Origin of the sequence: Streptomyces sp. T12 (genome assembly GCF_028736035.1) — a bacterium.
Classification (GTDB): Bacteria; Actinomycetota; Actinomycetes; order Streptomycetales; family Streptomycetaceae; genus Streptomyces.
In genome coordinates this window covers 7,416,645-7,474,315 of the sequence record NZ_CP117866.1, presented here as the reverse complement: position 1 = coordinate 7,474,315, position 57,671 = coordinate 7,416,645, and the positions used below count along the sequence as shown (strand labels likewise).

Below are 57,671 nucleotides of genomic sequence, written 5' to 3'. Positions count from 1 at the left end.
CGGCACTTCAGGGAGCTCCCCCATGCTGCGCGGCATCGACGTAAGCGCGTACCAGTCCTCGACGTACGACACCGACGGCCTCTCCTTCGTCTTCATCAAGGCCACGGAGGGCCGCTCCTACATCAATCCCAAACTCGCCGCGCAGACCAAGCGCGCCCGCGACGCCGGCCTGGTGGTCGGCTTCTACCACTTCCTGTGGCCCGGCAACCTCTCGGCCCAGGCGGAGTACTTCGTCAGCAAGGCCCCCGAGAGAGCGGGCGACATCCTCGCCGTCGACTGGGAGACCACGAGCGCGGGGACGCACGCGAGCAACGCGGAGAAGGACCTCTTCATCCGGAAGGTGAAGGAGAAGCGGCCCAACAATCCGGTGATCCTGTACGCGAACCGGCACTACTGGCTCAACGTCGACACGACGTCGTACGCCGGTGACGGGCTCTGGATCGCCGACTACGTGACCGCGGGCAAGCCCCGCATCCAGGCGAAGTGGCGCTTCCACCAGTACACGGACGACCCGCTGGACAAGAACGTCGCCCGCTTCGAAAGCAAGGCCGCGCTGCGGGAGTGGGCCGAGAACGCCTGACCGCATAGGCTCCGACCTGCGGCGAAGCAGTCGTCGCTGCGGAAGAGGGGAGCTTCTCGGCATGAGTGGGACTGTCGCGGCGGTCAGCAGTAACGGGACGTACTCGTTCACCAAGCCGAACCGGGAGAGCATCACGCTGATCGCGGGCATCGGAGTGGAGGGCGACGTGCACGCGGGCGCCACCGTGAAGCACCGGTTCCGGATGCGGAAGGATCCCTCGCAGCCGAACCTGCGGCAAGTACACCTCATCCATGCGGAGTTGTTCGACGAGGTGCGCGAGGCGGGGTTCGAGGTGGCGGCCGGGGAGCTCGGGGAGAACGTCACCACGCAGGGCATCGATCTGCTCGGGCTTCCGACGGGGACGCTCCTGCGACTCGGGGGCGAGGCCGTCGTGGAGGTGACCGGGCTGCGCAATCCCTGTGCTCAGATCGACGGGTTTCAGCAGGGGTTGATGAAGCAGGTCGTCGGGCGGGACGCCGAGGGCGGTGTGCGGTTCAAGTCCGGGATCATGAGCGTCGTCCTCAGCGGAGGTGTGGTCAGGGCCGGGGACCCGATCCGCGTCCAGCTCCCGGACGGGCCGCACCGGCCCCTGGAGATCGTGTGACGTAGGCGCGTCGGCACGCCTCAGATCCGTACGACGATCTTGCCCGTGTGCGTGCAGCGACGCCATCGCCGCCATGCGCGCCTGGTGGCTGCGCGAGCGGCACGGCTCCGGGCACCCCACGGGCTGGGCGGGTTCGACCTGCGCGAGCTTCGCCTGGAGGAGGACGGTGTCGATCCGGCGCCGGACATGACGAAGGGGCGCCCGTTCGCCGCACAGGCGGACCGGGCGCCCCTCCCGTGCGTCACTTGTTCAGGAAGGACCAGAACTCGTCGAACGACAGGAGCTTGTCGCCGTTCAGGTCACGGCTCTTGATGATCGCCTCTGCGACCGCCTCGGTCACGTTCCAGTCGCCTCCCTGGGCCAGGGCGGACTTGAACTCGGCGGCGGTGATGGTGCCGTCACCGTCCGCATCGATGCGCTCGAACTGCTTGCGTGCTTCCTCGATGTCGATGTGCGCCACCGGTCCGCCCCTTTACTCGCGTTTGCTCGCGTCTGTCGTGTTGTGCTGGCTTGCTGCCGCAGGTCAGATTAACCGCCCGCCCGCGCCTCCAGTGCGGCGACCACCCAGGCGAACTCCGCGCGGTGCGCCGAGGCGGGCCCACGGCCCTTCACGACGGACAGCAACTCTCGATAGCGGGCGACCTCGTCGCTCACGCCGGATTTCAGGCGTTCGAGCACGATGGCCGGGTCGGCGTCGCCGAGCAGGCCCCGCAGGATCCGCTCGGCCTCGGGCGACTCCGGTGCGATGCCCTGCCCCCGCGCCTCGGCGGCCAGGTGCACCAGCTTCCGGGAGAACCACATCGACGCCCCGGCCGGCGTCCCGGGCCCCCGGTCGGCCGCGTTGAACTCGGCGACCTTGCGCATCCGCGCCCGGAACCGAGGGTCCTGGAGCAGCTCGGCCAGCTCCACCCAGGCATCGACCTGCTCGGACGTCGGCTCCTCCGGCAGGTCCACGGCCATCTCCCGCATCCGGTCGCGGATCACGGGATCCGCCGTGTCCAGTCCGTGGAACATCTCGTCCACGAACTCCTCCAGGATCCGCCGCCGCTCGGCCGCCGACAGCCTCGCCAGCCTGTTCATCAACGTCATCTCCTCCGCGGTCGAGCCGCGTCGCGCCACGGTCGACAGCACCGCACGGGTCACCTTCAGCGACCTGATCTGTGCGTCCAGTGCGGCGACATGCGTGGCCGCGACCGACGCCACGTCCTTCTCGCCGCTGACCACCTTCCGTACGTCATCCAGGCCCAGACCCAGTTCGCGCAGGGTGCGGATCAGCTCCAGGCGGGCGACGGACTCGGCGTCGTAGAGGCGGTAGCCGCCCGAGGAGCGGGTCACCGGGGGCAGGGCGCCCTCGTCGGACCAGTAGCGGATGGTCCGCACGGTCAGTCCGGTGGCCCGGGCCAGCTCGCCGATGGTGAGAAGTCCGGTGCCGTCTTCGATCATGTCTGCGAGTGTGGGCCTTCCAGTGGGTGGAGACTCAAGGAGCAGGACAGGGGCGGTCGTGGCGGAGACCTTGCGGGACATTCTCGACGCGGCGGCGCGGGGAGTCTTCCCTCCTGCGGACGGCCGTACGACTGTCGTCCCGCAGCCGTCGCACCAGGACTCGGGCGTCCTCGCCTTCACCGCGCACTCCGTCGTCTTCACCGACGAGGATCCCGCGTGGGTGTACGCGGCACTGCGCGACGTCGACTGCGACGGGCTGGCCGCGCCGATGCATCCGCGCTTCCTGGCGGCTCTCATGGAGCGGACGGGACGTACGGCCGAGACCATAGACGCGGTGCTGGTCGGCTCCCCGCTGCCGGGTGAGCCGTCGCTCGCGCTGACGGAGATCGAGGATGCCGACCACCCCCGGATCGTCTACGCCCGACGGCGGCGCGACGACGTGCGCGCGTGGGCGGCGGACGGCGGCGTGCTGGTGATGGGGCGCGGCGTCGCCGGGCGGCTGGAGGTCTCGGTCGAGGTGGACGACGCGGTACAGCATCGGGGGCTGGGGCGGCGGCTGGTGACCGCCGCCCGGCATCTGGTCACGGAGCCGCTGTGGGCGCAGGTCGCGCCGGGGAACGCCCGCAGCATGCGGGCGTTCCTGGCGGGCGGCTACCGACCGGTGGGCGCGGAGGCACTGCTGCACGCCCGGTAGGGCGTCAGTGCCAGGCCTCGTAGTGCGGGTTGCTCTGGCAGCCGCTCATGATCTCGACCTTGGTCGTCTTGTTCACCGGGCAGACGCCGATGATGTACTTCCGGGCGATCCCGCCGGGGAAGGCGACCTCGACCTGATCGGCCCATTTGTGGGTGTCGCCGATGGTCTTGTTGACGTCGATGCCGCCGGGGGCGTCGATGTAGTAGTTCCAGCCCGACTTCCACCAGTTCTTGTACAGGTCGTGGTCGTAGGTCGTGGACACGTACGGGGAGGGCTGGTTGACCAGGACGTACTGCTCCAGGTCGTACTGGCCGTTCACGACGTCCTTGGGCTTGAAGCCCTCCTCGAAGACGATGTTCGGGCCCCGGCCGTCGGCCCGGTAGAGCGTGCCGCAGGTGGTGCGCCACGCCGGGTCGGGGGTGATGCGGTCGACATCGACGCGACGGTCGACGGCGGCCTTGATCCTGTCGTCGTACTGGACGGGACAGGCCGCAGGGGCGGGGGCGGCCGCCTTGACGAGGGTCGTGCGAGCCGAGGCGGGGACGGTCTCGGGAGCCGTGGCGGCCGTCGTCGCGAGAACGGCCGAGAGGGACAGGACGGCGGCAGCGGCTCGCCGCCGCAGACGAGTTGTGATCATAAGGAGCACGATCCCGGGCCCGTGGTGGCAGGTCGTGGAACGTCACCCGTACGGCGGCGTGTCCACTGACCACAGGTCAACTACGCCTCGGCTAACGGAAGATGCCGGTGTGCCCCAGGGAGTAGCGGCCCGGCTGCGGGTAGACGGCGAGGCCGTGCGGGCCGCTGCCGACGGGGACGCGCGCGAGCTCTTCGCCGGTGCGGGTGTCGATGGCGTACACCTCGGAGTCGTAACGGCCCGACAGCCACAGCACCTTGCCGTCGGCGGAAACGCCGCCCATGTCGGGGCTGCCGCCGTCGGGGAGGTGCCACTTCTTGGTGAGCATGTTCTGGGTGAAGTCGAAGACGGAGACGGTGCCTTCGCCGCGGTTGGAGACGTACATCTCGCGCGAGTCGCGGCTGACGTAGAGGCCGTGGCAGCCCTTGCCCGTGGGCAGCAGCGTGGGCTCGGTGAACTTGTCGCCGTCCAGGACCCACATGCCGTCGGCCATCATGTCGGCGATGTAGAACCGCTTGCCGTCCGGGGAGACCTTCACGTCCTGCGGCATGGCTCCGTCGAAGGGCAGTTTCTGCTGCCCGACGACCTTCATCCGCTCCGTGTCGACCTTCAGCAGTTCGCCGCTGAACTCGCAGGAGACGATGAAGTAGCGGCCGTCGAGGGAGAAGTCGGCGTGGTTGACGCCGTAGCAGGTGACCGGCTCGGTCTTGATCCGCTTCATGGTGTGGGGGTCGCGGAAGACGAGTTCGCGGTCGAGGGAGGCCATGACGACGGCGTACTTGCCGTTGGGGGTGAAGTAGAGGTTGTAGGGGTCGTGGACCTCCACCTCCTTGCCCGCCTTGCCGGTCTTCGGGTCGATGGGGGTGAGGGTGTGGCCGCGGTTGTTGTTGACCCAGAGGGTCTTCAGGTCCCAGGACGGGACGACGTGCTGGGGCTGGCGGCCGACGGGGATGGTCTCGATGATCTCGTACGTCTTCGGGTCGATGACGGAGACGGTGTCCGACTCGGTGTTCGGGACGTAGACACGGGACGGGAAGTCCTTGACGACCGGGGAGAGCTTGTTCGGACGGTCGGCGGCATAGACGTCCTTCGGGTCCAGGACGGGTGGCATGCCGGGCAGACCCTGGACGGTCTTCTTCTCCGGGGCGGGGATGGCGGCCTGGGTTCCGCCGCGGGACTCGGGGGCGGCCCGGGTCTTGTCCTTGGCGGACTGGGTGCCGCAGGCGGCGAGCGCGAGGATGCCTACGCCGGCGAGGAGGGTGCGGTGGAGGAGGTTCATCGGCAGTTCTTCCAGTGCGGCGGGGAGGACGGCGACCGGGTTCGCGCGGCCGGGGTGCGGTCGGTAGTGATCTCTTGACCATTTAATGAGGATTGCGTCGAAAAACGCACGATTCACCCGATAAGCGGTTCGTACGGGTCGCCGTGGCCGGCGCCAAGCGGTCTTGCCCGCAGGTTTGTCACCGTTCTTGCAGCGGAGCGCTCAGCGGTCCGCCACCCGCATCTCGAACCATGTCGTCTTGCCGCGCGGCAGCAGGTCCACGCCCCAGCGGTCGGAGAGTTTGTCCACCAGGAACAGGCCCCGGCCGCTGATGTCCATCTCCTGGACCGGCATCAGGCAGGGCAGGCCGCGGGAAGGGTCGCGGACCTCGATACGGATCCAGCCTCGGCGGCGGCGCATGCGCAGGCCGAAGACGCGGGCGCCGGTATGACGGACGGCGTTGCCGACCAGTTCCGAGACGAGCAGGACCGCGTCCTCCGTCATCTTCGGAGTCAAGCCCCACTGACGCAGGATCACCACCTGGGCCAGCCGCCGCGCCGTCGCCGCGGACTCGGGGCGGGACGGGAGCGGAACCTCCGCCTCCGTGGGATTGCCGAACAGCTCCAGTACCTTGGAAGCAGCTTCGTCCTCGGCCGCCGGCGACCAGCGCGCCGCGGCCGCACGGCTGTGTCCCCGCGGCTGTTCGATACCCTCCAGCCCCGCCATGCCCCCATCATGGCCGCCGACAGGGCTCTCCGGGGCCGTTCCCGTGGAATACACCCCCCGGAAGCGCCCATTCCGCACGACTCGGTTGGCATATGACAGGGGCAGTTCGGTGTCGCTGACAGCCTGTCTGACCTGCGACGAAGGGTCCACTGGAGGCAATCGACAGGCTCCCTCGACAAGACACGCTTAAGGTTGCCTTAAGGCTGCCATAAACCGCCCCATCGAGGGACCCGGATCAGACGTCCTGTCAATTGCAAGTGGTTCGGCGGAGTTTCAGACCGGACTTTGCCAGGCCCTCAGAGGAACTTCGCCTTGCCCGGCCCCTCCTCCACGAAGCTCCGCATCCCCCGCTCCCGGTCCTCCGTCGCGAACAGCCCCGCGAACCAGCCCCGTTCCACCGCGAGGCCCGTCTCGATGTCCGTCTCCAGGCCCGTGTCGATCGACTCCTTCGCCGCACGCAGTGCGATCGCCGGGCCCTGCGCCAGCTTCGCCGCCCAGGCGTGCGCTTCGGCGTAGACCTGGTCCGGCGCCACCACGCGGTCCACCAGGCCCAGCTCCCGCGCCTCGTCGGCCTTCACCATGCGGCCCGTGAAGATCAGGTCCTTCGCCTTCGACGGGCCGATCAGACGGGCCAGCCGCTGGGTGCCGCCCGCGCCCGGGATCAGGCCGAGCAGGATCTCCGGCTGGCCCAGCTTGGCGTTGTCCGCCGCGATGCGGTAGTCCGCGCACAGCGCCAACTCGCAGCCGCCGCCGAGCGCGTAGCCCGTCACGGCCGCCACCACCGGCTTCGGGATCCGGGCCACCGCCGTGAACGACTCCTGCAGGGCCCGCGCGCGCAGGACCATCGCCGCGTGGTCCATGGCCTGCATCTCCTTGATGTCCGCGCCTGCCGCGAACACCTTCTCCCCGCCGTAGATCACCACGGCCCGTACGTCGTCACGACGGCCCGCCTCCTCGGCGATCTCCTTGAGCCTGTCCTGGGTGGCGACGTCCAGCGCGTTCATGGGCGGGCGGTCGAGGCGCAGGACGCCGACGCCTTCGGCGACTTCGAGATTCACGGTCATGCCAGCAGGTTAACGGGGGCTAACGGTCACCGCTCCGGTGCGGTCGATCACACTCGGCCGGGGGTCTGGGGGTTGCCCCCCAGGCAGGCACAGCACGGGGGCTAACGGTCACCGCTCCGGTGCGGTCGATCACACTCGGCCGGGGGTCTGGGGGTTGCCCCCCAGGCAGGCACAGCACGGGGGCTAACGGTCACCGCTCCGGTGCGGTCGATCACACTCGGCCGGGGGTCTGGGGGTTGCCCCCCAGGCAGGCACAGCACGGGGGCTAACGGTCACCGCTCCGGTGCGGTCGATCACACTCGGCCGGGGGTCTGGGGGTTGCCCCCCAGGCAGGCACAGCACGGGGGCTAACGGTCACCGCTCCGGTGCGGTCGATCACACTCGGCCGGGGGTCTGGGGGTTGCCCCCCAGGCAGGCACAGCACGGGGGCTAACGGTCACCGCTCCGGTGCGGTCGATCACACTCGGCCGGGGGTCTGGGGGTTGCCCCCCAGGCAGGCACAGCACGGGGGCTAACGGTCACCGCTCCGGTGCGGTCGATCACACTCGGCCGGGGGTCTGGGGGTTGCCGCCCAGGCAGGCACAGCACGGGGACCAACGGGTGCGGCCCCGGTGCCGTACCTCACATCGAGGCACAGCTCCGGGGCCGCGGAAACGCAGTAGGCCTACGCCTTCCACTTCTCCCACGACATGTTCCAGCCGTTCAGGCCGTTGTCGGGAGCGACCGTCGCGTCGTTGGAGTTCTTCACGACCACCACGTCGCCGATCATCGAGTGGTTGAAGAACCACGCGGCCGGCGTGCCGCCGTCCCAGGCGCCCTTGACGTCGCGCAGGCCGATGCAGCCGTGGCTGGCGTTGTAGTTGCCGAAGGCGCCGCCGCCCCAGTAGTTGCCGTGGATGAAGGTGCCGGAGTCGGTCAGACGGGTGGCGTGCGGGACGTCGTCGATGTCGTACTCACCGTCGTAGCCGACGGTGTCGCCGTTCATCCGGGTCTCGACGAACTTCTCGGTCATGACCATCTGGCCGTTCCAGGTGTCGTACCCGGGCTTGCCGGTGGTGACGGGGATGGTCTTGATGACCTTGCCGTCCTGGGTGACCTTCATCTTCTTGGTCTTCACGTCGACGACCGAGACCTGGTTGCGGCCGATGGTGAAGGAGACCTTCTTGTCCTGCTCGCCGTAGACGCCGGGGCGGCCCTCGACGCCGTCGAGGTTGAGGTCGACCGTGACCTTCGTGCCGGGCTTCCAGTATTTCTCGGGACGGAAGTCGAGGCGGTCGTTGCCGAACCAGTGGCCCTCGACCTCGACGGCCGGCTCGGTCTTGATGGTGATGGCCTTCTCGACGTCCTCAGGGCTGGTGATGCCCCGGGTGAAGCGGATCGAGAACGGCATTCCGACGCCGACCTTGGAGCCGTCCTCCGGCGTGAAGGTGCCGAGGAAGGTGTTCTTCGGCGTCAGGGTGGTGAAGTCGGCCTCCTTGGCCGCCTCCAGACCCTCGGCGTCCTTGGCGACCGCGTGCACCGTGTACGTCGTGGCGGCGGCGAGGTGCGTGGACGGCGTCCAGCTGGCGCCGTCCCCGGATATCTTGCCGTCGACCGCGTTGCCCTTGGCGTCCTTGACCTCGACGTCCGTCAGCTTGCCCTGGGCCGCGGTCACCTTCAGCGCGCCGCTGGTGTCGACGGACTTGGCGCCGTCACCCGGCGCTATGGTCACGACCGCCTGCGACTTCTGGGTCTGCGCCGTGCCGGAGTCCTTGCCCTTGCCGTCGCCGGACCCCGAGTCCGAGCCACCGCCCCCGCCGCACGCGGCGACCGCGAGCAGCAGCACCCCGGCCAATGCCGCCTGCCCCTTGCGCCCACGCCCGCCACTCGTTCGGCTCGTTCGCCTCCCGCGCGCGTCAACCGACGCCCCCGATATCGGCCGCACGTTCAAGTCCTTCTCCCCTCCCCGGGCCTGGCCAGGCCCGCGCCCCCGCGCATCTGCCGCGCGCATCGGCGCATATTAACCACAAGGTCATGGGCGTCGGCGCCGCGCGTTTGTCACCGTTCCGTTCCAACATCGACAGATAGCCGGTTGGTCGAGCAACTCACCCCCCTGTCCTGTTACTTCACCGCACTCCCCGTCTTCCACTCCTTCCAGCCCATATTCCATCCTCCGAGCCCATTGTCGGGAGCGACCTTTTTGTCATTGCTGCGGACCACCTCGACGACGTCCCCGATCAGGCTGCGGTCGAAGAACCAGCCCGCGGGCGTCTCGGAGCCGCCGCCCTTGACGTCCCTGAGCCCCACGCACCCGTGGCTGACATTGCTCCGTCCGAAGAGCGAGGCATCCGCCCAGTAGTTGCCGTGCAGGAAGGTGCCGGAGTCGGTGAGGCGCATGGCGTGCGGGACGTCCGGGATGTCGTACTCGCTCTTGCCGTTGGCCTTCTTGAAGCCGACCGTCGCGCCGTTCATCCGGGTCAGCTCGAGCATCTCGGTGACCACCATCTTGCCGTTGTACGTCGTGTTCTTGGGTGCGCCGGCCGTGATCGGCACGGTGGTGAGCAGCTCGCCGTCGCGCCGTACCTCCATGGTGTGCTTGGCGGCGTCGACGAGGGAGACCTGGTGGCGGCCGACGGTGAAGGAGAACGTCTTGTACTGCAGCCCGTACACCCCGGGCGCGCCTTCGACGTCGCGCAGGCGCAGCGCGACGGTGACCTGGGTGCCGGGCTTCCAGTAGTGCTCGGGGCGGAAGTCGAGGCGGGACCTGCCGAACCAGTGCGGGCGGATCTCAACGGCCGGCTCGGCGGTGACCTGGACGGCGCGTTCGACGGCGGCCCGGTTCTCGATCTCCCGGTTGAACTCCAGGGAGACGATCATTCCGGTGCCGACGGTGGAGCGGTTCTCCGGGGTGACGTATCCGATGAACCGCTCTTCGGGGACGTACGTGGTGAAGGTCGTGTGCCGTGCGCTGCGGCGTCCCTGGCCGTCGACGGCCACCGCGTCGATCGTGTACTCGGCGGCCAGCGCGAGCCCGGGGTCCTCGGGCTCCCAGCGCAGGCCGTCCTTGGAGATGTGCCCGGGTACCGGGAACTCCTGCGCGTCCTGGGACTTGACGACCTTCACCGACTCCAGGTGCCCGTCGGGCACCCGGACGAGCAGCCGGTCGTCGGGGCGTACGCCCTTGCTGCGGTCGTCGGGCATGACCCGGATGACGTCCTCGGGCGCCGGCGGTTTGCCCAGCATCTGGTCGACGCCGCCGCCGTCCGAGGTACAGCCGGTCACCCCGGCCAGCAGGCCGGCCCATGTCAGTACGGCGGCCAGCACGGCCCCCGCGCGCCGCGCGCGCCCTTGTACATGCCTCACGAAGACCCCAACGACCGGGGCGGCCCTGGGGAAACGTGAGTGCGAGCCATGCGGTGGGCAGAACAGTGGGGAGGACGACGCGATGGGGAGCCGCGGACCGGGACACCGTGGGCTCTCCTCCCCCTTCGTGTGGTCCCTGAGCCGTGGGAGGCCGACAGGTGTCGAGCGCAGCCGAGCAGGAGGCGGTGGCCGAGGCGGTCGCCGCTGAGGAGGGGCGCCCGGCCGCCGTCGTGAACGGCGCGCAGCGCAAAGCCCCTGCCGTGCCCGTATGGCCGGGCACGCCCGTGCCGCTCGGCGCCCGCTTCCGGGTCGGTCCGGACGGGGTGGCGGGCACCAACTTCGCGCTGTGGGCGGGGGGAGCGGAGGCGGTCGAGCTGTGTCTGTTCGACGAGGAGGGCAAGGAGACTCGGGCCAAGCTGACCGAACTGACGCACGAGATCTGGCACGGCTTCGTGCCGGGCGTCATGCCGGGGCAGCGCTACGGCTACCGGGTGCACGGCCGCTGGGACCCGTGGACCGGCGGCCGCTGGAACCCGGCGAAGCTGCTCCTCGACCCGTACGCGCGCGCGGTGGACGGCGACTTCAGCCTGCCGCCGGAGGTGTACGGGCATGTCCGCGACTGGCCCCAGCAGCATGTCGCCGACACGGTGCGCGACGACCGGGACTCGGCGCCGTACGTCCCGAAGGGTGTCGTCGTCCACGATGACGACGACTGGGCGGACGACCGCCGGCCGAAGACGCCGTGGGCCGACTCGGTGATCTACGAGGTGCACGTCCGGGGCTTCACCGAGCTGCATCCGGGGATTCCCGAGGAGCTGCGGGGGACCTACGCCGGACTGGCGCACCCGGCCGCCGTCGAGCACCTCGTCAAGCTGGGCGTGACGGCGGTGGAGCTGCTGCCGGTGCATCAGTTCGCGCACGAGGACCATCTGCTGCGCAAGGGCCTGCGCAACTACTGGGGCTACAACTCCATCGGCTACTTCGCCCCGCACGCCGCGTACGCCGCCTCCGGTACGACCGGTCAACAGGTCGGCGAGTTCAAGCGGATGGTCCGTGCCCTGCACGAGGCCGGGATCGAGGTCATCCTCGACGTCGTCTACAACCACACGGCGGAGGCGGGCGAGCTGGGCCCGACGCTGTCGCTGAAGGGCATCGACAACCGGGGGTACTACCGGTTGCAGTCGGACGCGCGCCGGTACGCGGACTACACGGGCTGCGGGAACACGCTGCACGTCGTCCAGCCGCACGTCCTGCGGCTCATCACCGACTCCCTGCGGTACTGGGTGACGGAGATGGGGGTGGACGGCTTCCGCTTCGACCTGGCGGCCGCGCTGGCCCGCTCCATGCACGACGTCGACATGCTGTCCCCGTTCCTGGCGGTCATCGCGCAGGATCCGGTGCTGCGGCGGGTAAAGCTGATCGCCGAACCGTGGGACGTGGGGTCGGGCGGATACCAGGTGGGCGCCTTTCCGCCGCTGTGGACGGAGTGGAACGACCGCTACCGCAACGCCATACGGGACTACTGGCGGGGCGCGCTGCCGGACGTGCGGGATCTGGGGTACCGCCTCTCGGGGTCGAGCGACCTGTACGCGTGGGGAGGGCGGCGGCCGTACGCCTCCGTGAACTTCGTGACGGCGCACGACGGTTTCACGCTGCGGGACCTGGTGTCCTACGAGCGCAAGCACAACGAGGCGAACGGGGAGGGCAACCGGGACGGGTCGAACGACAACCGGTCCTGGAACTGCGGGGCCGAGGGCGAGACGGACGACGAGCGCGTCCGGGCGCTGCGGCGACGGCAGTTGCGGAACCTGCTGACCACCCTGTTGCTGTCGACGGGCGTGCCGATGCTGGTCGCGGGTGACGAGCTGGGGCGCACCCAGCGGGGCAACAACAACGCGTACTGCCAGGACAACGAGATCAGCTGGCTGGACTGGGGGCTGCTGGAGGACCCGGGCTGGAAGGCCCTGTTCGACCTGACCTCCCGGCTGATCGAGCTGCGGCACCGACACCCCGTGCTGCGCCGGCGGGCCTTCTTCTCCGGGCGGGCACACTCGGCCGACGGCCTGCGGGACCTCGCCTGGTTCACTCTGCGCGGCACGGAGATGACGGAACGGGACTGGTACGCGCCCGCCGCCACGCTGGGCATGTATCTGTCCGGGCGGGACATCCCGGGCCGCGACGAGCGGGGGGCGCCGATCCTCGACGACAGCTTCCTGGCCGTCCTGCACGCCGGGGACCGGCCGGTGAGCTTCGTGCTGCCGGGGCCGCCGTGGGCGGAGCGGTACGAGGTGGTCGTCGACACCTCGCGGGAGGAGCAGGGGGAGGCGCCGGGGGTGGAGCACCGGGCGGGGGCGGCGATCACGGTGCCGGCGCGGGCGGTGTTGCTGCTGAAGGTGGTCGGCTGAAGCGGCCGTCGCGCGGGGCGGGCGCCCCACGGGGATCGAGGACGTGCAGAGGGACCGGGTTGCGTGAACGCCGTATGAAACCCGCGCCGGTTGCGCCGCCCGTCCCTTGACCCTCGGGTCGCACCACTGGCAGCGTGCCGATCATGAGGCTTCCCGCGGCGCACCGATCTGCGGGCGTCGCGCTCGTGGAGCGACGCCACGTCGATCTGTGCCGGCAGTCCAGCGCCGTCTGTCGCTGAGCCGTAGCCCTCCCCCTCCTCTCCCCTTCCTTCGCGTGCCCTGCTCCGGGGCACGCCGTTTCGAGGACCCCGCATGCCCGAAATATCCCGCCGCGCCTTCGGTGGTCTCGTCGGTGGCAGTGCCGTGACCGCCGTCGCCGGTACGGCCACCGCAGGCGAAGCCGCCGCAGCCGTCGAAGCCACCCCCGCCGAGCGCCCGTTCAAGGCCCGGCCCGCATCCGCGTCCGGAGAGCGCCCCAACTTCCTGGTCATCCTGGGCGACGACCTCGGCTGGGCCGACCTGTCCTCGTACGGCGCCCCGCACATCAAGACCCCGAACCTGGACCGGCTGGCCCGGCAGGGGGTGCGGTTCACCGACGCGTACTCCGGCTCCGCTACCTGCTCGCCGACCCGGTTCAGCCTGTACACCGGGCGCTATCCGGGCCGTACGAAGGGCGGGCTCGCCGAGCCGATCGCCAACAGGACGCAGGGGCTGGACCCGAACCACCCCACACTGGCCTCCCTCCTGAAGAAGGCGGGCTACTCCACCGCGCTCATCGGCAAGTGGCACTGCGGCTGGCTGCCGGACTACAGCCCCACCAAGTCGGGCTGGGACGAGTTCTTCGGCAACTTCGGAGGCGTGCTGGAGTACTTCTCCAAGCTCGGCCAGCTGGGCACGTACGACCTCTACGAGGGCGACGCGCAGTACAAGGACCTGCGGTACTACACGACTGTGCTGACCGAGCGGGCCGTGGAGTACGTGAGCCGGGACCACGACAAGCCGTGGCTGCTGAACCTCAACTTCACCACCCCGCACTGGCCCTGGCTCGCGGAGGGCGACGAGGAGACCGGCGCCGGGATCGCCGCGAAGATCCGCGCCGCCAAGTCCCAGGCGGAGGTGAGCAAGGCGCTCAACCACTACGACGGCGGCTCGGTCGAGAAGTACACGGAGATGGTGCAGAGCCTCGACGCCACCCTCGGGGAGGTGCTCGGGGCGCTGCGCCGGTCCGGGCAGGAGGACGACACCGTCGTGGTGTTCGCCAGCGACAACGGCGGCGAGCGCTGGTCGTACCTGTGGCCGCTGAGCGGCGAGAAGTTCGTGCTCCAGGAGGGCGGCATCCGGGTGCCGACCATCGTGCGCTGGCCCTCCCGCATCGACGGCCACCAGGTCAGCCACGAGCCGCTGTTCACCCCCGACTGGACGGCGACCCTGCTGGAGCTGGGCGGCGCCCGGCCCGACCCGGCGTATCCGCTGGACGGCACCAGCCTCGCCGGGTACCTGCTGCGGGGCGAGGCGCTGCCGGAGCGGGACCTGTTCTGGCGGGTGCGGGCGGGCCGGGCTCTCAGGCGCGGCGACTGGAAGTACTACCGGGACGCCGACGGCACCGACCACCTCTACGACCTCGCCGCCGACCAGCGCGAGCAGGCCGATCTCGCGCCCGACGAGCCCGAGTTGCTCGCCGAGCTGAAGACAGCCTGGGAGAAGGTCGCCGGCACCCTGCTGCCGTACCCGGACTAGCCGAGGATCCCCCGGTCGTACGCCGTCGCCACCGCGGCCGCGCGGTCCTTGACGCCCAACTTGGCGTACAGGTGGGTGAGATGGGTCTTCACGGTCGCCTCGCTGATGAACAGTTCGCGGGCGATCTCGCGGTTGGAGGTGCCCCTGGCGACCAGGGCCAGCACTTCGCGCTCGCGTGCGGAGAGCGGCTCGTTGCCGGGGGCCTTGGGCGCACGGACCGCGGAGACCAGACGGGAGGCGACCGCCGGGGACAGGACGGTTCGGCCCTCGGCGGCGGCCCGGACCGCCGTGAAGAGCTCGTCGCGCGGGGCGTCCTTGAGCAGATAGCCCGTCGCGCCCGCCTCGATCGCGGGGAGGGTGTCGGAGTCCGTGTCGTACGTGGTCAGCACGAGGACCTTGGCGCGGGCTCCGGTGCGGGCGAGGTGGGCGATCGCCTCGACCCCGCCGCCGCCCGGCATGCGCAGGTCCATCAGGACGACGTCCGGGTCGAGGGCGGTGGCCTTCTCGACCGCCTCGACGCCGTTCGACGCCTCGCCGAGCACGGTGAATCCGGGCGCGGAGTCGAACATGCCGCGCAGACCGTCCCGTACGACGGGATGGTCGTCGACGATCAGCACGGAGATCGGCGTTTCTCGAGGCACGTCAGCTGTCATGGCGCACCAACGGTACGCGAGCCGACAGGGCCGTTCCGTGCCCTGGCTCGGACTCGACCGTGAGGGAACCGGCGATGCGTTCGGCGCGGGCGCGCATGCCGTCGAGGCCGAAGCCGCCGGTGCGGGTGCGGTCGGGGACGGCGAGCGGGTCGAAGCCCTGACCGTCGTCGCGGATGTCGAGGATGACCTCGTCGCCCAGGAACGACAGGGTGACGCCGACGCGGGTGGCCCGTGCGTGCCGGGCGGCATTCGACAGGGCCTCCTGGACGATCCTCAGCAGCGTCGCCGAGACCTCGTCGTGGAGGTGTTCCGGGGTGCCGGTGACGGTGAACTCGGCGCGGACGCCGGTGCGTTCGCCCCATTCGGCGACCGTCTTGTTGAGGGCCTCGGGCAGTCCGTCGTTCGCCAGCGCCACGGGCGCGAGGTTGTGCACCGAGCGGCGGGCCTCGCCGAGGCTGTGGCGGGCGAGGGCCGAGGCGCGGTCGAGATGGGTGCGGGCCGTGGGCAGGTCGGGGGCGTTCGCGACGACCTGGAGCTGGGCGATGATGCCGGTCAGGCCCTGGGCGATGGTGTCGTGGATCTCGGCGGCGAGGCGGCGGCGTTCGTCGGCGACGCCGGCCTCCCTCGCCTGGAGGAGGAGTTGGGCGTGCAGGGCGGCGTTCTCGTCGTGGGCCTGCTGCAACGCCGTGTTGGTGCGCTCCAGTTCGGTGATGGTCTCGGCCTGGACGCGGGCGCGCTCCTGCTCCTGCAGGGCGAACCGGGTGAACACGCTGACCAGGCCCATGTTGAGGCCCAGGACGAGGAAGAAGCCGGTCCACAGGAGCAGCCCGTGCGGCGGCATGCCGCCCACCTCGCTGCCGGCCATGGTGATCGCGGTCAGGAGCAGACCGGGCATCACCAGTCGGCTGGGCAGTTCCCGGGCGGCGGTGTAGTAGCCGGTCACCGCGTAGAAGGCGAAGAACGGGTTGAGCCAGGTCAGCACGAATCCGAGGGCCCAGCGCAGGAAGTAGAAGCACACGCCGGTCCGGCTCGGGCCCGGCTGCCTCCGCTTCACCCTCCCCCACCACACCTGCAGCAGGGCACCCGCGGCAACGAGTACGGCCGAGGCGGCCATCGCGGAGCGGCCCATGCCGACCGGGAGAGCGGAGACCGCCGCCGCGACGACACCGGCGACCAGCAGCGCATAGGGCCCCCAGCTGTCGAAGGAGGCCCGGGGCTCCTGCGGCACGGTGTTCGTCATAGCCCCAGTGTCCGGCACGGCCCGCTCACTCCCAGCGGAACCAGCGCGACGCGGCGGCCGTGAGCAGCACCGTCCAGGCGGCGACGACACCAAGGTGCGTCCAGCCCGGCCAGTCCCCCGCCGCGGCCCTGTTCAGCGCCTCGGCGGCCGCACCGAACGGCGTGCAGCCGACGATCCGGGCGAGGACGTCCGGCATCGTCTGCACCGGCGCCCACACGCCCGCGCAGAACATCGACGGGAAGAACACGGCGGACCCGATGGCGCCGGCGATCTTCGTCGTCCGGGACAGGGCGGAGATCACCGCGCCGAGCGCGAGGGCGACCAGGGCGGCCAGGACCAGGGCGAGGAGGTATCCGAAGGGCTGCTCGGGCAGTCGTACGTCGAAGGCGAGCCGTCCGACCGCGAGGGCCAGCAGTGCCGAGGCCAGGGCGGCACCGCCGAACACCAGCATCTGCGCGGACAGCAGGGCGGTCGGCCGCACGGGGGTCGTGGACATCCGGCGCAGGATGCCGCGCTCGCGGTGGCCGGTGAGGGTCTGCGGCATGGCCTGGAGTCCGCCCACGATCAGGCCGAGCAGCACGGCCACGGGGACGTAGACGTCGACGGTCCGCAGTCCGCCGAGGTCGGCCTGGGGATCGCGGAAGGACGGGATGGAACCGAGGATCACCAGCAGCAGGGTCGGGAACAGCAGGATCCAGAAGAGCGCGCCGGGTTCGCGGCGGAAGAGGCGAAGCTCCGCCTTCAGTACGGCTTTGTTCAGGACGGCCGTGCTCATGCCGCCGCCTCCTTCGTGTCGGACCTGGTGAGGTCGAGGAACGCGTCGTCCAACGTGGCGTCGATGACGCGGAGTTGATGGGCGGTGACGTGCCGGCGGGCAAGCAGCGTGATCACCGCGTTCACGGTCTCGTCGGTGCCCGACAGGGTGAGGCGGCCGTCCTTGTGCGCGACCGACGCGAGCGCGGGCAGCGCGTTCAGGTCACCCTCGTCCAGCGGGGCGGACGGCGTGAAGCTGATGACGGTGGCCCCTGCCGAGCGGCGGATCAGGCCGGACGGGGTGTCCAGGGCGGCCACCCGCCCCTTGTCGATCACCGCGATCCGGTCGCACAGCCGCTGCGCCTCCTCCATGAAGTGGGTGACGAGCAGGACGGTGACGCCGTTCGCGCGGACGTCCTCGATCAGCTCCCAGGTGTCCCGGCGGGCGCGTGGGTCGAGCCCGGTGGTCAGCTCGTCCAGGACGACGATCCGGGGGTTGCCGATCAGGGCGAGCGCGATGAACAGGCGCTGCTTCTGGCCGCCGGAGAGCTTGCCGAACCGGGTGGTGAGCTTGGCGGTGAGGCCGAGGCGTTCGGCGAGCGGCCGCCAGTCCAGCGGGTGCGGGTAGAAGGCGGCGTACAGCTCCAGCGCCTCGCGGACGGTGAGCTTGGCCTGCAGCTCGCTCTGCTGCAGCTGGGCGCCAAGGACGCGGGCCACGCGCGCGTGGTCAGCGACGGGGTCGAGGCCGGTCACCCGGACGCGGCCCGCGTCGGGGACGCGCAGGCCCTCGACGCATTCGACGGTGGTGGTCTTGCCGGCGCCGTTCGGGCCGAGGATCCCGAAGATCTCGCCCTCCTCGACGGCGAAGGAGACGCCGTCGACCACGGCCCGGCCGCCGTAGGACTTGCGTAGATCACTGACTTCGACGACAGGTGTGGATGCCATGCCACGAGGGTCCCGGCGGGGCGGGGTCCGGCGCATCGGCCGTCGCGCTCGAAGGGGCATCAGCCGATCGGTTGATGGTCGCCTACGACTGGACGGACAAGGTTGTACGACCCCTCGAACACGCAGGTCGTAGGGCCAAAGCCCGATCCCGGTCCGGCCAAAACTCGGTGGGCAGTGTCAGTGGCGATCCGTAGGCTCGCTGCTGATGGTGACGACACGTGCAACCGCCGAGGACCGACCTGACCGAGCCGACCGTTCCGCCGTACGTACGCTGCTGCGCCTGTGGCCGTATGTGCGGCCCGTGCGGGTGCGGTTGTTCACCGCCGCGTTCGTTGCGGTCCTCGCCTCGTGCGTGGCGCTGGTCATTCCGCTCGTCCTGAAGTGGATGGTGGACGGGCCCATCGCCGACCGGGATCCGGCGGGGGTGTGGCTCGGGGCGCTGTATCTGCTGCTGCTCGGCTTCGCGGAGGCGTTGCTGTTCGGGCTGCGGCGGTGGCTGGTGGCGCGGCCGTTGGCGGGGGTCGAGGCGGGGATGCGGGCGGATCTGTACCGGCATCTGCAGCGGCTTCCGGTGGCGTTCCACGACCGGTGGGCGTCGGGGCAGTTGCTGTCGCGGGGCACGACCGATCTGATGCTGCTGCGTATGTTCCTCGCCTTCCCGTTGACGTTCCTGCTGGTCAACGGCGTGACGATCCTCGTCGGCGTGATCATCATGCTGCTCCAGGACTGGACGCTGGGGCTGGTGATCCTGATCCCGGCCGTGCCCGTGATGGTCACCTGCGTGGTCTTCGAGAAGCGGTACGCCGCGGTGGCGCGCCGCGCGCAGGACCAGGTCGGCGATCTGACGACGGTCGTCGAGGAGAGCGTGCTCGGCATCCGGATCATCAAGGGGTTCGGGCGGCACCGCAGTCAGGCGCTGGCGTTCCGGGAGCTGTCCCGCACACTGCGCGGCACGGAGCTGCGCAAGGCCCGGCTGCTGGCGACGATCTGGGGCGTCATCGTGACGCTGCCCGAGGTGGCCATCGGGGCGGCGCTGGTGCTGGGCACCGTGCAGGTGGCGGACGGGGAGCTGTCGGCGGGCACGCTGGTGGCGTTCTTGTCGACCGCGCTCGCGCTGCGCTGGCCCGTGGACTCGATCGGCTTCCTGCTGGCCATGAGCCAGGAGGCGGCGACGGCTACGGAGCGGTACTTCGAGGCGATGGACGCGGAGCCGGAGGGGCGCGAGGTCTCGACGGCGAAGGGGGACGGCGAAGACCTCGGACTGCGGTTCCACGACGTGCGGTTCCGGTATCCCGACGCCCCCGACGACTCCCCGCCCGTCCTCGACCGCATCGACCTCCACATCCGTCCCGGCGAGTCCATGGCCCTGGTCGGCGCGACCGGAAGCGGCAAGACGACCCTCACCGCCCTGGTCCCCCGTCTCCACGAGGTGACGTCCGGCCGGATCACCCTCGACGGCCACGACATCACCGCCATGACCCGCGAGGAACTGCGCTCTCTCGTCGCTGTCGCCTTCGAGGAGCCCACCCTCTTCTCGGCCAGCGTCGCGGACAACGTTCTCATGGGGGCCGCGGACGGCGCGGGCGAACCCGAGTTGGAGCGGGCGCTCGGCGTCGCGCAGGCCGGGTTCGCGCACGCCCTGCCGCACGGGGCCGGCACCCAGGTCGGCGAGCAGGGGCTCAGCCTCTCCGGCGGGCAGCGGCAGCGGCTGGCGCTCGCGCGGGCGGTCGTCGGCCGGCCCAGGTTCCTCGTGCTCGACGACCCCCTGTCCGCCCTCGACGTGCACACCGAGGCCGCCGTCGAGGCCGCCCTGCGGGACGTGCTCGCGGAGACGACCGCCCTCATCGTCGCCCACCGCCCGTCCACCGTGCTCCTCGCGGACCGCGTCGCCCTGCTCTGCGACGGCCGTATCGCCGCCGTCGGCACCCATCACGAACTGCTGCGCAGCAGCGCCGAGTACGCGCACCTCATGGCCGGGACCGAGGAGGCCGACCGATGACGGCGACGACCGCCACCGCACCGGGCAAGGACCAGCCGGCCGAGGAACCCCTGGGGCCGGACGACCCCTTCGACCGCGACGTCCTGCCCACTCCCCCGGGCGCCACCGCCGCCCTCCTGCGCTCGCTGCTCGCCCCGATGAAGGCCCGCGTCGCCGTCACCACGCTCCTGCTGCTGCTCCAGCAGGCGGCGGTGCAGGCGGGCCCGTTGCTGGTGGCGTACGCCATCGACTCGGCCGTACCGGCGTTCCGGCGCGACGACCTGGGGCCGCTGATCGCCGTCGGGGTCGGCTATCTGCTGTGCGCTCTCGTCTCCGGGGTGCTGCAGTACGCGTTCATCCTGCTCTCCGCCCGCGTCAACCAGGACGTGCTGCTCGACCTGCGCGGCCGTATCTTCCGCCATGCCCAGGCCCTGAGCGTCGACTTCCACGAGCGCTACACCTCGGGCCGGCTCATCTCCCGCTCCACCACGGACGTGGAGTCCCTGCGCGAGCTGCTGAACGAGGGCCTCCAGGAACTCGTCACCGTCGTCCTGTCCTTCGTCTACATCTCGGCGATGCTGCTCTGGCTCGACCTCGGCCTCGGCGCGGTCGCCGTGGCCTCGTTCGTGCCGCTGTATCTCCTCGTACGGCTGTATCAGCGGCGCGCCGGGCGGGTGTACACCCTGCGCTCCACCGCGATCGCCGCCGTGATCGTCAAGTTCGTCGAGACCATGAACGGCATCCGCCCGGTGCGCGCCTTCCGCCGCGAGGCCGCCAACGACGCCGACTTCCGCGTCCTCAACACCCGGCACGAGAGGATCAACGGCGACGCGCTGCTGGAGATGGCCCGCTATGTCGTCGGCTCCCGGCTCGTCGCCAACACGGCCGTCGCGTCGATCGTGCTGTGGGGTGCCTACCGGGTGGCGGGCGGCTCGCTGGCCCTCGGTGTGCTGGCGGCGGCCGTGCTGTATCTGCGGCGGCTGTACGACCCGATCGACCGGCTCGGCATGTTCCTCAACTCGTACCAGTCGGCGGCGGCCTCCCTGGAGAAGATCGCCGGACTGCTGGCCCAGACGCCGTCCGTCCCCGAGCCGTCCGCACCCCAGCAGCTCCCGGCACTCGAGTCCCGGCACCCCGGCCGCGAGGTCGTCTTCGACGGCGTCCGGTTCGGCTACCGCACCGGCGGCGAGGTGCTGCCCCGCTTCGACCTCACGATCCCGGCCGGCCAGACGGTCGCGGTGGTCGGCTCCACCGGCGCGGGCAAGTCGACGCTGGCCAAGCTGCTCGCGCGCTTCTACGACCCCTCCGACGGGCGGGTCCTCCTCGACGGCGTCGACCTGCGCGAGCTCGCCGTGCCCGAACTGCGGCGCGGGGTGGTGATGGTGACGCAGGAGGCGTTCCTGTTCTCCGGCACGGTCGCCGAGAACATCGCCATCGGTCGGCCGGACGCCACCCGCGAGGAGATCGAGCAGGCGGCGAAGGCCATCGGCGCGCACGACTTCATCAGCGCACTGCCCGACGGCTACGACACCGACGTACGCAAGCGGGGCGGCCGTATCTCCGCCGGTCAGCGCCAACTCGTCGCGTTCGCGCGAGCACTGCTCGCCGACCCGGCCGTGCTGATCCTCGACGAGGCGACCAGCTCCCTCGACATCCCCGGCGAACGGGCCGTGCAGCGCGCGATGTCGACGGTCCTGCAGGGACGCACGGCCGTTGTCATCGCCCACCGGCTGTCCACGGTCGAGATCGCGCACCGTGTGCTGGTGATGGAGCACGGGCAGATCGTCGAGGACGGCACACCGGCCGAACTCATCGCGGGGACGGGCAGGTTCGCGGATCTGCACCGGGCGTGGCGGGACAGTCTGGCGTAGGCGTAGGCGTAGGCGCAGGCGGACGGCGAGGACAAGGACGGGGCACGGGGGAACGATGATCGACGCGTACGAGGATCCGGGCGAGCCCGACTGTCGTGGCGGCGCCCGGTACTTGTGGTGGCTGGTCACCCAGCAGGCGGGACGGTCCGCGCTCGGGTCACTGATCTCCGCCGTCTGGATGGTGCTGCTGGCAGCGACGCCGTATCTGCTCTCGCGCGCGGTGGACGAGGGCCTGGCGCCCGGTGACTACGCGGCGCTGGCCGCCTGGACCGCTGCGCTGGCCGGGGTGCACGTGTTCAACGCCTGGCTGAGCATCATGCGGCACCGCACGATGACCCGGGTGCGGATGGACGCCCTGTTCCGCACCACCAAGGTCCTGGTCGGGCAGTCGGTCCGGCTGGGCGCCGCGCTGCCGCGCCGGATCGGGGCCGGGGAGGTCGTCACGATCGGCGTGGGCGACGTCCACACGATCAGCAGCTCCCTGACCGTCATCGGCCCCGGTTTCGGCGCGATCGTCGCCTATCTCGCCGTCGCCGTGCTGCTGGTGTCGGTATCGGTGCCGATCGCGGTCGTGGTACTGCTCGGGATGCCGGCGATCGCCGTGCTCGTCGGACCGCTGCTCGGCCGGCTGCAAGGCACCGAGACCGAGTACCGGGAGCGGCAGGGCGTCCTGACCGCACGGATCGCCGACCTCGCGGGCGGCCTGCGCGTCCTCAACGGCCTCGGCGGCAAGGACCTGGTCGCCGACGCCTTCCACCGCGACTCGCAACGGCTGCGCGCGCAGGGGTACCGGGTCGGGGCGGTGACCAGTTGGGTGCAGGCGCTCGGGATGGGGCTGCCGACGCTGTTCCTGGCCGTGGTGACCTGGCTGGCGGCCCGGCTGGCCGCCCAAGGTGCCATCACGGTCGGCGAGTTGGTGTCGGTCTACGGCTACGTCGCGGTCCTGGTCCGCCCGATGGCGTTCGTCGTCGAGATGGTCTACCAGGTGGCCCGCGGCTTGGTGGCGGCGCGGCGAGTCGTACGGTTCCTGCGCCTGGAGCCGATGCCCGACACCGGCACGCGGGACGCTCCCGCGGAGCCGACGACGCTGCACGACCCCGAGTCCGGGGTGCGCGTGCTGCCGGGCCGCCTGACCGCACTGGCCGCCGCGCTGCCCGCCGACGCCACGGCCGTCGTGGACCGCCTGGGCCGCTACGTCCCGTCGGCGGCGGCCTGGGGCGACGTACCCCTGAGCGAGATCGCGTTGCCGCAGCTGCGGGAACGCATCCTGGTCGCCGACCACGAGGCCGACCTGTTCGCGGGCACGCTGCGGGAGCTGATCGCCGGCCACGCGGGCCCGGACGGCCGGGACGAGGCGGCGATCACACGGGCGGTCCACACAGCAGTCGCCGAGGACATCGTCCGAGCCCTCCCCGACGGCCTCGACACCCCCATCGACGCCCAGGGCCGCAACCTCTCCGGCGGCCAGCGCCAACGCGTGCGCCTGGTCCGCGCGCTGCTGGCCGACCCCGAGGTGCTGCTGGCGATCGAGCCGACGTCCGCTCTGGACGCCCACACCGAGGCGAGGGTCGCGGAACGCCTGCACACGGAGAGGCGGGGCCGTACGACGGTGGTGACGTCCACGTCCCCCCTGCTCCTGGACCGCGCGGACACCGTGCACTACTTGGTCGACGGCAAGGTGGCGGCCACGGGCACGCACCACGAACTCATGGACAGCGAGCCGGGATACCGAGCGTTGGTAGCTCGGGACGAGGACGCCGAGGAGCTCTTGAAGTGACGGAAGCTCAACGCCCTCCAGGGGCGCGGGACCGTATCAATAAGCGGCTCCGCCGCGGGGCGCGACAAACCACATCGAACCCGCACCCGGCAAACCACCCGAAGTCCCGAGCTCTCAGCCGTAAAACCCTCCCCATCGCCGAACCCAAGGATGTCGGACGCGCCGCCCTCCGCCTGATCCGCGCCGACGCAAAGGCCTTCACAGCCCTACTCGCCCTGAACTCACTCGCCGCCATCGTCGGCCTGGCCGGCCCCTGGCTGGTAGGCCGCATCATCGACGAGGTCCGCGCCGGCCACGGCGTAACGGCCGTGGACAAACTGGCCCTGGCGATCCTGATCGCCGCAGCAGCCCAGCTGCTGCTGGCCCGCTGGGCCCGTTACGTGGGCCACCGCTTCGGCGAACGCACCCTCGCAAGGGTCCGCGAGGAATTCGTGGACCGCGCCCTCGCCCTCCCCGCGTCCGCCGTGGAACGAGCCGGCGCCGGCGACCTGACCGCGCGCGGCACCTCGGACGTCGCCCTCGTCGGCACGACCCTGCGCGACGTCGGCCCCGATCTGCTGATCAACTCCGTACAGGCGCTGTTCCTGCTGACCGCGGTGATCACGCTGGACCCCCTGCTCGGCCTCTGCGGAGTACTCGGCTTCGGCGGCATCTGGTGGGCCCTGCGCTGGTACCTGCGCCGCGCCCGCGCCGGCTACCTCGCCGAGGGCGCGGCCACCTCGGAGGTCGCGGAGATCCTCGCGGCGACCGCGACCGGCGCCCGTACGGTGGAGGCCCTGCGCCTCGAACGGCGACGCGTGGCGGCGAGCCGCGACGCGCTGGAGACGTCCCGCCGCACCCGCTTCCACACCCTGTTCCTGCGCACCGTCTTCTTCCCGGCCGTCGAGGTGTCGTACGTCGTCCCGGTGGCGACGGTCCTGCTGCTCGGCGGCGTGCTGCTGGAGCGGGGCGCGCTCAGTCTGGGCTCGGTCGTCGCGGCCGCCCTGTATCTGCAACGGCTGAGCGAGCCGCTGGACGAGATCCTGATGCGGGTCGAGCAACTGCAGAGCAGCGGCGCCTCGTTCGCCCGCGTGGAGGGCCTGGCGCGAGCCCCGCGGGCGACGGACACCGACTCGCCGACCCCCGCGGACGACCGGATCGACGTGACCGGCGTGCGCTACGCCTACGACCGCGGCGGCGAGGTCCTCAGCGATGTCGACCTGACCGTGCGGCCGGGGGAGCGCCTCGCGGTGGTCGGCCCGTCCGGAGCCGGGAAGACGACCCTGAGCAGGCTGCTGGCGGGCGTGGACGCGCCGACCGCCGGCTCGGTGACGGTCGGCGGCGTCCCGGTCGTCGCGCTCGGCCCGGAGCAGCTGCGCCGCCAGGTCGTCCTGGTCACCCAGGAGCACCACGTCTTCCTCGGCACGGTCCGCGACAACCTCCGTATCGCCGAACCGTCCGCCACGGACGAGGAGTTGTGGACCGCCCTCACCGCGGTCGGCGCCGACGCCTGGGTACGGCGGCTGCCCGACGGCCTCGACACGGCGCTGGGCGACGGCGGCTGCCGTACGGACGGCTCGCAGGCCCAGCAGCTCGCGCTCGCCCGCGTGGTGCTGGCCGACCCGCACACCCTGATCCTCGACGAGGCGACGGCCCTGCTCGACCCGACGACCGCCCGCCACACCGAGCGCGCCCTGGCCGCCGTACTGGAAGGCCGCACGGTCATCGCCATCGCCCACCGCCTGCACACCGCGCACGACGCGGACCGCGTGGCCGTGATGGAGAACGGCCGCCTCACCGAGCTCGGCACCCACGACGACCTGGTCGCGGCGGACGGGGCGTATGCGGCGCTGTGGCGGTCGTGGCACGGGGAGCGGCCCGCCTCGCCCGGAACGGCGTAGGCCTGATCAGGCGATCTATGCTCGGTGCCAGCACTGTCCGCTTCTCCTGGGGAAGTCCGTTGAACTTCTGGTCGATCTACGAGCACGGCTTCGCGCGGGTCGCCGCGTGCACCGGCCACACCGTCATCGCCGACCCGCAGGCCAACGCCGAAGCGGCCCTGCGGCAGGCGCGCCGGTGCGCGCGGGAGGGGGTCGCCGTCGCCGTCTTCCCCGAGCTGGGCCTGACCGGCTACTCGATCGAGGACCTGCTGCTCCAGGACGCGGTGCTCGACGAGGTCGAGGAGGCGCTCCGGACGGTCGTGGCCGGATCGGCCGACCTGCTTCCCGTGCTGGTCGTCGGCGCCCCGCTGCGCCATCGCCACCGGATCTACAACTGTGCGGTGATCGTGCATCGCGGCCGGATCCTCGGCGTCGCGCCCAAGTCGTACCCGCCGAACTACCGCGAGTTCTACGAGCAGCGGCAGATCGCCTCGGGTGAGGACGAGCGCGGCGGGACGATCCGGATCGGCGGCGAGACGGTGCCGTTCGGGGTGGACCTGCTCTTCGAGGCGGAGGACGTCCCAGGTCTCGTGCTGCACGCGGAGATCTGCGAGGACATGTGGGTGCCGGTGCCCCCGAGCGCGGAGGCGGCCCTGGCCGGCGCGACCGTGCTCGCCAACCTCTCGGGCAGCCCGATCACGGTGGGCCGGGCCGAGGACCGGCGGCTGCTGTGCCGCTCGGCGTCCTCGCGCTGCCTGGCGGCGTACGTGTACTCGGCGGCGGGTCTGGGTGAGTCGACCACCGACCTGTCCTGGGACGGGCAGACCATGATCTACGAGAACGGCGCCCTGCTGGCGGAGACGGCCCGGTTCCCGCTCGACGACCAGATCGCGGTGGCCGACGTCGACCTCGACCTGCTGCGGCAGGAGCGGGCCCGGACGGGCACGTTCGACGACAACCGCCGGGCCCACGCCGGGCGCACCGGGGACTTCCGGCGGGTGCGGTTCCGGCTGGACCCGCCGGCGACGGACCTGGGCCTCAAGCGCCGGGTCGAGCGCTTCCCGTTCGTGCCCGCGGACGCCGAGCGGCTCGCCCTGGACTGCTACGAGGCGTACAACATCCAGGTCGCGGGGCTCCAGCAGCGGCTGGCCTCGATCGGCGGCCCGAAGGTGGTCATCGGGGTGTCCGGGGGCCTGGACTCCACGCACGCGCTGATCGTCGCGGCCCGGGCGATGGACCGCGCCGGGCGCCCGCGCAGCGACATCCTGGCCTTCACCCTGCCCGGCTTCGCCACCAGCGACCACACCAAGGACAACGCCCACAAGCTGATGAACTCGCTCGGCGTCACCGCGGCCGAGCTGGACATCACGCCGACCGCGCGGCTGATGCTCAAGGAGATGGGCCACCCGTTCGCGTCCGGCGAGCCGGTGTACGACGTCACCTTCGAGAACGTGCAGGCCGGTCTGCGCACCGACTACCTGTTCCGCCTCGCCAACCAGCGCGGCGGCATCGTGCTCGGCACCGGCGACCTGTCGGAGCTGGCGCTGGGCTGGTCCACGTACGGCGTGGGCGACCAGATGAGCCACTACAACGTCAACTCCGGTGTGCCGAAGACGCTGATCCAGCACCTGATCCGCTGGGTCATCACCAGCGGCCAGTTCGACGAGGAGACCGGCCGGACGCTGGCCGCGATCCTCGACACGGAGATCAGCCCGGAGCTGGTGCCGGGCGAGGAGATGCAGTCCACCGAGTCGAAGATCGGCCCGTACGCGCTGCACGACTTCACGCTCTTCCATGTGCTGCGCTACGGCTTCCGGCCCTCGAAGATCGCCTTCCTGGCCTGGCACGCCTGGCACGACCCGGACGCCGGTGCCTGGCCGCCGGGCTTCCCCGAGGCCAAGCGGGTGGCGTACGACCTGGCCGAGATCCGGCGCTGGCTGGAGGTCTTCTGCCGTCGCTTCTTCGCGTTCGCACAGTTCAAGCGCTCGGCCATGCCGAACGGGCCGAAGGTCTCGGCCGGGGGTTCCCTCTCCCCGCGCGGCGACTGGCGCGCTCCGTCCGACGGTACGGCGCATGCGTGGTTGCGGGATCTCGACCGCTTCGACGCCTGAGACGTCTGGTCCGTTTATCGAACGTGAACTCCCGGACAACGAACGATTTCCGGCCAAGTTTCTGACGCGGTCCTGACAGTAACCGCAATCAGCTGCCACTCTTCCCACGGCCGCGACACAGCAACCCCACAGCACCGTCACACGGCGGTGCCCGCGGCTGAACTCCCGCACGCGCACGTCGGTTTCCGCACGCGCACGTCGTTCTGCGTACCACCCCGCTCCGCCCGGACGGCCCACCCGCCGGCCGGTCTCCCCTGGCCGCGTGATCCGCGGCCGCGCAGAAGGAGTCAGTGTTGAGAGACAGTTCCTCCCACAGACGCACCTCCCACACGACGCGTCGTCACACCACGCACCGCCGGGCCGCCGCCGTCGCCCTCGTCGGCGTCTCCGCCCTGATCGCCGCGGCCGTCCAGAGCGGCGCCGCCACCGCAGCCCCGGAGAAGGCACCGTCGGCCGCGGGCAAGGTCATACCGGGCGCCGAGTCCGTCAAGCTCTCCCCCGCCCAGCGCGCCGCGCTGATACGCGAGGCCAACGCCACCAAGGCGGACACCGCGAAGGACCTGGGCCTCGGTGCCAAGGAGAAGCTGGTCGTCCGTGACGTCGTCAAGGACGGCAACGGCACGGTCCACACCCGCTACGAGCGGACCTACGACGGCCTGCCCGTCCTCGGCGGCGACCTCGTCGTCGAGACGGCCAAGTCGGGCGCGACCGAGGCCGTCACCAAGGCCACCCGCGCCGCCATCAAGCCGGCCACCACCACGGCCGCCGTGCCCGCGGCCAAGGCCGAGAAGCAGGCGCTGGCCGCCGCGAAGGCGGAGGACGCCAAGAGCCCCGACGTCAACCGGGCGCCCCGCAAGGTGATCTGGGCCGCGAACGGCAAGCCGACCGTGGCGTACGAGACGGTCGTCGGCGGCTTCCAGCACGACGGCACCCCGCAGGAACTGCACGTCGTCACCGACGCCACCACCGGCGCGAAGCTGTACGAGTGGGAGGCGATCGAGACCGGCACCGGCAACACGGTGTACAGCGGCACGGTCACCCTCACCACCACCCAGTCCGGGTCGACGTACAACCTCACGGACGGCGCGCGCGGCGGGCACAAGACGTACAACCTGAACCGCGGCACGTCCGGCACCGGCACTCTCTTCTCCGGCTCCGACGACGTCTGGGGCAACGGCAGCCCGTCCAACCTGGAGTCGGCCGGCGCCGACGCCCACTACGGCGCGCAGCTGACCTGGGACTACTACAAGAACGTGCACGGGCGTTCGGGTATCCGCGGCGACGGCGTCGGCGCGTACTCCCGGGTCCACTACGGCAACAACTACGTCAACGCGTTCTGGTCCGACAGCTGCTTCTGCATGACGTACGGCGACGGCTCGGGCAACACCAACCCGCTGACGTCGATCGACGTGGCCGCGCACGAGATGACCCACGGGCTCACCTCCAACACCGCGGGCCTGAACTACTCCGGCGAGTCCGGCGGTCTGAACGAGGCCACCTCCGACATCTTCGGCTCGACCGTCGAGTTCTACGCCAACAACTCCTCCGACGTCGGTGACTACCTCATCGGCGAGGAGATCAACATCAACGGCGACGGCACCCCGCTGCGCTACATGGACAGGCCGAGCCAGGACGGCTCGTCGAAGGACGCCTGGTACTCGGGCATCGGCTCGATCGACGTGCACTACTCGTCGGGCCCCGCCAACCACTTCTTCTACCTCCTGTCCGAGGGCAGCGGCACCAAGACCATCAACGGTGTCACCTACAACTCGCCCACCTCGGACGGTCTTCCGGTCACCGGCATCGGCCGGGACAAGGCGGAGAAGATCTGGTTCCGCGCGCTGACCACCAAGTTCACCTCCACGACCAACTACGCGGGCGCCCGCACCGGCTCCCTGGCCGCGGCCGGTGAGCTGTACGGCACCACGAGCGCCGAGTACAAGGCGGTGCAGGACGCCTGGGCGGGCGTCAACGTGGGCACGCGCTCCGACGGCGGTGGCGGCGGTGGCGGTACGTCCTTCGAGAGCGGAACCGACGTATCGATTCCGGACAACGGGGCGGCCGTGACGTCCCCGATCACCGTCTCCGGCCGGACCGGAAACGCGCCGTCCAACCTCCAGGTCGCCGTGGACATCGTCCACACCTACATCGGTGACCTCCAGGTGCAGCTGGTCGCCCCCGACGGCACGGCGTACACGCTGAAGGGGTACGGCACCGGCGGCAGCTCGGACAACCTCAACACCACGTACACGGTGAACGCGTCCTCCGAAGTGGCCAACGGCGTCTGGCAGTTGCGCGTCCAGGACAACGCGGCCATCGACACCGGTTACATCAACAGCTGGAAGCTCACCTTCCCGTAGGCCCGTTCGCGGTCTGCCCAGGACAGGGCGCCGTCCCGGTGGGTTCAACTCCCGCCGGGGCGGCGCCCGTTCACATTTCAGAAACATTTACCGGACAGTCGAGTTTTGGCCAACATCACTACACCCTCCTGACATGTACGCGCCCCGGGTGTCACTCTTCCTCCACCCGCCGCACAAGCACCACTGCACCTCCCCCACAAAAGGAGCTCGTGTGACCCCCCTCTACGCGCGTCACAAGCGCACCACTCTGGCCATCGCCACCGCCGTGGCGGCCGGAGCCCTGCTCACCACCGGTCTGACCACCGGCACTTCGGCGGCCGCCCCCGTGGACGCAGGCACCAAGGCCACCCCGCTCGCCACCCCGGTCGCGCTCGCCCCCGCGGCGCGCACCGCGCTCATCAAGGACCAGCAGGCCGGGGCCGCCGAGACCGCCGACGCGATAGGCCTCGGCGCCCAGGAGAGACTGGTCGTCAAGGACGTCGTCAAGGACGCCGACGGCACGGTCCACACCCGCTACGAGCGCACCTACGCGGACCTGCCCGTCCTCGGCGGCGACCTCGTCGTCCACGAGTCGGCGTCCGGCGCCGCCAAGGGCGTCACCAAGGCGACGAAGGCCACCATCAAGGTCGCCTCGCTCAAGCCGGCCATCACCGCGGCCAAGGCCGAGGGCCAGGCCGTGAAGCTGGCCAAGGCGGCCGGCTCGGAGAAGACCGAGGCGGACCAGGCGCCCCGCAAGGTGATCTGGGCGGCCGACGGCAAGCCGACCCTGGCGTACGAGACGATCGTCGGCGGCCTCCAGGAGGACGGCACCCCGAACGAGCTGCACGTCATCACCGACGCCGCCACCGGCAAGAAGCTGTACGAGTACCAGGGCATCGAGACCGGCAGCGGCAAGAGCCTCTACTCGGGCACGGTCACCCTCGGCACGACCCTGTCGGGCTCGACGTACAACCTCACCGACGGCGGGCGCGGCGGCCACAAGACGTACAACAAGGCCCGCAGCACCAGCTCCTCCGCGGGCACGCTGTTCACCGACGCGGACGACACGTGGGGCACCGGCGCCGCCTCCAGCTCCTCCAGCGACCAGACGGCCGCCGTCGACGCCGCCTACGGCGCCCAGGTCACCTGGGACTTCTACAAGAACACCTTCGGCCGCAGCGGCATCAAGAACGACGGCAAGGCCGCCTACTCCCGCGTCCACTACGGCAACGCGTACGTCAACGCGTTCTGGGACGACAGCTGCTTCTGCATGACGTACGGCGACGGCGAGGGCAACACCAAGCCCCTGACCTCGCTCGACGTGGCCGGCCACGAGATGACGCACGGCGTCACCTCGAACACGGCGGGCCTGAACTACTCCGGCGAGTCGGGCGGCCTGAACGAGGCCACCTCCGACATCTTCGGCACGGCGGTGGAGTTCTACGCGGCGAACTCCAGCGACGTCGGCGACTACCTCATCGGCGAGAAGATCGACATCAACGGCGACGGCACCCCGCTGCGCTACATGGACAAGCCGAGCAAGGACGGCTCGTCCGCCGACGCCTGGTCCTCCTCGCTGGGCGGCCTGGACGTCCACTACTCCTCGGGCCCGGCGAACCACTTCTTCTACCTCCTCTCGGAGGGCAGCGGCGCCAAGACGATCAACGGGGTGAGCTACAACTCCCCGACGTCCAACGGCTCCACGGTCACGGGCATCGGCCGCGCCAAGGCCGCCGCGATCTGGTACAAGGCCCTGACCGAGTACATGACGTCGACGACCAAGTACTCCGGCGCCCGTACGGCCACGCTGAACGCGGCGTCGGCACTGTACGGCGGCACCAGCAGCACGGAGTACAAGGCGGTGGCGGCCGCGTGGTCGGCGGTCAACGTCAGCTGACGCAGATGTAGTTGGCTGGGCGGCACCCGGGACGAAGGCATCCCCGGGTGCCGCCTTACGCTTGGGACCCATGTCCTTCACGTACGACGACGTCGGCGCGACCCGTGAGCCCGGCTTCTGCCCGCCCGGCTTCCACCCCCTGCACGTACGCACCCGCATAGGCGAGGGCGAGCACGTGCTCCGCAGAGCCGCCGACGCGGTCATGACCTGGGAGATGCACCGCGCGATGGGCGTCGGCATAGACGCGTCGGCAGACCGCGCGGCCCCCGACGTCGACGTCACGGTCACCCTCGCCGGCATGATCAAGGCGCCGTGCCGGGTGGTGTGGACGGTGGAGGAGCAGCGGCGCATCGGCTGGGCGTACGGGACGCTTTCCGGTCATCCCGAGTGCGGCGAGGAGTCCTTCATCGTGGACCGCACGGGGGACGGCACGGTGTGGCTGACGGTGAACGCGTTCAGCCGGGGGGCGAAGTGGTACGCGCGGGCGGGGGGACCGGCCACCCGGGGATTGCAGCACGCTTACGCGCGGCGGTGCGGGGTGGTGTTGCGGCGGTTGTGCGGTGGGAGTGAGGCGGGCTAGGAGGCCAGGGTAGCGGAACTGCTCACAGTCCGGGGACGAGCCTGACCACGGTCACAGTCAGTACGGACCCCGAGACGTAATACAGCACGATGGCACCGAGCACCGTTGCCTCACGCCGATCCCGCTCGCCTCTGACGGCGGTCGAGCCGTGTCCGTACGGATCGCGGCCGATGGTCCCGTCCACGGCCGCCCTGAACGTGTCGGCGTTCCGCATCTTGGCCAAAGCGCCGTCGGCGGGTGGCGCGTAGGTGATGCGGTAGCTCAAGCGACGCCCCGCCTTTCAGCCTCGTCCGCTGCGATGCGCTGCAGCAGCGCATCGGCCTCCGGATCGGGAACGGCTTCCAGCATCCAGTGCCGCATGACGGCGTGGATCTCATGCACTCCCGCCCCATTGATGGCTCGATCGAATTCCTCGCGCTGTTCCTCCGGGAGAGCCGAGCGGATGTCGGGGATGCTGTTGGGAACCTCGACCTCGACGCCGCCGACGAAGGTCTTCAACGGTTCGGCCATAGTTGTCCTCCTTGGTGGCTGAGCTTCGCAGGCGTCACGGTAGTCGGCGGGGGCGGCCCGCCGTACGACATCCAGCTCGCACCACACGGACTTGCCGACGGCCAGCTCGCTCACGCCCCAGCGGTCGGCAACCTCGCGCACGATGAGCAGGCCCCGTCCGAACATGTCGTCCTCCGTCGCGACACGCGGGCTCGGCAGTAACTCCCCCTTCGGGTCGGCGACGTCGATGCGTACCGCTCGCTCCGTGAGAGTGAGCTCCACCCGGAAGAACCGGTCGCGCAGGCAGCCATGCAGTACGGCGTTGCCTCCAAGCTCCGAGACCAACAGGGCGACATCGGCGGCTAGTTCAGGGTGGCCCCAGTGAGTGAGGAGGCGATGGGCGCGGCGGCGGGCCAGGGCAACGCTCTTCGGAAACGGGGTGCAGTCGAGGCGGTCGTACTGGAGCGGGGCTTCGGACACTTTGGGCGCGACCATGTCGCTCACCTCCGAGCAGGGGAAGGCAACGTAAGCCATCAACTGACGTCGCTCTACGAGCAGTTCGTCACCGAAGGTAGGGGTCGCCTCCAAAGCAGGCAACCTCCTCTCGGATAAATTCCTCCGGAAGGGGTTTGCGTGTCTCATCCCCACCGGGCCAGACTGACGCTGCACCAACGCCAGGAGGAGCATCAGCGTGACCGCAGATCAGCCGACGCAGGGCAACAGCATCTCCACCGTCCTGGGCCGCCGACTGGGCGGCGAACTCATCAAGTTGCGCACTGCGGCGGGCCTGACACAGACGCATGCTGCCAAGGTCCTCAGCGCCTCCACGACGAAGGTCGCGAAGATGGAGCGCGGTTGGGTACCCATACGTGACCCGGACATCCGGGCCTTGTGCGAGCTGTACCGCGTCCACGACCCTGGCGTTGTAGGCGGCCTACTGGAGTTGGCCAGGGTCGACCGCGAGCGCCGTAAGGCGAAGGGCTGGTGGGACGACTTCACCATCCCGGGTGTCATGCAGGAGTACGTCGCACTGGAGAGTGCCGCGACGAGCATCAAGACGTGGCAGCCGGCCTTCATCCCAGGACTCCTCCAAACGCCGGAGTACGTGAGGGCGTTGAGGGAGAGCCCCGCGGCCAAAATGACGAAGAGCCCCGAGCCGGATGACAAGTTCATCGCGGCTCGACTCGCTCGCCAGCGTCGCTTCTACGACGACCCACCGCTGTCGTTGCGAGTGGTGATCTACGAGGCGGTTCTCCGCAACTTCCCTGGCGGCGCCGCGACTGCCAGAGGCCAACTCGAAGAGTTGGTGAGGGTGGCCGACCTTCCGAGTGTGGACCTGCGAATCTTCCCTTTCGCCGCCGGTACGCACTCGGGACTCAACGGCTCGTTCAACATCATCTCGTTTGCCGCTCCCGGAGCCATGGACGTCGTGTACGTGGAGGCTCCCTTCGCCCAGCGATGGGTGGAGGGTGGACAGGCCGCAGCTGCCTACGATGAGCTATTCGAGAAGATCGCCGAATGCTCGCTCGACGAGCGGGAGTCGGTGCCCTTCCTCCACAAGCTACGCAAGGAGCTGTGAGCCGTGACCGAATTCAAATACCGCAAGTCCAGCTACAGCGACGACGCGGCCGAGTGCGTCGAAGTCGCCACCAACATCCCCACCACCATCGCCATACGCGACTCCAAGCAGATCGATGGCCCTAACATAAGCATCCGAGCCGCGACATGGATGGTATTCCAAGCAGCAATCTCAAATGACTGCCTCTGAGACCGCGTTTGAGATCTCAGCGCGCAACGCCAGCGTGATCGGAATCCCGGTTGACCTGTGGTGAACGATGAGGGCGTGATCTCCAAGGAACGCGCCGTCGAGCTCGTCGAGTCGCTGTTGGCCGCAGAGCGGCTGACATGGGCGGGGCCGGTCCGTGAGCTGGCCGTCTGCGACGTGGAGGAGCACGCGGTCGGCTGGCTCGTCTTCTGGAACTCGGCGGAGTACGCCCGCACTCGTGATCCGCGCGACAACCTCGTTGGCAGCGGCCCTTACCTGGTGGACCGGTACGACGGGAGCATCCACCACATCCCCACCACCACGTGGATAGCCGAGGACTGGGAGGAGCTCTACCTCCGGCAGATCAAGGGCGTCAGGGCGCCTGACCCGCTGGCCGCCTCGGTCCGCGCGCTGGTGAACTCCGCAGGAGTTGTGGCCGCGATGAGCCACCTCCGAAAGCGGGCACCGCGCATGAGCCTGCAGGAGGCAAGGACCTACGTCATGGCCGTCCGGGACGGAGCCGAGCCGTCGGAAGAGCTGGCGAACCTCACCCGGGAAAAGGAGAACTGTCCGCCTCTGTCTATCGAAACGCTGGCTGGCCCTGACCAGTAGCAGTCTTGTCGAGGGGCCGAGGCCCAGACCGTGTCGCTGGTCCACGGCGGGTGAGTCGACGGACCATGATGCCGATCATCGCCCAGCGGACCATGGTCTCCGAACGCGCCGGGCTCGCCTCGTAGTCACGTGCCAGGCGCCGGTTGGCGGTGATCCACGGCAGCGTGCGCTCGATTGCCCACCGCTTCGGTTGTACTTGAAAGCCTCGCTGGTCACGGCCCTTGCGGACAATCTCCAGCTCGCGGCCGAGGATCCGGGTGGCCCAGTCCACCAGGCGGCCGGCGAAGCCCTGGTCGGCCCAGACCTTCCGCACGCTTGGATGGTCGAGGCGGGTCCACAGCAGTGGGCGTTTTCCGCCGTCGCGGTCCTGCACGTTCGCGGCGACCACGTGGACAGCCAGGAGCAGACCGAGCGTGTCGGTCACGAGGAACCGCTTGCGGCCCTTGACCTTCTTGCCCGCATCGAAACCCCTGGTGGCCGCAGGGACGGTGTCGGCGGTGCGCACGGACTGCGAGTCGATCAGTCCCGCGCTCGGTGCGGCGCCGCGGCCTTCGGCCTCGCGGACCCGACCGCGAAGGGCGTCGTGGATCCGCTCGACCGTCCCGTCGTCGTGCCACCACGTGAAGTACCAGTACACCGTGGGCCATGGCGCGAAGTCCTTCGGTAGCTGCCGCCAAGCGCACCCGGTCCGCACAACGTAGAAGATCGCGTCCACGATCCGCCGCCGTGGATGCTTCTCCCGCCGGCCGCCTTTCGGGCCCACCCTTGCGAGCGGCAGCAACGGCTCGACAAGCGCCCACTGCTCATCCGTCAGGTCGGACGGATACCCACCCCCAGCAGCATTCACATGAGACTCAACGACCACCTGAGCCACTAGACACCACAGATCTCAAACACGGTCTGAGTCAGAGCGTATGGGAAGCGCACGACTGCCCTCCATGAACACGATTTCTACTCCAAAATAGAAGTTTCCTTGGTCGCCGGATCTGACGGCCGACGGCCAAGGAACATCCAGAACATCACCGCCTCAGGAATATCGCACCTCACCATCGATCGACCGATAAGGCATTTTGACTATCTGACAGAAACGAGCCTGTCCATGACCTCTTCGGGAATGGAGTAATACTGGAAGAGGCCAGCCATGCAGACCACTCCCTACCAGAAGTCGAAATGCAACGGCGCAGGCTCGAACGGTGTCGAGGTAGCCATTCCCGCCAGCGTGCTGTAGTACGCGGCCACGACCAAAAGGCGGTCATTTGCGACTGCGGGGCTACTTAGCTAAGAGGGTAGGTCGGAAACCGTGTAGCCGGTTAGCCCAAGCGCGTCAATTGCGGGAAGAATTCTGGCTAGATACCATTCAAAGTCGACATAGCCGTCAGCATCCCGCCGATAGACAGTGTCCACCCTCGGATCCAATGAAAGCCTTTGCCCGGCAGACAGTACAAGGAAAGAGCCTCCGACACCTGTCGCCTGCCAGGTGAGGATTACCGCGCAGGCCCCGTGGGACTGGCGAGCGAGCTCCATTTCTTCAATAACCACAAGGTCAGCACCGACGCCCTTATTCTCCCAATCGGTCATGTCTGACTCCACGAGATAGCTGATAATCCCGCCGTCATCCAGTTTCCAACCACCCTGCACGAGCGATCCGATAAGGTCCGGGATCGACAGCCTATCGGCGAACTCGAATTTAATGCTGACGTACCTGCTCAACTCACCCTCCTTGCCACACGCGCCGGAGGGATGCCCGCGAGCATCCCTCCGGAATCCATCTACCTACCAACTAACCCTTACCCTCGCGGAATAACTTCCCACTCAAACCCCTTCTTCAGGAAGTAATTCTGAAGGTTCTGCGGGACCGGATTTTCCGAGATTACCCGGAAGTCTGCATCATTCTCGGTCGCGATCCGGCGAGACTCGCCAAGTTTCGACTTGAATCTGAGCATCTCGTCGGGATCGCTACTAAGGCGGTCCCAATATTTTCCGCTCTTCGCTTCATACCACACCTCCCGAGCCGACCCTTCGGGAGTGTAGCGTCCATCGAATTGCCTTTTCCCCACTTTGAACCCGGGCTTCCCGTCCGGCCCTGGTTTGCCGCCGAGGCGCTTCATCAGAGACACCTCGTAAGCGTCACCACTCAGTTGCTGCAGGCGCCCCTTGGAGACCGCAGCCCCTGGCTCATTCGCATCCTTGGGCCCGGGACGACCGCCAGCGCCGACGCCTTCCGGTCCTACTGCGACCAGAATATCCTCGCAGGGGTACCCTGGATTGCATACGGGCCCCTCGAGTAGATTCCTTATTGCTTCCCTGAAGCTCCACTCTGGTTGGGGACCATAGAGCCATGAATCACCATTGTTTCCGAGATTCAGGTGAACGTCGACATTTCCGATGCAATGACCGTAGGCGCAGGCGAGCACTTGTCCATCGCCGCTCGTGAGCGTCTGACCGTGGCTGTCCACCTCGGCGGTACCGCTGGTGTTGTCGACGGTCTCGATGGGTTGCCCATTGCCCGGTGTCCCGTCAGGGTGCGTCGGGCAAGCTGGAAATTCTCCCCCGCAGGCCAGCCCCATACCGGTCGGGTCGGACTCGGTGATTGGGCTCTGAGCACCGTAACTGTAGCCATTGAGAGTCTGGTGCCTGTCGACCTCAAGCAGGGGGTCAACGCTGATGAATTGACCCATCGCCGGATCGTACTCGCGCGCTCCCACATGCGTGAGCCCTGTCGAGTCATCCGCCGGCTTGCCCAGGAACGCCTTGTCGTCCGGCCAGGCAGTCGCCTTCGTGCCACGCGTCGCGCCGAACGGTGTGCTGTAGCGCTTCGTAATCGCGTACGTACTCGAGTCGAGGGCGATGCTCGACGTGCCGTGGTGATCGGCGGCCAGGAAGCTGAGCTTCGTACCCGATGTGCCCGACGTGGCGGTACGCACGGCGATCGTCTGGCCGAGCCGTACTTGCGCTCAACGTAGGACGAGGTGAGGTCGAAACCCTCGCCGATCTGGCTGCCCTGGTTGTTCGTCGTGGCGGTGCGTCCGTCAATGCTTCCGGAGTCGTACGCGATCGTCAGATCGGGCGTGGGACCGGCCGCGGCCGGCGGTACCCGCACGGGATACGACCACGTGAAGCTGCCTGAAGAGCCACCCGCCTCCCAGGTGGAGGAGGCAGACAACGGGGTGGCCTTGTAGTCACCGCCACCGGGCTTCGTGCCTGCGGCCAGGGCCAGCACCATCGGCTGCGGTGAGGAAGTGGACGGAGCGAAGGACAACGTCGACGAGAGCGTCGTGGTGCGGCGTGCATTGGTGAACCGAAGCGTCTTCGGGGTCCGGCACTTTCCCTTGGAAGAGTCGTCGAGGAGGCATGCCGGGAACTGCACCATTTGCAGACGGCCTGCCCAGTCGGCTCCGTAGGCGGAGGCGAAGGCGGAGTAGTCGATGCCCAGGCGGGCGCTTCCGCCGCTCTTCGGGCCGGTGACCGTGAGGGCCACGCCTCTGATGCCAAGCTTGCGAGTGGTCTTCTGGTCGAGGACCTGGATCTTGACCTTGTCCGCGGTGCTCGGCCTCTTCTTGCCCTTGTCAGGCAGGGGTGGTGAGAGAGTGAGGGGCAGTTCGCCGGGTCTGGCCTTGGCGGTTCTCGCGGTAGACAGAGACAGTGTCGCTGTGCCACGGGTCGGCCATGTGACGTCTTGTTTCTGGGCGGCTCGAGCCCGTTTCACAGCTGCCTCGTCGGCCGCGGCGGACTCGGCCACGATTTCCGCGTTCTTCTTGTTCACCCTCACCGTCCAGGGCGAGACCTTGGCGGCGTGCTGCGCCTTCAGGTTCGGCTCACCCAGCGGATCGCTGTCCGCGGCGAAGGCCACCGGGGTCAGCAGACCCGGCACCAGAGCGAGGGCGGTCGCCGACGCGATCCGCCGAATCCAGGCAGGGCAGCCAGGTACTGTACGGCGGCCCGGTCGCGGCAGGTGGGAGGCGAACTTGTTCATCACACGTCTCCTCGCGTGCGCCCCAGGCCGATGGCTGGGGCGCACGTCGTCAAGGTCCGAAGAATGTGGTTGGTCGTAGAACTGCGCGGATGCAGCCGACCGGTCAGGTCGATAGCTGCGCGATCTGGCTGTTCACCTGGCCGGCCGTCATCGCGCCAACCCACACCCGCAGCTTCGCCAGATCACCCGGTAGGTAGTGGCCGGTGATGGCGTTCGCAGACCCGCGTCCTGCCGACAAGGTGCCCGCACCCTGCTGCGCCGCGGACAGGCCGGGATCGTCCTCGCCCTGCTGCACGAACGGACCGACATACAGCTGCGCCACGCCAAAGCGCTGAGTTCCGTCGTCAGCAGCGAAGTCCTGTGTGGCGTCGAATACTCCGGTTACATCGACCCAGGTGTTGAACTCCCGATCACCGACCGGTTCCTGTGCCGGAGCGAGAGCGGTGTCGACGACCTTCCCGGCGGAGTCGACTGCGGTGCGTCCGAACTTCCACTGATAGACGCCGTCCGCGACCTTCTCCACCCACAGCCCCCACGACGACTCCTTCCCCACTGCCGTCGCCTGAGCAGCCACCATCCCCCGATAGCCGACCGGTTTGCCTTCCAGCAGTGCCTTGTTCAGCCGCACTCGGGCCGAGACGGTGAAGGAGCCCGTTTCGTCGACGACCGGCCCGGCCACCGATGCGTATCCCGCCGCGCCGTCCAACACGAGCGCGGTGGCATCGTCACCGGTCAAGCGTGCGCCCGAGGCCGAGAGCGCCATCCCTCCGCGGCCGTAGGGGAATGTCGTGCTGGTCGGGTTGTCGGGATCTTCCGGGCTTTCGGCGACCTGACTTCCCGAGGAAATGGTGGCGTCCCAATGCGCGACCAGTTCGTTGGCCGGCAAGCTGTCCGTCTCGAGGCGGTCCTCCCCTCGGACCTGCTCCGGGCTGCGGGCGTCCTGCCACACGGCCACCTCATCCAGCAGTCCGAAGAAGTGGTCCACACCCGCCCCGGCCGTCAGGGAGCGGCCGAACTGTAGCCCACCGGTTGCCGCCCAGGGCTCGTACGTGGCCGCCTCATTCGCCAGCACCACGGGACTGCCCTGTGGCTGCCCGTTGACGAACAACTGGATGGTGTCGTTGTTCTTGTCCGTGTCGCTCTGGGTGTCGAACACCCCCACCAGATGCGTCCAGACATTCAGCGGCGGGTTGGCCGCATCAGCGAAGGAACGGATGAACACAGGCCCTGCCTGGTCCCTGTCCGCCCGGTTGAAGACCCACTTCTTGTATGCGGCCGAGTAGTACAGCGCGAACGCCGTGGTCCTGGTACCCGCCTGCGCGAGCACGACTCGGTTGGCCGATGCATTGGTCAGGTACACCCAGGCAGAGACAGTGAAAGAGTCCTGGGTGTTCACGGCGGGCGATGTGGTGGCCGCGTATCCGGTCTGCTGAGCCGGAACACTCGTGTCGTCGTTCAGGCGCAGCGAATAGTCGCCCGGCCCCCTTCGGGCCCTCGTCGAACCGCCGGTACCCGCCTCGCCGACCAAGGTTGCGTGGTGACGCACGCCCACGGTGGCAGTGTCCGCCGCTGTCATGGCGCCGGAACCCGGCTTGAGCTCACCGAAGTGCCAGCGCCCACTCGCCTCCGGAGCCAAGCCCACCTTGAACGTGAAGTAGGCCGGCGGCCCCCAGCGCACGCGCCCGCCCTTGTCGAGCTTGAGATCACTGGCCTCGACCGACAGCGTCTGCGTGCCCGCCAGACCAGGCTTGACATCGGTGGCAGTGACCGGGGCGTTGGTCGTCTTCGCCGGCACCGTCTTGGTGGCGTCGGCTTTGCTGCTCATGAACCGCCAGCGGTAGGCCTCCACATCGCGATCAGCGGCGTTCGGCCCGAAGGTGAAGGAACCGGCGACACCCGGGCCGCCGTGCGGGTCGCAGGCGTTGGCCAGACACTCGGTGTACGGCGCGTTGGACGTGATGGTCGGCGTCTTGGGAGCTGTGGAGTCGATCCGCAGGTAGCACCATGACGAGTACGGGGAGAACAGGTCGCCGGATTTGCCGTTGTAGCTCCAGTGCGACTGGGTGCGGGCCCGGAACCGGTACAGGCCGCCGTCCGCCCGCTTGGTGGTCGTCACCTTCTCCAGAGTGCCGTCCGGGTCCCAGCCTGAGTCCGGCTTGTAGTCGCTCCACACCTGCGACCAGGTCCCCGATGTCGTGTCCGTACTGGAGCGCTGCATCACGAACTCGGCCTGCAGGTAGCCTTCTTCCTCTCCCTGATGCTGCTCGACCTTCGTCTGCACCCGGGCCTGGAGGGTCGGCGTGTCCACCGTCACCGTCAACGGGTCTGATGCCGGGCGGCACGTAGCTGTGGTCCCCGTGCCGGGAATCGCGCCTACCGAGGTGGGAACGCCCGGCGTGTGCACGTACCAGACCTTCAGCTCGGCGTTGTTGTCGAACCTCTTCCAGGCCCTCGGCTCGCTCTCGTCCTTGGCTCGCAGCATCAACGTCAGCCGGGGGAACTTGCCGGCCGCGAAGGCCCGGACCGTTGAGGTGAGGTTCTCGTCCGACTCATCCGGGTTGTCATTGAACTCGACCCACGTGTCGGGTTGTTCGGGGTTGCAGAGATCACCGCGGCCCGCCGACACGTATCGGTCGCCCATCTGGTCCAGCTGATCGGGGCCCGGCCAGACAGTGCCTTCGGTGATGTTGTCGGTGCGCTCCAGATCCACCCAGTAGGGGGTGCAATTGAAGGACCACGTCTCACGAGCGCGAAACGTCGCGTCCAGCACATGCTTGCCGGCCAGCGCGCCCGGGCCGAACTCAAAGTACATGCGGTCGGTGTAGCCGCCGGTGCTGCACGCGTACCCGTCGGCGACACCACAACGGCCCACGCCCTTGGGCTCGCTGAACTTCCAGAACTTGTCGCCGTCCGACGACAGCTTCGTCCACTCCGAGACGCCCAGTCCCACCGAGGGATCGATGAACACCGGGTAGACGGTCTCCTTGCCGCGCAACAGGTCCAGGTCCGGGTGGACCGACACCGCGCCCTCGCCCACGGTCACGGGAAGGTCCGCCGTGACGTCACCCTCCCCAGGGTGAGCCGGATCGTCACTGGTGTCCTGCTCGGTCTGAGCTTCCTCGGCGGCCGTCGACAGGAACCGGGTCTGGAGCCCCGCGGTTTCCGTTCCCGATGAATCCCACATCTGGCTAGCAGGTCCGCGGAATACAGCGTTGCCGTCTGCGTCAACGGCCCGCAATCCGCCGCCCTCGCCAGGCGCCACGCTGAGGCCGTCTCCGGTTGCGGTCAGCTTGATCTTCTCCAATTCGGGGCTTGCCGCCGCTTCGGCCGTCTTGACCACCAGCACCTCGCGGTAGCCCTCGGCCTCCGCCGTCATCTGCAAGTCCACGCCCTTGATGGGCACGTCGGCATAGGTGGCCATGGCGCCGTCCAGGACCGGCTCGGGCAGGGAGGTGGGCCAGCCGAGCTTCAGTTCCTGCCCGTCCCGCCCCAGCCTCAGCAACCCCGAGCCGCTGCCGCCACCGGAGAACGACATGTCGACGACAGCCGACTTGGGCCCCACACTGCCGTCCGAACGCTTCTCGAGCGTGACGTCGATGTCCTTCCACGCGCCGTCCTCGGCCCGGGCACGCTGCGGCTGCGTCGACTGCGTGAGGGTGAAGGTGCCATCCGGGTTGGCGACCGTGCTGCTGTACTCGGTGCGCGCCGCGGTCACTTCGACTGGCTCCCCCGTGGCTGCCGCACGCTCAGAAGCGGATTGCTCGGTCAGTACGGATTGCGGTTCTGCGGCCTGGGCCTCGCCAGAGGCCACGATGGTCACGGCCGGAAGGAGCGACAGCAACGCCGCTAGAACAGAAACGCCTCCGACCGCACAATGTGTCCCGCTTCTTCGGACACGGGCACGACGAATCCCCCGCTTCAACCCCACGACCCCACCCCGTAGTTACAGATTGTTCACAGGTGGAGCGAGTTAATGTTCCCTTTATCTTTCGCGTCAATGTGATTTGGATTACACGCCTGCGGGGCAAGCGGGTCACCGACCAGGGAAAATGACACAACATGCCCAATATGCGCATGGCGTCATCGAGGCACTGGCGGACACGATCAGTAATCGCGAGTTGAAATGCAGTGAACGTAATCAGCCACTCCCGCGAGAGGCACTCAAGCGCATGTTCTGGATCATTTGACGGCTATCCGCCAAGGCGGAATCCAAAACCGCCAGACAATTCGACAGAACAGAACTAAGGGCTGTCCCGTAACCCTCAAGGGGCGAGCGACAGCCCCGTGGCTACGGGAGCCTCAGTTTTCGTTTTGTCCCTCTGATACGGCGCGCTCACGCACCTGCGCTTCGGAAGCTGCCAGCCACTCGTCCACCACGTCGTGGGCTTCATCCAGGGCCGGATCGCGTCTCCCATCGTGTGCGTAGGCCGGGGACCGATCCGCGCGCAGCGGCAAGTGAGCGCAGTACCAAGCGCGCTTGGCGCCTGCTCGCTCTGCGTCCGTGCCTGAGCGGAGGTAGTCGAGCAGTGCCGTCATTACCCTGCGGCGTCCGAATGTGTAGAGCGCCGGCTCGACGAACCAGCGGCAGAAGCTCGGGTCTGGGTCATAGACGGCCGCGGCCATCAACGGAGCGAAGAGCTCTTCGGGCAGGCTGGCGCGTTCGAGTAGTGGCCTGCGTACCGCGTGGGCCAGGTGCCGCGCGCGTTGATCTTCCGGCACGTCGGCCACGTCACCGAGGTCCAGCAGTTGGGCCACCTCGGCTGCGGATGACAGGAATGAACGTGCTGCTGCCTCGTTGCGGTCGTCATCGGTCATGACAGAATTCTGGACCGTCCAACGGTCGTCAGGCACCGCGATGTTGGTGGCTGATCCACGCATCATGGCTGGTTGCTCAGCTGCCTCTTCCCGGATGAAACGATCACGTTGTGGCTGGTGTGATCACGGCGTCGGTGCCGTCCTGGATAGAGCCCTTCACCGGGCTGACCCCGCGCTGTTTCGGCAAGTTGGTAGCCGAGGTACGACGCGCACGGGGCGCAGATCAACAGCGCGGTCGCCCTTGGAGTCTGGCCCTGGAGGACCGCATCCTGCTGGTCACGGCTTATTGGCGCACGAACTTGACGATGCGACAGCTTGCCCCGCTGTTTGGGGTCTCCAAGTCGGCCGCAGACCGGATCATCGACCACCTCGGTCCGCTGCTGGCGCTCAGGCAGCGGAAGCGGTTCCGCAAGAACACCGTGCTCATAGTCGACGGCACCCTGGTGCCCACCCGCGATCACACGGTGGCCGAGCAGTCGAAGAACTACCGCTATTCCACAGCCCATCAGGTGGTCATCGACGCCGACACTCGCCTGGTCGTCGTGGTCGGCCAACCCGTGCCGGGCAACCGGCACGATTCGCGCGGCTGGGAAGAGTCCGGCGCCAAGGCCGCCGTCGGCAAGACGATGACCATCGCCGACGGCGGCTACCAGGGCACCGGATTGGTCATTCCACACCGCCGCCGCAAGGGCGAAGAACTCCCGGCATGGAAAGAGGAAAACAACCGCTCGCACAAGCAGGTCCGCGCACGCGTCGAGCACGCCTTCGCCCGCATGAAGGGCTGGAAGATCCTGCGCGACTGCCGCCTCAAAGGCGACGGCGTCCACCACGCCATGCTCGGCATCGCCCACCTGCATAACCTCACCCTCGCCGGATAGGCGAACCAGCCGGAGCAGCCGACCTTGCCCCTCCCAACTCCAAGATCGTTACGGGACAGCCCTTAGGTCGGCGGCAGGACTCTCCCACCTGCCGCTGGTTACACGCTGCATCCGAATGACGGCGGGGAGGGCGGTTACCGCATCAACACCCCCGCCCCCTCCCCCACCCCCTCAGAAGGCACCGCCACCAACCCCAACTCCGCGCCGGACGCCAGCAACCGATGCGCCGGAAGAATCCGGACCGTATACCCGTACGGCCCCGTCCGGTCCAAGGCGAGCGGTCCCTCGTACACCCAGCGCCCCTCCGCGTCCGGGCTCCCCGCCGACTTCAGCGGCACCGTCGACGCGTCCGCGATGCGGTCCTCGGAGTCCACCCGTCCCGAGACCGCCTGGACCTCGACGTCGTCCGGCCCGAGGTCGCCCAGGCCCACCCGCACCCGGAGGCTGAGCGTGGAGCCGAGTTCCGCGGTGGGGGTCGCGGCGGACGTCTCCACGTGGTCGACCGTGACGCCGTGCCAGGCCGAACGCACCCGTGCCTTCCAACCCGCCAGCTCGCGCGCCGCGTCCGGTGTCATCGCGCGGTGGGCGTGCGCGGCCGGGGTGTAGAGGCGCTCGACGTATTCGCGGACCATCCTGCCCGCCAGGACCTTCGGGCCGAGCAGCGTCAGGGTCTGGCGGACCATCTCGATCCAGCGGTCCGGCAGGCCGCCCTCGCCGCGCTCGTAGAAGCGGGGCGTGACGCGTTGTTCCAGCAGGTCGTACAGCGCCGCCGCCTCTATGTCGTCGCGGTGGTCCGGGTCCGTGCCGGTGCCGTCCGCGGTGGGGATGGCCCAGCCGAAGTCCGGCTGGAACCACTCGTCCCACCAGCCGTCCAGCACCGACAGATTCAGGCACCCGTTCAGGGCCGCCTTCATGCCGGAGGTGCCGCACGCCTCCAACGGCCTGAGCGGGTTGTTCAGCCAGATGTCGCAGCCGGGGTACAGCTTCTGCGCCATCGCCATGCCGTAGTCCGGGAGGAAGACGATGCGGTGCCGCACCCGCGGGTCGTCGGTGAACCTCACCAACTCCTGGACCAGGCGCTTTCCGCCGTCGTCCGCCGGGTGCGCCTTGCCCGCCACCACGATCTGGATCGGCCGCTCGGGGTGCAGGAGCAGGTCCATCAGGCGGTCGCGGTCGCGGAGCATCAGCGTGAGGCGCTTGTACGACGGGACGCGGCGCGCGAAGCCGATCGTCAGGACGTCGGGGTCCAGGACGCCGTCGATCCAGCCCAGCTCGGCCGTCCCGGCGCCGCGTTGCCGCCAGGAGGCGCGCAGCCGGTCCCGTACCTCCGTCACCAGCTGCTCGCGCAGGTTGCGGCGCAGCTCCCAGATGTCCTGGTCGGGGATCTCCGCGACCGCGTCCCAGCGGTCCGAGCCGCCGACGGTCATCGCGTCCTCGGTGCGCCGGCCGCCGATCTGGCGGGCGCCGAGGCGGAAGACCTCGGGGGCGACCCAGGTCGGGGCGTGGACGCCGTTGGTGACCGAGGTGATGGGCACCTCGTCCGGGTCGAATCCCGGCCACAGGCCCGAGAACATCTCGCGGCTGACGTTGCCGTGGAGCAGCGAGACGCCGTTCGCCCGCTGGCCCAGGCGCAGGCCCATCACCGCCATGTTGAAGAGGTTGGGTTCGCCGCCGGGGTAGGTCTCCATGCCGAGCTGGAGGACGCGCTCGACGTCGATGGTCGGGAGTTCGGCGTCGGGGCCGAAGTGGTGGGCGACCAGCTCGCGGTCGAAGCGGTCGATGCCGGCCGGGACGGGGGTGTGGGTGGTGAAGACCGTGCCGGCGCGGACCGCCTCCAGCGCCGAGTCGAAGTCCAGTCCCTCAGCACACAGTTCCGCGATGCGCTCCAGGCCCAGGAATCCCGCGTGGCCCTCGTTGGTGTGGAAGACCTCGGGGGTCGGGTGGCCGGTCAGGCGGCAGTACGTCCGGACCGCCCGTACTCCTCCTATACCCAGCAGCATTTCCTGCAGCAGGCGGTGCTCGCTGCCGCCGCCGTACAGGCGGTCGGTCACGCCGCGTTCGCCGAGGTCGTTCTCCTCGACGTCCGAGTCGAGCATCAGCAGGGGGACACGGCCCACCTGGGCGAGCCAGACGCGGGCGTGCAGCTGCCTGCCGCCGGGCAGGGCGAGGGAGATCTGGGTGGGGGTGCCGTCGGGTTCCTTCAGGAGGGCCACCGGCAGCTCGTTGGGGTCCAGTACCGGGTAGTGCTCCTGCTGCCAGCCGTCGCGGGACAGGGTCTGCCGGAAGTATCCGTGCCGGTACAGCAGCCCCACCCCGATGAGGGGGACACCGAGGTCGCTGGCCGCCTTGAGGTGGTCGCCGGCGAGGATGCCGAGGCCGCCGGAGTACTGGGGCAGGGCGGCCGTGATGCCGAACTCGGGGGAGAAGTAGGCGACGGCGGCGGGGAGTCCGGCGGGCCGGCCCTGGTACCAGCGCTCGCCGGAGACGTAGTCGTCGAGGTCACCGGCGGCCGCGGTGAGCCGGCGCAGGAACCGGCGGTCCTCGGCCAGCTCCGCGAGCCGCCCGGGCGACACGCTGCCCAGCAGCCGTACGGGGTCGTTGCCCGAGGCGGCCCAGCACTCGGGGTCCACGGACTGGAAGAGATCGCGGGTCTCCGCATGCCAGGACCAGCGCAGGTTGCGCGCCAGATCGCTGAGGGGCCGGAGGGGTTCGGGGAGAACTGGACGGACGGTGAATCGACGGATCGCCTTCACGGTTCCACCTCGGGCAGCGCGTGGCAGGGGACACACGGCGGTGTGGGTCCCGTCATCGACCCCGACGGTATCGGTATGCGGGGCTTCGTCACCACGGTGCGTTTTTGCGACTGTCAAGGAGGTAGGACGGAGCACCTTCGTCCGAAAGTAACCGCAACCTTTACAGATCCACCACGGAAGATATGGCCGATTCCGCCCCCGTAGGCGTCCTTGTGGCGGCTTCTCACGGCACGAGAGGCTGACCGTGGCGCACCGGTCCACGTCGGGTGCACCCGGCGGACCAGGGCCGCCGTGCGCCGAGTTGAGGAGGGGACTCACACCATGGCACGGACGCGTATACGGCGTCTGCGCTGGGCCGGTGGCCTGACCGCGGTGACCTGTGTCGCCGCGCTTTCGGCCACCACCATGCCCGCGCACGCCGCACCGGAGGGGCAGATACTCGGCGCCGGAGACCCCGGCTCCGTCAGCGGCAGTTACCTGGTGACACTCAAGGGGGGAACGAAGGCTCCGTCGGCGGCCGGAAAGAGCCTCGCCGAGAAGTACGGGGCGAAAATCAGCCACACCTACGGCACGGTCCTCAACGGGTACGCCGTCCGGGCCGACGAGAGACAGGCCAAGCGACTCGCAGCCGACTCCCGCGTCGCGTCGGTCGTCCAGGACACCCGCGTGATGCGGGCCCACACACAGAAGAACCCGCCGTCCTGGGGGCTCGACCGCATCGACCAGCGCAACCTGCCGCTGGACAAGAGCTACACCTGGCCCGAGTCCGCGGGCGCCGGAGTGACGGTGTACGTGATCGACACCGGCATCCGCATCTCGCACAAGGACTTCGGCGGCCGGGCGAGTTACGGCTGGGACTTCGTCGGCAACGACAGGACCGCGAGCGACGGCAACGGCCACGGCACCCATGTCGCCGGCACGGTCGCGGGCGGCCGGTACGGCGTCGCCAAGAACGCCAAGCTCGTCGCCGTACGCGTCCTCGACAACGCCGGCAGCGGAACCACGGCCCAGGTCATCGCGGGCATCGACTGGGTGACCAAGCACGCGAAGAAGCCCGCGGTCGCCAACGTCAGCCTCGGCGGCTACCGCAACACGCAGCTGGACGCCGCCGTACGCAACTCCATCGCGTCCGGCGTCACCTACACGGTCGCGGCGGGCAACGACGGGCTGCCGGCCGGCCTGTACTCCCCCGCGGCGGTGAAGGAGGCCATCACCGTGGGCGCGACGGACAACAAGGACGCGCGGGCGAGCTTCTCCAACTTCGGCTCGGTCCTGGACCTGTTCGCCCCGGGCGTCGCGATCACCTCCGCGTCGTACGCGAGCGACACCGGCAAGGCGACCTTCTCCGGTACGTCGATGGCGTCGCCGCACGCGGCGGGCGTGGCCGCGCTCTATCTGGCCGACCATCCCAAGGCCGGGCCCGCACAGGTGTCCAAGGCGCTGGTGGCCCAGGCGGTGTCCGGCAAGGTCTCCGGCCGGGGGCTCGGCTCACCGGACAAACTCCTGCAAGTACCGGGCTCGTAGCGTCTGTTGTCGGCCAAGTGGAGGCATCGGCCCCGTTCCTCAGGAACGGGGCCGGTCTTGTGTGTAGACATACGCGTGAGTAGTTAACAAAGTGCCGGATTGCGTACCCGAATAGGGTGGGAAGGCTCCTCCGGTACACCCCACCCGTGCGCCCCCGGGCGCGCCCACGCAGGACCCACCTCCCCACAGCCATCCGCCCACCCAAGTTGACGCGGACAGGAGCGGTCATGCCCGCCATGCACCACCAGTCGTCCTCACCCCCGACGTCCAGCACCGACGCACCCCCCGTCCCACGCGCCGTCACCGCCGACACCGGACCGCCGGCTCGGGAGCGACCCTCCGCGAGCGACACGGCCGGCGGCGTCGGGCGCATACCCGTCCTCGACGTCCGCCCGATCGTCCAGCACGGGCGCAGGCCCGCCAAAGCGGTGACCGGCGAGACCTTCGAGATCTCGGCGACCGTGTTCCGCGAGGGCCATGACGCCGTCGCCGCCAATGTCGTCCTGACCGGCCCGGACGGCCGTCCGGGCCCCTGGACGCCGATGCGTGAACTGGCCCCGGGCACCGACCGCTGGGGCGCCACCGTCACCGCCGGCGAGCCCGGCCAGTGGACTTACCGGGTCGAGGCCTGGGGCGATCCGGTCACGACCTGGCGGCACCACGCCCAGATCAAGATCCCGGCCGGCATGGACACGGACCTGGTCCTGGAGGAGGGCGCGCGGCTGTACGAGCGTGCGGCCGCCGACGTGCCGGAGCACGAGGAACGGAAGGTGATCCTCGCGGCCGTCGAGGCCCTGCGGGACGAGAGCCGCCCGGCCGCCTGGCGGTTGGCGGCCGCGTTGACTCCCGAGGTGGATGCGGTGTTGGGGCGGTATCCGTTGCGGGATCTGGTCACGGTGACGGATCCGCTGCCGCTGCTGGTGGAGCGCGAGAGGGCCCTGTACGGCTCCTGGTACGAGTTCTTCCCCCGCTCCGAAGGCACACCGCAGCAGCCCCACGGCACCTTCCGCACCGCCGCGCGCCGGCTGCCGGCGATCGCCGCGATGGGCTTCGACGTGGTCTACCTGCCGCCCATCCACCCCATCGGCACGACCTTCCGCAAAGGCCCGAACAACACCCTCTCCGCCGGCCCCGAGGACGTCGGCGTGCCCTGGGCGATCGGCTCCCCCGAGGGCGGCCACGACGCGATCCACCCCGACCTGGGCACGATCGAGGACTTCGACCACTTCGTGGCCCGGGCGGGCGAACTGGGCCTGGAGATCGCCCTCGACTTCGCCCTGCAGTGCTCCCCCGACCACCCCTGGGTGCACAAACACCCCGAGTGGTTCCACCACCGCCCCGACGGCACCATCGCCTACGCCGAGAACCCGCCGAAGAAGTACCAGGACATCTACCCCCTCGCCTTCGACGCCGACCTGGACGGCCTGATCACCGAGACCCTGCGCGTCCTGCGGCACTGGATGGCCCACGGCGTGCGGATCTTCCGCGTGGACAACCCGCACACCAAACCGGTCGTGTTCTGGCAGCAGGTCATCGCCGACATCAACCGCACCGACCCGGACGTGATCTTCCTGGCCGAGGCATTCACCCGCCCGGCGATGATGCACACCCTCGCCCAGATCGGCTTCCAGCAGTCCTACACCTACTTCACCTGGCGCAACACCAAGCAGGAACTCACCGAGTACCTCACCGAACTCTCCGGCGAGGCGGCCTCCTACATGCGGCCGAACTTCTTCGCCAACACCCCCGACATCCTGCACGAGTTCCTCCAGCAAGGCGGACGGCCCGCCTTCGAGCTGCGCGCCGTACTGGCCGCCACCCTCTCCCCCACCTGGGGCATCTACAGCGGCTACGAACTGTGCGAGAACACCCCCCTGCGCAACGGCAGCGAGGAATACCTCCACTCGGAGAAGTACCAGCTACGGCGCCGCGACTGGGAAGCCGCCGCACGCGAGGGCCACACCATCGCCCCCCTGATCACCCAGCTCAACGCCGTCCGACGGGCCAATCCTGCCCTGCGGCAGTTGCGCGACCTCCACTTCCATCACGCGGACAAGGAAGCGGTGATCGCCTATTCGAAGCGAAGCGGTTCGAACACGGTTCTGGTGGTCGCCAACCTCGACCCTCACCACACCCAGGAGGCCACGGTCTCGTTGGACATGCCGCAACTCGGCCTGGAATGGCACGAGTCGGTGCCGGTGCGCGACGAGCTCACCGGCGAGACCTATCACTGGGGCAGGGCGAATTACGTGCGTCTCGAACCGGGCACTCGTCCCGCGCACATCCTCACCGTCCTGCGACCGTCCACCCCGCAGATCGGAGGGTCACCCACAAAATGATCGTCAACGAGCCCGTTCAGGACACCTTCGAGGACACGCCTGCCAAGGATCGTGACCCGGATTGGTTCAAGCGCGCCGTCTTCTACGAGGTCCTGGTCCGTTCCTTCCAGGACAGCAACGGCGACGGCGTCGGCGACCTCAAAGGCCTTACCGCCAAACTCGACTACCTGCAATGGCTCGGCGTCGACTGCCTGTGGCTGCCGCCCTTCTTCAAATCACCGCTCAGGGACGGCGGCTACGACGTCTCCGACTACACGTCCGTGCTGCCCGAGTTCGGTGACCTCGCCGACTTCGTGGACTTCGTGGACTCCGCCCATCAACGCGGCATGCGGGTCATCATCGACTTCGTCATGAACCACACCAGCGACCAGCACCCGTGGTTCCAGGAATCGAGGAAAGACCCCGACGGCCCCTACGGCGACTACTACATGTGGGCCGACGACGACAAGCAGTACGCCGACGCCCGCATCATCTTCGTCGACACCGAAGCCTCCAACTGGACCTTCGACCCGGTCCGCAAGCAGTACTTCTTCCACCGCTTCTTCTCCCACCAGCCGGACCTCAACTACGAGAACCCGGCCGTGCAGGAGGAGATCCTCTCGGCGCTGAAGTTCTGGCTGGACCTGGGAATCGACGGATTCCGGCTGGACGCGGTGCCGTATCTGTATGCGGAGGAGGGCACGAACTGCGAGAACCTTCCCGCGACCCATGAGTTCCTCAGGCGGGTACGGAAGGAGATCGACGCCCAGTACCCGGACACGGTGCTGCTGGCGGAAGCGAACCAGTGGCCGGAGGATGTCGTCGACTATTTCGGCGACTTCCAAAGCGGCGGCGACGAGTGCCACATGGCTTTCCACTTCCCGGTGATGCCGCGGATCTTCATGGCCGTACGGCGGGAATCCCGCTACCCGGTCTCGGAAATCCTCGCCAAGACCCCGGCCATCCCCTCCGGCTGCCAGTGGGGCATCTTCCTGCGCAACCACGACGAGCTGACCCTCGAAATGGTCACCGATGAAGAGCGCGACTACATGTATGCGGAGTACGCCAAGGACCCGCGGATGCGCGCCAACATCGGCATCCGGCGCAGGCTGGCTCCGCTGCTGGACAACGACCGCAACCAGATCGAGCTGTTCACCGCCCTGCTGCTGTCCCTCCCCGGCTCGCCGATCCTCTACTACGGCGACGAGATCGGCATGGGCGACAACATCTGGCTCGGCGACCGCGACGCCGTCCGCACGCCGATGCAGTGGACCCCGGACCGCAACGCGGGTTTCTCGTCGAGCGACCCGGGGCGGCTGTTCCTGCCCACGATCATGGACCCGGTCTACGGCTACCAGGTGACGAATGTCGAGGCGTCCATGTCCTCGCCGTCCTCTCTCCTGCACTGGACCCGCCGCATGATCGAGATCCGCAAGCAGAACCCGGCCTTCGGTCTCGGCTCCTACACGGAACTCCAGTCGTCGAATCCGGCCGTGATCGCTTTCCTGCGCGAATACGAGGACGATCTCGTCCTGTGCGTGAACAACTTCTCCCGGTTCGCGCAGCCGACGGAATTGGATCTGCGGAGGTTCAACGGGCGGCATCCGGTGGAGCTGTTCGGCGGGGTGCGATTCCCGGCCATCGGTGACCTGCCGTACTTGCTGACCCTCGGAGGCCACGGCTTCTACTGGTTCCGGCTCCGCAAGGACGCCGCCTGACAGCCCGGGCGGGGCGGTTTCTCCCGCCCCGCCCGGGGCACGCATCAGTAACACCCCGACCGGCCCGGGGAAAGGACGTGACGCCATGTCGAAAGCCGTCACCCGCACCCTTACGACCCCTCCCGGCCTCCTTGCGTCGTTGGACCCGCTCCTACGGGAGTGGCTGCCACGGCAGCGCTGGTTCGCGGGCAAGGGGCGTCCGGTCACCGGGTTCTCGCTGGTGGCGGCCACCGAGCTGCTGCCGCCCGGCGGCAAGCTGGGCCTGTACCACCTGCTGGTGCGCGCCCACCAGCCACTCGCGCCCCTTTCGGGCGCCCCCGAGCAGCCCGCGGACTGCTACCAGCTGCTCATAGGGGAGCGCGAGGCGCTGCCGCCGCGGCTCGCGCCCGCGCTGATCGGACACGTGGCCGAGGGCCCGCTCGCCGGACGCACGGTGTACGACGCCCTGTACGACCCCCGCCCCACCGAGCTGCTCCTGGAGGCGCTGCGCACCGGGGCCCGGATCGGCGCGCTGCGTTTCGAGCGGGACGAAAGCCAGGAGATCCGGTCCGGCCTGGTGCCGCGCCTGGTCACCTCCGAGCAGTCGAACTCGTCGGTCGTCTACGGCGATACGTTCATCCTGAAGCTGTTGCGCCGGATCGTGCCCGGCGTCAATCCCGACCTGGAGCTGCCGCTGGCGCTGGCCCGCGAGAGCTGCGACCGGGTGCCCGCGCCGACGGCGTGGATCCGGGCGGAACTGGCCGGCGAGGGTTACGTCCTCGGCGTGCTCCAGCCGTTCGTGCAGGGCGCGGCGGACGGCTGGGAGCTGGCGCTGCGCGAACTGGCCAAGGGCGAGGACTTCGCCGCCGCGGCGCGGGCGCTCGGGCGCGCGACCGCCGAGGTGCACATGGCGCTGGCCCGCACCCTGCCGACCGTGACGCTGGGCCACGCACAGGTGCAGCAGCTGGTCGACGGCATGGTCGAGCGGCTGGACGCGGCCGCGCAGGCGGTGCCCGCGCTACGGCCGTACGCGCCCGGCCTGCGCTCCGCCTTCGAGGCGCTGGCCGACCTGGCCGCCGAGGGCTGCACCTGGACCGCCCAGCGCATCCACGGCGACCTGCACCTCGGACAGTGCCTGCGCTCGCCCGCGGGGCAGTGGTGGCTGATCGACTTCGAGGGCGAGCCGTCGAAGCCGCTGGCCGAACGGCGGATGCCACAGCCTCCGGTGCGGGACGTCGCGGGCATGCTGCGCTCCTTCGACTACGCCGCCCACTCGGCCGACCCGCCGGTACCGGGCTGGGCCGACACCTGCCGGGCCGCCTACTGCTCCGGATACGCGCAGGTCAGCGGAGCCGATCCGCGGACCGATCCGGTGCTGTTGCGCGCGTACGAGACCGACAAGGCGATCTACGAGGTCGTCTACGAGGCCCGCCACCGCCCCGACTGGCTCCCCGTACCGCTGTCCGCGATACGCCGCCTGGCCGCGGACACCGGCCCCAACCCCCCGTCTCCGTCCCCGTCCCCGTCTCCGTCCCTGTCCCCGTCCACCCCCGCATCCCCACCCTCGCCGAGGAGGCCCCGCCCGTGACCCCCCGCACCACTCCCTCCAGCGGTTCCGATCAACAGAAGACCGCGGAGAAGGCGGCCGAGCAGACGAGCGTCGCGAAGAAGGCGACAGCGAAGACGGCGAAAGCCGCCGAGAAGGCCGCGGAGGCCGTGAAGAAGGGGACGACGAAGGCCGCTGCGGCGAAGAAGCCGGCCGCGAAGAAAGCCACGTCGAAGAAGGCGGCCGCCAAGAAGACCGCCCCCAAGAAGGCAGCCGCCAAGAAAGCCGTGGCCAAGAAGGCCACCACGAAGACGACCGCCGCGAAGAGCACGGCGTCGAAGAGCACCGCCACGAAAAAGGCCTCCGCGAAGAAGATCCCCGCACAGAAGACGGCGCCCAAGAAGATCCCGGCACAGAAGGCGTCCCCGGAGAAGGCCGCTCCACCGCCGGAGGCACCCGTCTCCCCCGCCCTCGACGCCGTCGACCGCGACCGTCTCCTCAGCGGCACCCACCACGACCCGCACTCCGTGCTCGGCGCGCATCCGGTGCCCGGCGGAGTCGCCTTCCGGGCCTTTCGGCCGTACGCCCTGTCGGTCACCGTCGTCGCGGGCGACCTGCGGGCGGAGCTGCACGACGACGCCCAGGGGTTCTTCTCGGGGCTGCTGCCCCTGCGGGACGTACCGGAGGACTACCGGCTCCTCGTGGCGTACGAGGGGTCGGTCCAGGAGACCGAGGACGCGTACCGTTTCCTGCCCGCGCTGGGCGAGCTCGATCTGCATCTGATCGGTGAGGGACGGCACGAGCAGCTGTGGCGGGCGCTCGGCGCCGAGCCGATGACGCACCAGGGCGTGACCGGCACCCGGTTCACGGTCTGGGCGCCGAACGCACGGGGCGTGTCCCTGGCCGGCACCTTCAACTTCTGGGACGGCACGGGCTATCCGATGCGCTCGCTCGGCGGCACCGGCGTCTGGGAGCTGTTCGTGCCCGGCATCGGCGAGGGCGAGCTGTACAAGTTCGAGATCACCCGGCCCGACGGCTCGAAGACCCTGCGCGCCGACCCGCTGGCCCGCCGTACGGAGGCCCCGCCCCACACGTCGTCCATCGTGCACGCCTCGCAGCACGAGTGGGGTGACGCGGAGTGGCTGGCGCGGCGGGGGGAGGTCCCGACGCACGAGGCGCCGTTCTCGGTGTACGAGGTCCATCTGGCCTCCTGGCGAACGGGACTGACGTACCGTCAACTAGCCGAGCAGCTCCCCGCGTACGTCAAGGACCTCGGTTTCACCCACGTCGAGCTGATGCCGGTCGCCGAGCATCCCTTCGGCGGCTCCTGGGGCTACCAGGTCACCGGCCTCTACGCGCCCACGGCCCGCCTCGGTACGCCGGACGACTTCAAGTTCCTGGTCGACGCCCTGCACCAGGCCGGGATCGGCGTCCTGATGGACTGGGTGCCGGCGCACTTCCCGCGCGACGACTGGGCGCTGGCCGAGTTCGACGGCCGTCCGCTCTACGAGCACGAGGACCCGCTGCGCTCCGCGCACCCCGACTGGGGCACCCTGGAGTTCGACTTCGGGCGGCGCGAGGTGCGCAACTTCCTTGTCGCCAACGCCACGTACTGGTGCGAGGAGTTCCACATCGACGGCCTGCGCGTGGACGCCGTCGCCTCCATGCTCTACCTGGACTACTCGCGCGAGCCGGGCCAGTGGGTCCCGAACGAGCACGGGGGCCGGGAGAACCTGGACGCGGTGGCGTTCCTGCAGGAGATGAACGCGACCGTGTACCGGCGGGTACCGGGGGTCGTGACGATCGCGGAGGAGTCCACGGCCTGGGACGGCGTGACACGCCCGACGCACGTGGCGGGCCCGGGCGGCTTCGGGGGCCTCGGCTTCGGGCTGAAGTGGAACATGGGCTGGATGCACGACTCGCTGGAGTACATGGCCAAGGAGCCGGTGCACCGCAAGTACCACCACAACGAGATGACCTTCTCGATGGTGTACGCCTACAGCGAGAACTACGTCCTGCCCATCTCCCACGACGAGGTGGTGCACGGCAAGCGGTCCCTGGTGTCGAAGATGCCGGGCGACTGGTGGCAGCAGCGGGCCAACCACCGCGCGTACCTGGGCTACATGTGGGCCCACCCCGGCAAGCAACTGCTCTTCATGGGCCAGGAGTTCGCGCAGGGCGCGGAGTGGTCCGAGGCGCACGGCCCGGACTGGTGGCTGCTGGACCCGGCGTACGGGGCGGAGCCCGACCACCGGGGCGTGCGGGACCTGGTCCGCGACCTGAACACCGTCTACCGCCACACCCCGGCCCTCTGGCAACGGGACACCGACCCGTCCGGCTTCCAGTGGGTGGTCGGTGACGCGGCCGACGACAACGTCTTCGCGTTCCTGCGCTACGACGCCGAGGGCGCCCCGCTGCTGGCGGTGTCGAATCTGTCGCCGGTCGTCCGGCACGACTACCGCCTCGGGGTTCCGGACGACGTCCCGGCCTGGCACGAGTCGCTGAACACCGACGCGGCGAAGTACGGCGGCAGCGACGTCACCAACCCCGACCCGCTCAAGCCGGAGGCCCAGCCGTGGCACGGCCGCCCGGCCAGCATCCGGCTGACGTTGCCGCCGCTGGCGACGGTGTGGCTGCGTCCGGCTTAGTTTTCGCGGCCCTGAAGGGGCCTCGTTCGAGGACGAGGCCCCTTCAGGGCCGAAGCGGGGCCCGGGGGCCGCAGGCCCCCGGGGACCCTCAGCCCGACGCCGCCGCGCTCTCGGCCAGACCGCGCGGCAGCCGCCCCGTGTGCAGCACCCCGAGCCGCTGCGT

General features: G+C 69.3%; 44 protein-coding genes and 1 pseudogene (1 of these 45 only partly in view). 23 read left to right on the top strand and 22 right to left on the bottom strand.

Annotation, left to right across the window (positions count from 1 at the left end; all coding sequences use genetic code 11):
* The first annotated feature begins 22 nt into the window (after positions 1 to 22).
* Both PBV52_RS33760 and PBV52_RS33755 read left to right on the top strand, forming a co-directional pair.
* Complete coding sequence (locus PBV52_RS33760; RefSeq protein WP_274243518.1) at positions 23 to 580, top strand: glycoside hydrolase family 25 protein; 558 nt, start codon at positions 23 to 25, stop codon at positions 578 to 580.
* Positions 581 to 641: 61 nt separating this feature from the next.
* Positions 642 to 1,184, top strand: coding sequence for an MOSC domain-containing protein (locus PBV52_RS33755; RefSeq protein ID WP_274243517.1), 543 nt, complete (start codon positions 642 to 644; stop codon positions 1,182 to 1,184).
* Positions 1,185 to 1,425: 241 nt separating this feature from the next.
* Here PBV52_RS33755 and PBV52_RS33750 read toward each other — a convergent pair whose 3' ends face one another.
* Together PBV52_RS33750 and PBV52_RS33745 are read right to left on the bottom strand one after the other, a co-directional pair.
* Complete coding sequence (locus PBV52_RS33750; RefSeq protein ID WP_274243516.1) at positions 1,426 to 1,644, bottom strand: EF-hand domain-containing protein; 219 nt, start codon at positions 1,642 to 1,644, stop codon at positions 1,426 to 1,428.
* A gap of 68 nt (positions 1,645 to 1,712) precedes the next feature.
* The gene (locus tag PBV52_RS33745; protein WP_274243515.1) at positions 1,713 to 2,627 is read right to left on the bottom strand and encodes a MerR family transcriptional regulator; all 915 of its coding nucleotides are present in this window, start codon (positions 2,625 to 2,627) and stop codon (positions 1,713 to 1,715) included.
* A gap of 58 nt (positions 2,628 to 2,685) precedes the next feature.
* On the opposite strand from PBV52_RS33745, the gene PBV52_RS33740 reads away from it, so the two are divergent.
* On the top strand, positions 2,686 to 3,321 hold the full coding sequence (locus PBV52_RS33740; RefSeq protein WP_274243514.1) for a GNAT family N-acetyltransferase: 636 nt from the start codon (positions 2,686 to 2,688) through the stop codon (positions 3,319 to 3,321).
* Between the two features lie 4 nt (positions 3,322 to 3,325).
* Here the strand turns inward: PBV52_RS33740 and PBV52_RS33735 are convergent, their stop codons facing one another.
* From PBV52_RS33735 to PBV52_RS33710, 6 genes are all read right to left on the bottom strand, one after another.
* Positions 3,326 to 3,958, bottom strand: coding sequence for an ADP-ribosyltransferase (locus tag PBV52_RS33735; RefSeq protein WP_274243513.1), 633 nt, complete (start codon positions 3,956 to 3,958; stop codon positions 3,326 to 3,328).
* Positions 3,959 to 4,049: 91 nt separating this feature from the next.
* The gene (locus PBV52_RS33730) at positions 4,050 to 5,234 is read right to left on the bottom strand and encodes a YncE family protein (protein WP_274243512.1); all 1,185 of its coding nucleotides are present in this window, start codon (positions 5,232 to 5,234) and stop codon (positions 4,050 to 4,052) included.
* A 201-nt stretch (positions 5,235 to 5,435) separates the two neighbouring features.
* Complete coding sequence (locus PBV52_RS33725) at positions 5,436 to 5,939, bottom strand: ATP-binding protein (protein WP_274243511.1); 504 nt, start codon at positions 5,937 to 5,939, stop codon at positions 5,436 to 5,438.
* Positions 5,940 to 6,235: 296 nt separating this feature from the next.
* Positions 6,236 to 7,003: an enoyl-CoA hydratase/isomerase family protein gene (locus PBV52_RS33720; RefSeq protein ID WP_274243510.1), complete on the bottom strand. Its 768-nt coding sequence runs from the start codon at positions 7,001 to 7,003 to the stop codon at positions 6,236 to 6,238.
* Between the two features lie 664 nt (positions 7,004 to 7,667).
* Positions 7,668 to 8,933 (bottom strand): Ig-like domain-containing protein, encoded by a 1,266-nt coding sequence (locus PBV52_RS33715; protein WP_274243509.1) that lies wholly within the window; start codon positions 8,931 to 8,933, stop codon positions 7,668 to 7,670.
* 170 nt (positions 8,934 to 9,103) lie between these two features.
* Complete coding sequence (locus PBV52_RS33710; protein ID WP_274243508.1) at positions 9,104 to 10,345, bottom strand: Ig-like domain-containing protein; 1,242 nt, start codon at positions 10,343 to 10,345, stop codon at positions 9,104 to 9,106.
* 158 nt (positions 10,346 to 10,503) lie between these two features.
* Here PBV52_RS33710 and glgX point away from each other — a divergent pair, with 158 nt between their 5' ends.
* The 3 genes from glgX (at position 10,504) to PBV52_RS33700 (ending at position 14,487) form a co-directional block, all read left to right on the top strand.
* Entirely contained in the window at positions 10,504 to 12,750 is a 2,247-nt protein-coding gene (glgX, locus tag PBV52_RS33705; RefSeq protein WP_274243507.1) for a glycogen debranching protein GlgX, read from the top strand.
* Positions 12,751 to 12,893: 143 nt separating this feature from the next.
* Positions 12,894 to 12,989 carry a putative leader peptide gene (locus PBV52_RS51870; protein WP_373921940.1) on the top strand — a complete coding sequence of 32 codons (96 nt, stop codon included), beginning with the start codon at positions 12,894 to 12,896 and terminating at the stop codon, positions 12,987 to 12,989.
* Positions 12,990 to 13,062: 73 nt separating this feature from the next.
* Entirely contained in the window at positions 13,063 to 14,487 is a 1,425-nt protein-coding gene (locus PBV52_RS33700) for a sulfatase (RefSeq protein WP_274243506.1), read from the top strand.
* Here PBV52_RS33700 and PBV52_RS33695 read toward each other — a convergent pair.
* Genes PBV52_RS33695 through PBV52_RS33680 form a run of 4 tightly spaced genes read right to left on the bottom strand, consistent with a single transcriptional unit; the run spans position 14,484 to position 18,078 of the window.
* Entirely contained in the window at positions 14,484 to 15,140 is a 657-nt protein-coding gene (locus PBV52_RS33695) for a response regulator transcription factor (protein ID WP_274243505.1), read from the bottom strand. The two genes, PBV52_RS33700 and PBV52_RS33695, sit on opposite strands and share 4 nt — an antisense overlap.
* The gene (locus PBV52_RS33690) at positions 15,130 to 16,380 is read right to left on the bottom strand and encodes a sensor histidine kinase (protein ID WP_274243504.1); all 1,251 of its coding nucleotides are present in this window, start codon (positions 16,378 to 16,380) and stop codon (positions 15,130 to 15,132) included. The genes PBV52_RS33695 and PBV52_RS33690 overlap by 11 nt, the downstream gene beginning before the upstream one ends.
* A 25-nt stretch (positions 16,381 to 16,405) precedes the next feature.
* On the bottom strand, positions 16,406 to 17,155 hold the full coding sequence (locus tag PBV52_RS33685; protein WP_274243503.1) for an ABC transporter permease: 750 nt from the start codon (positions 17,153 to 17,155) through the stop codon (positions 16,406 to 16,408).
* The gene (locus PBV52_RS33680; RefSeq protein WP_274243502.1) at positions 17,152 to 18,078 is read right to left on the bottom strand and encodes an ABC transporter ATP-binding protein; all 927 of its coding nucleotides are present in this window, start codon (positions 18,076 to 18,078) and stop codon (positions 17,152 to 17,154) included. The genes PBV52_RS33685 and PBV52_RS33680 overlap by 4 nt, the downstream gene beginning before the upstream one ends.
* A 205-nt stretch (positions 18,079 to 18,283) precedes the next feature.
* On the opposite strand from PBV52_RS33680, the gene PBV52_RS33675 reads away from it, so the two are divergent.
* From PBV52_RS33675 to PBV52_RS33640, 8 genes are all read left to right on the top strand, one after another.
* On the top strand, positions 18,284 to 20,077 hold the full coding sequence (locus PBV52_RS33675; protein ID WP_274243501.1) for an ABC transporter ATP-binding protein: 1,794 nt from the start codon (positions 18,284 to 18,286) through the stop codon (positions 20,075 to 20,077).
* A complete protein-coding gene (locus PBV52_RS33670; protein ID WP_274243500.1) occupies positions 20,074 to 21,927 on the top strand; it encodes an ABC transporter ATP-binding protein in 1,854 nt (617 codons plus the stop codon). Before PBV52_RS33675 ends, PBV52_RS33670 begins: the two co-directional genes overlap by 4 nt.
* 55 nt (positions 21,928 to 21,982) lie before the next feature.
* On the top strand, positions 21,983 to 23,704 hold the full coding sequence (locus PBV52_RS33665) for an ABC transporter ATP-binding protein (protein ID WP_274243499.1): 1,722 nt from the start codon (positions 21,983 to 21,985) through the stop codon (positions 23,702 to 23,704).
* 134 nt (positions 23,705 to 23,838) lie between these two features.
* Complete coding sequence (locus tag PBV52_RS33660) at positions 23,839 to 25,584, top strand: ABC transporter ATP-binding protein (RefSeq protein WP_274249767.1); 1,746 nt, start codon at positions 23,839 to 23,841, stop codon at positions 25,582 to 25,584.
* Positions 25,585 to 25,643: 59 nt separating this feature from the next.
* On the top strand, positions 25,644 to 27,674 hold the full coding sequence (locus PBV52_RS33655; RefSeq protein ID WP_274243498.1) for an NAD(+) synthase: 2,031 nt from the start codon (positions 25,644 to 25,646) through the stop codon (positions 27,672 to 27,674).
* Positions 27,675 to 27,967: 293 nt separating this feature from the next.
* Positions 27,968 to 30,034 carry a M4 family metallopeptidase gene (locus tag PBV52_RS33650; protein WP_274243497.1) on the top strand — a complete coding sequence of 689 codons (2,067 nt, stop codon included), beginning with the start codon at positions 27,968 to 27,970 and terminating at the stop codon, positions 30,032 to 30,034.
* A gap of 211 nt (positions 30,035 to 30,245) precedes the next feature.
* The gene (locus PBV52_RS33645) at positions 30,246 to 31,910 is read left to right on the top strand and encodes a M4 family metallopeptidase (protein WP_274243496.1); all 1,665 of its coding nucleotides are present in this window, start codon (positions 30,246 to 30,248) and stop codon (positions 31,908 to 31,910) included.
* A gap of 70 nt (positions 31,911 to 31,980) precedes the next feature.
* Positions 31,981 to 32,490 (top strand): DUF1990 domain-containing protein, encoded by a 510-nt coding sequence (locus tag PBV52_RS33640; RefSeq protein WP_274243495.1) that lies wholly within the window; start codon positions 31,981 to 31,983, stop codon positions 32,488 to 32,490.
* Positions 32,491 to 32,512: 22 nt separating this feature from the next.
* Here PBV52_RS33640 and PBV52_RS33635 read toward each other — a convergent pair whose 3' ends face one another.
* The 3 genes and pseudogenes from PBV52_RS33635 to PBV52_RS33625 form a co-directional block, all read right to left on the bottom strand.
* Positions 32,513 to 32,755, bottom strand: coding sequence for a hypothetical protein (locus tag PBV52_RS33635; protein ID WP_274243494.1), 243 nt, complete (start codon positions 32,753 to 32,755; stop codon positions 32,513 to 32,515).
* Entirely contained in the window at positions 32,752 to 33,000 is a 249-nt protein-coding gene (locus tag PBV52_RS33630) for a hypothetical protein (RefSeq protein ID WP_274249765.1), read from the bottom strand. Before PBV52_RS33630 ends, PBV52_RS33635 begins: the two co-directional genes overlap by 4 nt.
* A gap of 117 nt (positions 33,001 to 33,117) precedes the next feature.
* Positions 33,118 to 33,474, bottom strand: a pseudogene (locus tag PBV52_RS33625) (ATP-binding protein); the annotation flags it as partial.
* Positions 33,475 to 33,670: 196 nt separating this feature from the next.
* Here PBV52_RS33625 and PBV52_RS33620 point away from each other — a divergent pair.
* The 3 genes from PBV52_RS33620 to PBV52_RS33610 all read left to right on the top strand — a co-directional run bounded on the left by PBV52_RS33620 (position 33,671) and on the right by PBV52_RS33610 (position 35,356).
* Entirely contained in the window at positions 33,671 to 34,558 is an 888-nt protein-coding gene (locus tag PBV52_RS33620; protein WP_274243493.1) for a helix-turn-helix transcriptional regulator, read from the top strand.
* 3 nt (positions 34,559 to 34,561) lie between these two features.
* On the top strand, positions 34,562 to 34,747 hold the full coding sequence (locus PBV52_RS33615) for a DUF397 domain-containing protein (RefSeq protein ID WP_274243492.1): 186 nt from the start codon (positions 34,562 to 34,564) through the stop codon (positions 34,745 to 34,747).
* 75 nt (positions 34,748 to 34,822) lie between these two features.
* A complete protein-coding gene (locus tag PBV52_RS33610; RefSeq protein ID WP_274243491.1) occupies positions 34,823 to 35,356 on the top strand; it encodes a YrhB domain-containing protein in 534 nt (177 codons plus the stop codon).
* Here the strand turns inward: PBV52_RS33610 and PBV52_RS33605 are convergent.
* The 5 genes from PBV52_RS33605 to PBV52_RS33585 form a co-directional block, all read right to left on the bottom strand.
* Positions 35,325 to 36,242, bottom strand: a complete 918-nt coding sequence (locus tag PBV52_RS33605) for an IS5 family transposase (protein ID WP_275946817.1) — start codon at positions 36,240 to 36,242, stop codon at positions 35,325 to 35,327. The two genes, PBV52_RS33610 and PBV52_RS33605, sit on opposite strands and share 32 nt — an antisense overlap.
* Before the next feature lie 392 nt (positions 36,243 to 36,634).
* Positions 36,635 to 37,066, bottom strand: coding sequence for a hypothetical protein (locus PBV52_RS33600; RefSeq protein WP_274243490.1), 432 nt, complete (start codon positions 37,064 to 37,066; stop codon positions 36,635 to 36,637).
* A gap of 77 nt (positions 37,067 to 37,143) precedes the next feature.
* Entirely contained in the window at positions 37,144 to 38,280 is a 1,137-nt protein-coding gene (locus PBV52_RS33595) for an RHS repeat domain-containing protein (RefSeq protein WP_274243489.1), read from the bottom strand.
* 1,152 nt (positions 38,281 to 39,432) lie between these two features.
* Positions 39,433 to 42,141 carry a LamG domain-containing protein gene (locus PBV52_RS33590; protein WP_274249763.1) on the bottom strand — a complete coding sequence of 903 codons (2,709 nt, stop codon included), beginning with the start codon at positions 42,139 to 42,141 and terminating at the stop codon, positions 39,433 to 39,435.
* Between the two features lie 1,487 nt (positions 42,142 to 43,628).
* Entirely contained in the window at positions 43,629 to 44,144 is a 516-nt protein-coding gene (locus tag PBV52_RS33585; protein WP_274243488.1) for a hypothetical protein, read from the bottom strand.
* 110 nt (positions 44,145 to 44,254) lie between these two features.
* Between PBV52_RS33585 and PBV52_RS33580 the strand changes: the two genes are divergently transcribed.
* Complete coding sequence (locus tag PBV52_RS33580; protein WP_274243487.1) at positions 44,255 to 45,022, top strand: transposase; 768 nt, start codon at positions 44,255 to 44,257, stop codon at positions 45,020 to 45,022.
* A gap of 134 nt (positions 45,023 to 45,156) precedes the next feature.
* On the opposite strand, the gene PBV52_RS33575 is transcribed toward PBV52_RS33580, so the two are convergent.
* On the bottom strand, positions 45,157 to 47,775 hold the full coding sequence (locus PBV52_RS33575) for a glycosyltransferase family 1 protein (protein ID WP_274243486.1): 2,619 nt from the start codon (positions 47,773 to 47,775) through the stop codon (positions 45,157 to 45,159).
* 321 nt (positions 47,776 to 48,096) lie between these two features.
* On the opposite strand from PBV52_RS33575, the gene PBV52_RS33570 reads away from it, so the two are divergent.
* From PBV52_RS33570 to glgB, 5 genes are all read left to right on the top strand, one after another.
* Positions 48,097 to 49,299 (top strand): S8 family peptidase, encoded by a 1,203-nt coding sequence (locus PBV52_RS33570; RefSeq protein ID WP_274243485.1) that lies wholly within the window; start codon positions 48,097 to 48,099, stop codon positions 49,297 to 49,299.
* 227 nt (positions 49,300 to 49,526) lie between these two features.
* Positions 49,527 to 51,638, top strand: a complete 2,112-nt coding sequence (locus PBV52_RS33565) for an alpha-1,4-glucan--maltose-1-phosphate maltosyltransferase (protein WP_274243484.1) — start codon at positions 49,527 to 49,529, stop codon at positions 51,636 to 51,638.
* A complete protein-coding gene (gene treS / locus PBV52_RS33560) occupies positions 51,635 to 53,335 on the top strand; it encodes a maltose alpha-D-glucosyltransferase (protein ID WP_274243483.1) in 1,701 nt (566 codons plus the stop codon). Before PBV52_RS33565 ends, treS begins: the two co-directional genes overlap by 4 nt.
* Positions 53,336 to 53,420: 85 nt before the next feature.
* Positions 53,421 to 54,902, top strand: coding sequence for a maltokinase (locus PBV52_RS33555; RefSeq protein WP_274243482.1), 1,482 nt, complete (start codon positions 53,421 to 53,423; stop codon positions 54,900 to 54,902).
* The gene (gene glgB / locus PBV52_RS33550) at positions 54,899 to 57,508 is read left to right on the top strand and encodes a 1,4-alpha-glucan branching enzyme (RefSeq protein ID WP_274243481.1); all 2,610 of its coding nucleotides are present in this window, start codon (positions 54,899 to 54,901) and stop codon (positions 57,506 to 57,508) included. The genes PBV52_RS33555 and glgB overlap by 4 nt, the downstream gene beginning before the upstream one ends.
* Positions 57,509 to 57,596: 88 nt before the next feature.
* Here glgB and PBV52_RS33545 read toward each other — a convergent pair whose 3' ends face one another.
* A protein-coding gene (locus tag PBV52_RS33545) for a UvrD-helicase domain-containing protein (RefSeq protein WP_274243480.1) crosses the window boundary here: on the bottom strand, positions 57,597 to 57,671 show its 3' portion. The gene runs 2,157 nt beyond the window's last position; only the last 75 of its 2,232 coding nucleotides appear in the window; its start codon lies beyond the right edge, outside the window; it ends in the stop codon at positions 57,597 to 57,599.

Coding starts and splice junctions, on each gene's coding strand:
- PBV52_RS33720 (WP_274243510.1), bottom strand. CDS start 7,003: ATGACCGTGAATCTCGAAGTCGCCGAAGGCGTCGGCGTCCTGCGCCTC.
- treS (WP_274243483.1), top strand. CDS start 51,635: ATGATCGTCAACGAGCCCGTTCAGGACACCTTCGAGGACACGCCTGCC.
- PBV52_RS33730 (WP_274243512.1), bottom strand. CDS start 5,234: ATGAACCTCCTCCACCGCACCCTCCTCGCCGGCGTAGGCATCCTCGCG.
- PBV52_RS33640 (WP_274243495.1), top strand. CDS start 31,981: ATGTCCTTCACGTACGACGACGTCGGCGCGACCCGTGAGCCCGGCTTC.
- PBV52_RS33685 (WP_274243503.1), bottom strand. CDS start 17,155: ATGAGCACGGCCGTCCTGAACAAAGCCGTACTGAAGGCGGAGCTTCGC.
- PBV52_RS33725 (WP_274243511.1), bottom strand. CDS start 5,939: ATGGCGGGGCTGGAGGGTATCGAACAGCCGCGGGGACACAGCCGTGCG.
- PBV52_RS33555 (WP_274243482.1), top strand. CDS start 53,421: ATGTCGAAAGCCGTCACCCGCACCCTTACGACCCCTCCCGGCCTCCTT.
- PBV52_RS33670 (WP_274243500.1), top strand. CDS start 20,074: ATGACGGCGACGACCGCCACCGCACCGGGCAAGGACCAGCCGGCCGAG.
- PBV52_RS33570 (WP_274243485.1), top strand. CDS start 48,097: ATGGCACGGACGCGTATACGGCGTCTGCGCTGGGCCGGTGGCCTGACC.
- PBV52_RS33735 (WP_274243513.1), bottom strand. CDS start 3,958: ATGATCACAACTCGTCTGCGGCGGCGAGCCGCTGCCGCCGTCCTGTCC.
- PBV52_RS33565 (WP_274243484.1), top strand. CDS start 49,527: ATGCCCGCCATGCACCACCAGTCGTCCTCACCCCCGACGTCCAGCACC.
- PBV52_RS33630 (WP_274249765.1), bottom strand. CDS start 33,000: ATGGCCGAACCGTTGAAGACCTTCGTCGGCGGCGTCGAGGTCGAGGTT.
- PBV52_RS33700 (WP_274243506.1), top strand. CDS start 13,063: ATGCCCGAAATATCCCGCCGCGCCTTCGGTGGTCTCGTCGGTGGCAGT.
- PBV52_RS33745 (WP_274243515.1), bottom strand. CDS start 2,627: ATGATCGAAGACGGCACCGGACTTCTCACCATCGGCGAGCTGGCCCGG.
- PBV52_RS33675 (WP_274243501.1), top strand. CDS start 18,284: ATGGTGACGACACGTGCAACCGCCGAGGACCGACCTGACCGAGCCGAC.
- PBV52_RS33760 (WP_274243518.1), top strand. CDS start 23: ATGCTGCGCGGCATCGACGTAAGCGCGTACCAGTCCTCGACGTACGAC.
- PBV52_RS33585 (WP_274243488.1), bottom strand. CDS start 44,144: ATGACCGATGACGACCGCAACGAGGCAGCAGCACGTTCATTCCTGTCA.
- PBV52_RS33755 (WP_274243517.1), top strand. CDS start 642: ATGAGTGGGACTGTCGCGGCGGTCAGCAGTAACGGGACGTACTCGTTC.
- PBV52_RS51870 (WP_373921940.1), top strand. CDS start 12,894: ATGAGGCTTCCCGCGGCGCACCGATCTGCGGGCGTCGCGCTCGTGGAG.
- PBV52_RS33695 (WP_274243505.1), bottom strand. CDS start 15,140: ATGACAGCTGACGTGCCTCGAGAAACGCCGATCTCCGTGCTGATCGTC.
- PBV52_RS33590 (WP_274249763.1), bottom strand. CDS start 42,141: ATGTACTTTGAGTTCGGCCCGGGCGCGCTGGCCGGCAAGCATGTGCTG.
- PBV52_RS33680 (WP_274243502.1), bottom strand. CDS start 18,078: ATGGCATCCACACCTGTCGTCGAAGTCAGTGATCTACGCAAGTCCTAC.
- PBV52_RS33665 (WP_274243499.1), top strand. CDS start 21,983: ATGATCGACGCGTACGAGGATCCGGGCGAGCCCGACTGTCGTGGCGGC.
- PBV52_RS33690 (WP_274243504.1), bottom strand. CDS start 16,380: ATGACGAACACCGTGCCGCAGGAGCCCCGGGCCTCCTTCGACAGCTGG.